Raw genomic sequence first — 55,256 nt, forward strand, 5'->3', positions numbered from 1 at the left:
TTCAACGCCCGCCGCGCGAAGGCCGGCGGCGAGGCGCTGACCGTCTACAACCTCGACGACGACGTGCCGGACGACGTTCGGGAGAAACTCCTCGCCGACGACCGCATCATCGACGTGGACCTCATCACGCTCTGAAGCGGGCGGCCCGCGCCTCTTTCTGAGAAACGACTACGACCGAAACGACGCTACCGCCGGCCGAGCGCCGACGCGACTCTCTCGACCACGCGCCCGACGGCGGCTTGCACCGCGGCGGCCGCGTCCGACTCGTCGCCCGAGCGACGAGACAGGTCGTTCGACCGGCCCGAGCGGTCGGGCGTCCGCTGACGGCCGCGGCCGCGGCCGCGACTCTCGGCCAGCAACTGTTCGTAGTGGTCGATTATCTCCTGTTGGTCCGCATCGGCGTTCTCAAGACGCTCGCTGAGTCGAGCGTTCGCGCGGCGAAGCGCCTCGTTCTCGCGCTGGAGCGACTCTCGGCTCCGTGCGTCGGTGGCCGACGACGGGCGGCGGCCGCGCGACTGCTGACGACCGCGCGACTGCGAGGCCGTGGACGCCTGTGCTGACGCGGTGGTTGCGCGTGAGGGGGAGGATGCTGACGCGGTGGTTGCGCGTGAGGACGAGGGCGCTGACGAGGCCGTGGATGCGCGGGTGGACGCGGCCGAAGACGCGGGGGCTGAGGCGGCCGAAGACGCGGGGGCTGAGGCGGCCGAAGACGCGGTTTCGGACGGCCCGTTCTCGATTCCGTCCGGCGGGTACGTTCTCGAACCGGCCCCGTCCCGACTGACGGTCCCGGTCGGCATGCTGCTGAGCGACATCGTGTGGCACAACGTACCACAGAATGAAAAGGATGCGTCAGACGCGCACCCGACGCGCGTCATCGTGCCCGGGGTGACCGCTCCGTCGGTCGCCGAGGGCGGACGGCGCGCCTACTCGGCGAGGTGTTCGAGCACCGCTTCGGTGTCGTTCGGGACGGGTTCGGGGTCGTCGCCCGCCTCGAACGCCGCGTCGGGGTCCTTCAGCAGGTGGCCCGTCGTGAGACAGACGACCTGTTCGTCCGCGTCGACGACGCCCTCGGCGCGGAGCTTTCGGAGGCCGGCGACGGAGGCGGCGGAGGCGGGTTCGACGCCGACGCCCTCGGCCGCGAGGTCGCGCTGTGCCTCGGTGATTTCCTCGTCGGAGACGGCGACGGCCGTGCCGTCCGTCTCGCGGATGCCGGGGAGCGCCTTCGGCGCGTTGACCGGGTTGCCGATGCGGATGGCGGTCGCGCGCGTCTCGACGTCCTCCCAGCGGCGGGTCTCGTCCCAGCCGTTCTCGACGGCCTCGACCATCGGGGCCGCGCCCTCGGCCTGTACGCCGGTCAGCTTCGGCACGTCCTCGACGTCGAGCGCGCCCGACTGAACGAGTTCGCGGAACGCCTTGTAGAGCGCCGAGGTGTTGCCCGCGTTACCGACGGGGAGGACGATGCGGTCCGGATAGCCGCCGTAGTCCTCGTGGAACTCTTCGAGGATTTCGAGGCCGATGGTCTTCTGGCCCTCAAGCCGGAAGGGGTTCAGCGAGTTGAGGAGGTACGCCTCGCCGCGGGCGGCGAGGTCCTGGACGATGTCGAGACAGGAGTCGAAGTTGCCGTCGACTTCGAGGATTCGGGCGTCGTGAAGCGACGCCTGCGCGATTTTCCCGGCGGCGACCTTGCCGGCGGGGAGGAGCACGAGCGTCTCCATCCCGCCGCGCGCGCCGTAGGCGGCGAGCGCGGCCGAGGTGTTCCCGGTCGAGGCACAGGCGAGGCGGCCGACGCCGAGTTCCTTCGCCACGCGGACGCCGACGGTCATGCCGCGGTCCTTGAACGAGCCGGTGGGGTTCATCCCCTCGTGTTTGACGCGGAGCGTCTCGACGCCCACGTCGGCTTCGAGGCGCGGGACCTCGTGGAGGGGCGTCGCGCCCTCGGGGAGCGAAACGCCCTCCTCGAAGGGGAGCGCGGCGTTGTAGCGCCAGACGCCGCGGCCCTCGAAGTCGTCCCACGTCGGCGGGGAGGCGTAGCGGACTTCGAGGAGGCCGTCGCAGTCGTCGCAGGTGTACCGAACGTCCTCGAACGGCGCGAACTGCGCGCCGCACGCGATACATTCGAGCCAGGTGCCGTCGTCGGCGACGGATGGCTCCTCGGGGGCGGGTGCCGTGAGTTCGAGGCTCATTGCTCGGGCGGTGGCACCAGAGGGACAAAAGCGGGCGGGTTTGGGCGGCACCTGCCGGGCGACGGACTCGCCGGGAGCGCGGTCGACCGGGGAGAGCTACGACTCGCCGAAGGCGTCGATGCGGGCGTGTACGTCCTCTGCCCACTCGTCGAGCGCGGCGTGCATCATCTCTTTGGCCTCGGGGAGCGGCGTCGCCGTGTACTGGTAGACGTAACCGCCGGGGTCGAGCAGGCGGCGCTTGCGCTCGGTGAGGCCCTTGTCGAGGAGCGTCGTCAGCGAGCGGTTGACGTTGCTCCGGTCGCGGTCGAGCACCTCCGCGAGTTCGGCGACGGTGCTCCCGGGGTTGTCGAGTAGTGCGAGATACGTCCGGCTCTCGTGGCTCTGGATGCCGAAGACGCACGCGAGGACCTGTCCGAAGTTCGGGTCCTCGGTCTCCATCAGTTCGCCCATGTCCGGTGCGTCGGCCATGCACACCTGTTCGCCGTGCGCCGGATTAAACCCTCACCTACAGGCGAGCGAGCGGTCGGGGCCGGACGGGACGCCGCGGCTACTCCGCCTTCGCGTAGCCCATCTTCAGCACGCACGCCCGCATCCCGTCTTCGTCTTCGTGTTTGTGGAGCGTCGTCGGCGTGTCGCAGTAAAAGACCGTGCCGTCGTGGCGGAGCGTCACCTCGTGGACGCCGCCGAGCAGCTCCGCTCGGACGACGACCCGGCGGCCCTCGCGGAGCGCGTCGAGGATTTCGTCTGCGGTCAGTTCGCCGGACTCGACTCGGAGCGGCTCGGGCATACCGGAGGGTCGCGGGCGAGCGCTATCAGTATTGTCGATGGCGGCGAGTGCCGACAGGAACGCGTGCCGACAGCGGGCGGCGAGTCGAGCCGAAACCGGACCCGACTCAGTTCGTCGTCCAGTTGGACCGGTGTTCCTCGTCCGTCGTCGGCACCTCCACGCCCTCGACGGCCTCCGCGACTTCGGTCTCCTTCGGCGTGTCGATGTGCCAGCGGTCGATTTCGTCCTCGAAGCCCCGCAGCGTCTCCGACACCTTCGACTTCAGCTCGTCGTCGTTGACGTTCACCTCGAAGACGAACCGCTCGTCGCCGGAGCCGCGGCCGACCCGCTGGATGTTCGCGCTCACGAGTTCGTTGTCGAAGTAGTACGGGGCCAACTGGGTCATCACGTTGCGGTAGACCGTGTCCTCGACCTTCCGCAGCGCCTTCCGCCCGGCGGAGTCGGCCGCGCGAGCGACGTAGTTGATGGAGTCCTGCCACGACTCGACGGCCCCCTCGTTGTCGCCCTCTTCGACCCGCTCGTAGGACCGAGAGAGCTTCTCTCCCGCCGTTTTGAGGTCGTCGTTGGGCGTCTTGCCCGCCTTCTCGCCCTCGCCCTCGCCGACGCTGGCCTGCTGGGCAGTCTTCTCGTTTACGTCCTCGCCGAGTCGCTCGTGGGACTTGGGTCGCCACTCGTCCCAGTCGTCGAAGGCGTCGCCGTCGACGTCGGCGTCGCGGAGCGCGCGGGTGATTCGCTCCCCGTGTTCGACGACCTCGTCCCAGGTGCCACGGCGTTTGAACCCGGAGATGCTCTCTTCCATTGTCGTTGACGGGACTACGTGCCAGACGGTATAAACTCTACGAGGAGACAGGTTCGCACACGGGTGAGAACGTCTAGCGGTCGCCGTAGACGAACCGCTCTGCGGCCGCGTCGAGGCGGGCCGACACCCGACCGAGCCACGCCGTCGGCGACGCGGCCCGGAGCGCCGACTCGTCGAGTTCGATTCGGTCGTCGCCGAACGGGTCGCGGTCCCCGCTCGCGGCGGCGTCCACGACGGTGGTCATCGAACACCGGCCGCACGCCTCTCGGGTCGAGTCTCCCATGCGCCGGGGTTCGGAACCTTCACGAATAAACCTTGGTTTCCGGGCGGGTCGCGACGGGCTTATACGGTCGAACGTGTTGCTCCGTCTCATGGGATATCGCGTCGTGGACGCAACCGCCGTCGAGCCCGCCGACGACCGCCCGTGCGAACTCCGCCGCATCGGCGGCGAGGGCGGCTTAGAGACCGTCGCGCTCAACCGCTTCCGGGCCGCCCCCGGCGAGCAGGTGCCGCTTTCGTACCACTACCACACCGAACAGGAGGAGGCCTTCTACGTCCTCTCGGGCACGCTGTTCGTCGAGACGCCGGACGAGACGTTCGAAGTCGGCGCCGACGGCCTGTTCGTCGCCGACCCGGAGAGCCCGCACCGGGCGTACAACCCCGAGGACGCCGACGAGCCGGTCGAACTGCTCGCGCTCGGCTCGCCGGCCGTGTCGGGCGACGCCGTTCCCTACGACCCCGACGAGGAATGAGGAGCGTCGAACCCGAGGACGCCGAGGGAGCCGGAACGCAGGACGAGCCGAGCGGGGCGGACGCGTCGGTTTCGGGGCCGGCCCTCGACCGCCCCGAGTGGGACGACGAGTACCTCGACCGAGTCGCCGAGCGACTCATGTACAACTACGACTTGGAGCGGGAGTACGCCGTCCGCGGCGAGCGGTTCGACCTGTTCGGCTCGATGCGGATGGAGAGCCAAAAGCAGTTCCTCCACCGGTCTATCAACTACGCCAACCACCACGCGATGGAGTACATGTTCGCGCGGCGGGTCGAGTCGGCGACGGTCGCCGAACTCGAACGGCTCGTCGAACTGGGTCACGCGCTCGCCGACGAGTGGATAGAACCCGACGAGGAGCACTACGGGACGGACTTCACGTTCGTGCTCGTCGCCGACGCGGTGCCGGAGGAAGTCCGGACGTTCGTGTCCGAGTTCGCCGACCGGACGCTCCTGAAGTTCGGCTACTACGGCCACTACGAGGTGAACGTCGCCGTCGTCGCGCCGGCAGACGAGGACGCCGTCGCCAGCCGCAACGCCGACTCGGTCGCCGCGTTCACGCTCTGGACCGACGGCTCGCCGGCGGTCTCAGACGGGCTGTTAGGCCGGGTCCTCGGGAAGTTGCGTCGGTAAGAAAAAACGGAGTCGAAGGGTCGGCGGTCAGAGGCCGAGCGGCGAACGACCGCGCGTCAGTCGTCGCCCGGTTGCGGGCGACCGCCGCTACCGCCACCGCCGCCCGAACTCCGGGCGTCTTTGATGTTGTCGTAGCCGATTTTCGCCAGCGACAGCGCCAGATAGACGAGCACCAGCGCGAGGACGATTTGGACGACCGCCGACACCATCGCGAAGGTGCCCGCCGAGGCCATCCACTCGGGGTTCAGGAACTTCGCGTAGAGGTTGTCGTGGAACGCGAGCCACAGCAGGCCGAGCGACGTGATGGTCGTCATGAGCGCCATCGGCAGGCCCGTGCTGAGAAGCTGTTTGGAGTCGTCCCAGTTGGCCAGCCAGACGGTCGCGGTCAGGAGCGCCAGCGCGGCGAGAAGCTGGTTCGCGCCGCCGAACAACTGCCAGAGCGTCAGCCACGAGCCGCTGGTGATGAGGATGTACGCCGGCAGCGACTGCACGAACGCGTTGCCGTAGCGGTTGGTCGCGAACTCCTCGACCGGCGTCTCGGGCGTCCCGACGATTTCCTCCATCATGTAGCGACCGAGGCGAACCGCCGTGTCGGTCGACGTGAGGAGGAAACTGACCAGCACGAGGGCCATGAACGGCCCGCCGAAGGAGGTCGGGATGCCGAAGCTCGACAGGATGACGCCGCCGCCCGCGGCGAACGTCGGGAGCGCGAGGCCGATACCGCCGCCCACGTCGGGCGCGATGATGGCGACCGTCGCCAGCGCGACGGTTGCGAGGAGGCCCTCGCCGAGCATGCCGCCGTAGCCGATGACGCGCGCGTCGGACTCCTTGTTCAGTTGCTTCGAGGTCGTGCCCGACGAGACGAGCGAGTGGAACCCGCTGATGGTCCCGCAGGCGATGGTGATGAACAGAAGCGGGAACAGCGGCGCGCCGGAGCGGCCGATGAACCCGTAGTACGGTTCGAGGTTCGTCACGAGCGGCTGGGTCGGAGTCGTGAAGAACGTGCCCGCGACGATGGCGACGAGCGCGCCGCCGACGCCCGCGTACAGCAGGAACGACGAGAGGTAGTCGCGCGGTTGCAAAAGCACCCAGACCGGGAGGGCGCTCGCAATCGCCCCGTAGACGAGGATGAGCGGCACCCACGCCGCGGTGTTCCCGTTGAACGAACTCGCGCCGGGGAGCCACGACCCGGAGCCGGAGAACAGGACGAACGTCTCGGCGGGCGCGCGGGCCGCGGGTTCGAACAGCGCAACCGGGTACTGAATCCCCGCGTAGACGCCGACGAACATCGCCACGACGAACACGAACGTCCCGAGCAGGAACGGGAGGTTCAGCTGGTAGAGGTAGATGCCGAACAGCACCGCGAGGACGATGTACACCAGACTCGCCGTGGCCGCCTCCGGATAGGCGTTGAACACGATGGCCACCACGAGGGCGAACACCGCGACGACGAGGACGATGGTGAGAAACGCGAACCACAACAGCATGTTCTTGCCGCGCTCGCCGACGTACTCGCCGATGATGTAGCCGATGGACTTCCCGTCGTGTCGCAGGCTGCTCGACAGCGACACGAAGTCGTGGACGCTCCCGAGAAGCGGGTTGCCGATGGCGATCCACGCGAGCGCGGGAACCCAGCCCCACACAACGCCCGCCGTAATCGGTCCGACAATCGGCGCGCCGCCCGCGATGCTCGAATAGTGATGCCCCAGTAACACCGGCTTTTTCGCCGGAACGTATTCTTGACCGTCTTCGTACTTGTGCGCTGGCGTCTCACGACTGTCGTCGAGTTCGACGAACTGCGCGAGATATCGGGAGTAACCGAGATACCCGACGGTAAACAACGCGAGTACCGTGACGACCAACCAAATGACTTGTACCATGGTACGCTGCCCCACTCGGTGACACGAAAATGCCCACCTTAACATTAACGATAGATAGGAATGTATCGTGTTCGAACGACAGGTTCAATCGGCGAGGGACGCCGAAAATTATCACCGCGGGGTCGGTTTACCCACCTACTGAACGTCGGGCGAGGTGTCGATGTCGAGTTCGGCCGCCACCTCGCCCAAGAAGTCACCCTTGACCTCGGCGACCCGCGTCTCGACGGCGGCGACGAGCGGCGGTGAAAAATTCTCGCGGAGGTCGGCGAGTCGTTCGCGCTCTGTCTTGACTCGCCCGCGCAAGAACGTCGCGCCCCGGCCCGACTCGTCGGGGTCGGGTTCGGGCGTGAGGCGGTTGACCGCGAGACCGCGCACGTCGAGGCCGTAGGAGTCGAGTTGGTCGATGGCGCGCTCGGTCTCGCGCAGCGACAGTTCGTCGGGGTTCACGACGAGGAAGAACGCGGCGTCGTCCTGTAGCGTCGCCTTGGCGAACGAGAAGTCGTCGCGGCGCTGTTCGAGGCGGGCGATGATGGGGTCGCCGTCCATCATGCGCCGGGGTTCGTTGTTGCCGATAGCGGCGCGTTCGAACAGTTTGACCGACTCCTTGCGCTTGTGGAGGAGCCGCTGAACCCAGCCGTCGAGGTACTCCGGCAGGGAGAGCAGTCGGAGCGTCCCGCCGGTCGGCGAGGTGTCGAAGACGACCCGGTCGTAGTCGTCCGCCGAGCGCATCACGTCGATGAAGCGGTCGAACAGCGCCGACTCGTACGCGCCGGGCGTCTGGTGAGCCATCTCTATCTGCCGGTCTATCTCGTTGACCATCGCCGGGCTGACCTGGTCGCCCATCGCCCGCTTTGTCTCCATGAGATGTTCGCGCACCTCGGTCTCGGGGTCGATTTCCATCGCGTCGAGGTTCGGCTCGCCGGCGACGGCCGCGGGCTCGTCGGTAAAGGACTGGTCGAACACGTCGCTCGTGCTGTGAGCCGGGTCGGTCGAGACGAGGAGCGTCCGGACGCCGTCGCGGGCGCACTTGACCGCGTAAGCGCTGGACATCGTGGTCTTGCCGACGCCGCCTTTGCCGCCGAAGAAAACGAATTTGCGCATGTTAGAAGTGATACTGGTGGCCCTTGCGTTCGAGGAGCGACCCGCGGTCCCACATCCGCCGCTCCCACGCCTCGAACTCGTCTTCGAGGTACGGGAGCAGTTCGGCGGTGTAGTACGAGATGGGCGAGGGGATGCCGAACGCGTCGGGGAAGCACGCGAGCATGAACGCGTCCTCGTCGTCCTCGGCCTGCTTTTCTATCTTCTCGTAGGCGGGGTGCGAAATCATCCCGTGGTAGAGACCGCGGAGCCACTCTTCGACGAGTTCGCGGAAGGATTCGATGCGCGCGGCGAGCGTCATCAGTTTACACACTCACCCGTTTTCGGACAAAAGGGTATCGTTCACGAACGTCCGCGCTGGTTACCTGCGATTTCATATGTGCGGCCCCGGTAGGCCCGCTCATGAACGCGGGGGAGACGATTCCGGTGACGGTGCTCGGCGGGAGTCTCGGGGCGGGCAAGACGACGCTTCTCAACCACCTGTTGACGAACGCCGGCGACCGCGACATCGCCGTCCTCGTCAACGACATGGGCTCCGTGAACGTCGACGCCGAACTGGTCGCCGAGGAGTCCGACCTCGCGGTCGGCGACGGCGTGACCGAACTCTCGAACGGCTGTATCTGCTGTGAGCTTCAGGACGACCTCGAAACCGCGGTCGTCCGCCTCGCGCGCGAGCGGTCGTTCGACCACCTCGTCGTGGAGGCCTCGGGCGTCTCGGAGCCCGGCCCGGTCGCCCGGCTGTTCGTCACCTCCCGGGCGGCCGCCCGCTACGACGTGGCCGGCCTCGCCACCGTCGTCGACTCGCGGCTGTTCGCCGACACCTTCGGCGACGGCGACCCCGACCGCACCGTCGCCGAGGAGGGAGACGGCTCGGTGCGCCCGCTTTCGGACCTCCTCGTCGAGCAGGTCGAGAGCGCGGACCTCGTCGTCCTCAACAAGCGCGACCTCGTCTCCGACGCGGAACTCGCGGCGGTCCGCGACGCGGTCGAGGCGCTCCGCCCCGGCGCGACCGTCGTGGAGACGACCCACGGCGACGTGGACGTGGATTTGCTCCTCTCGGACCTCCACGACCCCGACGCGCCCGTCGGCTGGCGGGCGGCGCTGGAGGGTGACGCGGAAGGGAACGAGGGCGACCGAGACGGCCACGGCCACGGCGACCACGGCGATGCAGACCACGGCGACCACGACCACGACCACAGCCGCGACGACACCCCCCACGCCGAGGCGACCTACGGCGTCACCTCGTTCGTCTACCGTCGCCGGGCACCGCTCGACCCCGACGGCGCGGCCGAGGTTCTCGGGGACCTCCCGGATTCGGTCGTCCGCGCCAAGGGCTCGCTGTGGGTCGCCGGGGCCGAGGACGTACACTTCACCTACAGTCAGGCCGGCCCGTCGGCGTACGTCGCCGCCGCCGGCCCGTGGGTCGCCTCGCGCCCCGAGTTCGAACAGGACACCTACCGCCGCAACCACCCCGAACTCGACTGGCACGACGACCACGGCGACAGGCGGACCGAACTGGTGTTCATCGGCCGCGGGATGGACGAAGACGCGCTCTCGGCCGCGCTCGACGCCCACCTGCTCGACCCCGGCGCGTCCGCCGACGCCGGCGACTACCCGACCGACCCCGGCGAGGAGGTCGCGCTCGCGGAACCGACTCGGGAGCGCGAGTCGACCCCGACCGCCGACGCGGCCCCGGAGGGCGGCCGATGAGCGGCGAGTCGGAGCGAGCCGGCGACGACGAGGAGCGCGGAGAGGAGATAGAGTGGGGCGAGGGCGACCCGCGGGTGCTGTTCGTCATGAACCTCGTCCTCTCGACGGCGTTCGCGGCGGTCGTCGTCTACGGCCTGTCGTACATCGACCTCGCGGCCTTCTCGGCCGTTAACGTCGCGTCGGCGGCGCTCGTGCTCACGGCGGTCACGTACCTCGTGACGAACTGAAACCGCCGGATGCGTCGCCGACCCATTCTACGCGTGAACTACCCGCAGGGCACCGCTGGCGGCCGATAGCCGCATTTATGTCCTTCGGGGAACCGCCTTCTCAGTAAGATGCCCATCGAAGACCGAGACGACGCGTACCTCATCACGCACGCGCTGGCGAAGGACACGCTCTCGCGCCTCCGGGACGTGGAGACGACGCAGGTCGCCTTCCGGAAAGGCCTCGTCAAACTCGGCCGCATCTGTGGCTACGAGATAATCGACGGCGCGATGGAGACCGAGTACGTCACCATCCAGACCCCGCTGGCCGAGACGACCGGCGAGCGCGTGAAGGGACTCGACAACGTCGTCATCATCAACGTGCTCCGCGCCGCGACGCCGTTCGTGGAGGGACTGCTCAAGGCGTTCCCGCGGGCGAAACAGGGCGTCATCTCCGCCGGCCGCGACGAGGAGGCGGGGATGGACGACGACGGCGGCTTCCCCATCACCATCGACTACGTGAAGCTCCCCGAAATCACGGAGAAAGACACCGTCATCGTGGCCGACCCGATGCTCGCCACCGGCTCGACGATGTGCTCGGTCCTCGACCACATCCTCGACAACGCCGGCGTCGACCCCGAGAAGCTGTTCGTCCTCTCGGCGGTCTCCGCGCCCGACGGCCTGCTCCGCGTCGACAACGAGTTCCCCGAGGTCGACCTGCTGACGGTCGCCATCGACGACTACCTCGACGACGACGGCTACATCGTCCCCGGACTGGGCGACGCCGGCGACCGCGCGTTCCGCACGACGTAACTCGGTCACGTCCCGTCGCGCCTCGCTTCGACGCGCGGGAGTCGCGGACGGCCGCCTCGGCCGCCGACCCGGATTCGGGTAACGACTAAGTTACCGCCCGCGCACCTCCGACGCATGGACGAACCTCGCGCCACCGGAGGGAGCAGACGATGAGCGACCCGTGCGATGGCTGTGGGCGGGCGGTCGAAGACGCCCTCGCCCGCGCGGTCCAGTTGCAGGTCGACGGCTCGACCGTCGACGACCAGCGACTCTGCCCGACCTGCTTCGCCGACTGGATAACCCGATACGAAGAACAGATGTCGCCCAAGCAGTCGTCGGACGACTCCGCGGACTCCGAGATAATCGTCGACTGACGGCATCGGGCCGGTGGCCGCGTTCCCGACGCCCGCCGTCCGAACCCCTTCTCTTCGGGTCGAAAACGAGCCTCCGGCGGTCGGTCTTCGTTCGAGTCGAACGTCCCGAACCGGACCCCCGTAGACTACTGTGAGATGCGTTCTCATGGGGTTCCCCGGGGACGGGACCCGACTCGCCGAACCCCTTCGTTTCGAGTCGAAGTCCCGCGAACGCACGGGACGAATTCGAAGGCGAACGCGGAGAGGCCGGCGCGTCGAGACTCGACGAATCGAACCGACAGCCCGAGACTGAAGTCCTCTTCCGACCGGCCAGTCCAGGGATGCGACTCGTTATCGAATTACTATTCAAAATTCGGTAATTATGTGGCAGTATCGGCGGGAAAATCGCGATTAGCTGGTCATTGACATGAACAACCATAAATACGCATCGCGTCGAATAGGACTGTATGACTCGGAAGCTTGACCGCCGACAGTTTATCGCAGCGACAGGTGCCGCTGGCCTCGCCGGACTCGCCGGCTGTTCCGGCGGCGGCGGCGAAGAGACGACCACGACGACGACCGAATCCGGCGGCGAAGAGACCACTACCGCCGACGAGGAGACGACGACCGAATCCGGCGGTAACGGTGGTACGGAGAGCCGACTCTCGTGGCACGCCGGCGGGACGGGCGGCACGTACTACCCCCTCTCGAACGAGTTCAAGTCGGTCGTCGAGTCGCAGACCGACTTCACGCTTCAGGTGCAGTCCACCGGCGCGTCCGTCGAGAACGTCGGTAGTCTCGCCCGCGGCGACGCGGACTTCGCGCTGATTCAGAACGACGTCGCCTACTTCGCCCGCAACGGCGAGGGCATCGAGGCGTTCCAGGGCAGCCCCGTCGAGAACCTCCGCGGCGTCGCCACGCTCTACCCCGAGACGATTCACATCGTCACGCTCGCGGACACGGGCATCGAGACGCCCTCTGACCTCTCCGGTGCGACCATCAACACCGGCGACCTCGGTTCGGGCACGCAGGTCAACGCGACCCAGATTCTCGAAGCCCTCGGCATCTCCGACTACAGCGAGCAGAACACCGGCTTCTCGCAGGCCTCCGACCAGCTGAAGAACGGCGACATCGACGCCGCGTTCGTCGTCGGCGGCTGGCCGGTCGGTGCCATCGAGGAGCTCGCCGCGACCGAGGACGTCCGCATCGTCCCCATCGAGGGCGACAACCGCACGGCCGTCAAGGACGCCGCGCCGTTCTACGCCGACGACGAGGTCCCGTCGGGCACCTACGGGCTGGAGAACCCCGCCCCGACCGTCTCGGTTCAGGCCATGATCGCGACCAACGCCGAACAGCCCGAGGCGACCGTCGAAGCGGTCACCGACGCCATCTTCGACAACGTCGACCAGCTCACCATCAAGACGGAGTTCATCTCCAAGGAGAGCGCACAGGACGGTATGTCCATCGAGCTCCACCCCGGCGCGCAGGCCTACTTCGGCTAACGCGGGACGCTTCGATTCACTTTCGAACAGCGGTTTCCTACCCACCTTTCGATGCTTGATTCGACTCCCACACGTCTCCTCGTCGTAGTCGCGGTGCTGGCGCTCGCTGTCGGCGGAAGCGCCGCCGTCCCGGCCGGACAGGTGCTCGTCGTCGAAGACGCCGAGACCGGCGAGCGACTACAGACGATGCCGGTCGAAGAGAACACGACCGTCGCGCTCGAATACACCCACAGCGTCGAGAAGACGCGCGTCCTCGACGCCTACGCGGTTCGGAACGGCGAGCTCGTCATGACCAAAATGGAGTTCAAATCCTACGGCGCGGGACTCCCCGCTCGGGCGAACGTGACGACCGAGAACGGTTCGTTCGTCTTCGACCCCGAGGGGAGCTACGAGGATCTGTACGTCAAACCCGGTCGCATCGCCGGCCACAAACTACACGTCGGTGACCGGACCTACGACCTCGTAGCGCTCTCCGACGCGCGCTCGGTCCGCCTGTACGTCACGCACCGCTCCGTCCTCGACGCCGCCCTCCACTGACCAACGATGAACCGAACACACGACGAGGGCCGAACCGACGGCCCCGACGACCAACGCGACTCCCGGCCCGACCCGGAGACCGACGCGGCACCGGCCGACCCGCCGGTTCGAACCGACGGCGGCGAGTCGCCCGCGGACGACGACCGCGAGGCCGGGAGTACCGACGAAGAACTATCCGAAGAAGAGGCACAGGAGATGCTGGAGGGCATCGACCGGAAGCGGACGCTCTCGGGGTGGGCGGCGATTCTCACGTCGCTCGTCGCAATCTCGTTTTCCGTCTTCCAGTCGTGGCTGGCCGCCCGCGGCTTCGAGTTCGCCGCGACGCTGCCGCTCGTCGGCGAGGTGTCGCTGGGGGCGCTCCAACTCCTGCAGGTGAACTCGATTCACGTCGCCTTCGCGCTCGTGTTGGCGTTCGTCCTCTTCCCGCCGACGACCGGCCACGGCAGGTTCGCCACGGCGCTCGGCCGCGTGGTCCCGAGCCTCGCGTCGAGCCTCGGCGAGGACCACCCGCTCACCCGCGGTGCGGCGGGCCTCCGCCGGTTCGTCCGGTGGCTCGCGGTCGACCCCGAACGCGAGCGCGTGACGCCGCTCGACGTGTTCTGCATCGTACTCGCCGTCGCCACGGCGGCCTACATGGTGTTCGAGTGGTCCGAGATACAGCAACTTCGCGTGTTCGGACTCGAAGCCGGTCGGACGGTCGCCGAGTACCTCGGCGCACCGTTCGTCTCGCTGTCCGAGACGCTCGGCCCGCTGGGCTTCCTCGCCGACGCGGTCGTCGCGGTCATCGGCGTGCTCCCCTTCGCGGACGTGTCCTACCCGTTCTTCCTCGGCGCGGTCGGCGTCCTCCTCGTCCTGGAGGCGACCCGCCGCTCGCTCGGGTTCTACCTGATGGTCATCGTCGCCTCGTTCATCGTCTACGCGAAGTTCGGCTACCTCATCTCGCCGTCGATGCCGCTGGTCGGCGTGCTGTCCATCCCCGAGGGGTCGTGGGCGAACATCGTCCAGAACCTCTGGTACAACACCGAAAACGGCGTCTTCGGCATCCCGGTCACCGTCTCCGTGCAGTTCATCTACATCTTCATCCTGTTCGGGGCGTTCCTGGAGATGTCGGGGGCCGGCCAGTGGTTCATCGACCTCGCGTACGCCGCGACCGGGACCCGAAAGGGCGGCCCGGCGAAGGCGTCTATCCTCGCGTCCGGCTTCATGGGAACCATCTCCGGCTCCTCCATCGCTAACACGGTGACGACCGGCGCGTTCACCATCCCGCTGATGAAGCGCTCCGGCTACCGCTCGGAGTTCGCCGGGGCCGTCGAGGCCTCCGCCTCCTCCGGCGGGCAGATTCTCCCGCCGGTGATGGGCGCGGCGGCGTTCCTCATGATTGAGTTCATCGGCGTCCCCTTCTCCGACATCATCATCGCGGCGGCCATCCCCGCCGTGGTGTTCTTCTTCGGCGTGTGGGTGATGGTCCACCTCGAAGCGACCCGGGCGGGCATCGGCGGCCTCGACCGCTCCGAGGTCGTCGACCTCGGCAAGCACCTCTCCCGCGGGTGGTTCTACCTCATCCCGCTCGTGTTGCTCATGTACTACCTGCTCGTCGAGCGCCTGACGGTCGCGCGCTCGGCGTGGTTCACGCTCATCGCCATCATGGCGCTTCTGTCCGTCGTCGCGGCGTACAGCAAGCGGACCCGCGTCCCCCTCTTGGGCGCTATCGCGGCGGCGTTCGTCGCGCAACTCGGCTCGTACGTCGCCACCGGCGTCGGCATCGTCGACGCGGTCACCGGCGGGAGCGGCGAACCGCTGGGCGCGACTGCCGCGCTGTTCGCCGCGGCCGGCGACCTCGGCATCATCGCCATCTTCATCAGCCTCGTCGTGATGCTCGTCCGGCCGGCGCTCGACTCGCCGCTGTTGGAGTTCGACGACGCGGTCGACGAAGCGGCCGACAACGTCGCCAACGCCGTCTCGCGGCCGTCGCTGTCCGACCTGAACGTCTTCCGCTACGTGACGTTCATCGGGAAGTCGATGGACTCCGGCGCGCGCACCTCGACCGAGGTCGTCGTCGCCGTCGCCGCCGCGGGCATCATCCCCGGCGTCGTCAGCGCGACCGGCCTCGGCCCGAACCTGACCGCGCTCATCAAGGCGGTCGCCGGCGGCTCTATCGTCCTCCTGCTGCTTTTCACCGCCATCGCCTCCATCATCCTCGGGATGGGGATGCCGACGACGGTGACGTACATCATCCTCGTCTCGCTGCTCGGGCCGGCTATCGCGCAGTCGTCCGACATTCCACTGCTCGCGGCCCACCTGTTCATCCTCTACTTCGGGGTGATAGCGGACATCACACCGCCGGTGGCGGTCGCGGCGTACGCCGCCTCCGGCATCGCCCGGTCCAACCCGTTCCGGACCGGGACGAAGGCGTTCTCGCTGTCGCTCAACAAGGCCATCGTGCCCTTCGCGTTCGCCCTCACGCCGGGCATCCTGCTCCTCCGCGGACGGGGCGAGGCCGCGGCGGTCATCACGTTCGCCGACGTGGCCGACGTGGGCTACTTCGTCCCCGAGGTGGTCATCCCGGTGGCGGGCGTCTTCGTCGGCGTCGTCGGGCTGGGCGCGACCGTCATCGGCTACCTCTACAGCCGCGTGTCGCAGACCGAACGCGCCCTGTTCGCCCTCTCGGCGTTCCTCCTCATGGCACCGATGCTGCTTCTGAACGCCGTGTACGACCTCGGCGGCTTCCTCGGCCTCGTCGGCGAGGTCCCCAACACGGTCCCCGTCGACCTCGCTATGCGCGCGGCCGGCGGGGCGCTGTTCGGCGCGCTGGCCGTGAAGAACCGCCGCGAGGCGGGCGACAAGGCCGCGCCGACCCCCGCGGAACAGGTAGAGCCGACTGACTGAGCGGGGACGACCGAGTCGGCTCGGGGCGACTCGGTCCCCGCCGAACGAGACGCGATCGACTCAGAACCGCGTGACACCGAAGCGGTCGAGCGCCGGGTCGGCCGCCTCGTCGCGGACGGCGTCCGCGACCAGTTTTCCGCTGTACGGTCCCAACTGGAGACCCGTCGGGCCGTGACCCGTACAGAGCGAGACGCCGGCCACGCCGGGGACCGGCCCGAGGACCGGACGCCCGTCGGGAGTCAGGGGCCGGAGGCCGACCCGCGCGGTCCGAAGCGAGGCGTCCGCGAGGCCGGGCGCGACGCGGAGGACCTCCTCGAACACCTCGTTCAACCCGGCGACGGTCGTCCGCGGGACGTAGCCCGAGCCGGTCTCTCTCGTCGCGCCGGCGGCGACCCGGCCGTCGTCCCACGGCACCATGTAGTGGCCGCGGAAGGGGCTCACGATGGGCCAGCCGTCCGTGTCGGCCTCGACGTCGAGGTGGACGATTTGGCCGCGCTGTGGTTCGACCGGGACGTCGACGCCGAGTTGCGACCCGAACGCCGCGGACCACGCGCCGCCCGCGACGACGACGTGGTCGGCGTCGATTCGCCCGCCGGATTCGAGTTCGACGCTCTCGACGCGGTCGCCGGCGACGACGAGGCGCTCGACGCTAGCCGCCTCCTCGACGAGGCCGTGCGTCCGCGCGGCCCGGCGAAGCGCGCCCTCGAACTCCCGGCCGTCCACGCGGGCGGCGTCCTCGGAGAAGAACGCGCGTTCCACGTCGGCGAGCGGCGGGAACCGCGCGTTCGCCGCCGCGGGGTCGAGTTCGCGGACCGTCCCCGGCTCCGGCACTCCGAATCGCTCCTGTCGGTCGCGGACGCGTTCGAGCGTCTCCTCGAAGGCCGCCACCTCCGCGTCGTCGACGGCGACACCGAGGACGCCGCGCTCGGCGTACCCGTGCGGCCCGTCTTGGTCGCGTTCGAGCGCGGCGACGAGTTCGTCGTAGTAGGCGACGGCTTCGACGGCGTACTCGACCCACATCTCGTCGTCTCGGCTGGTCGTCCCCGGCGAGAGGATGCCCGCGCCCGCGTCTGTCGCGCGGCCCTCGTCGGCCCGGTCGACGAGGAGCGTCTCGACGCCCTCGCGGGCGAGGTGGTAGGCGACGGACGAGCCGACGATGCCGCCGCCGACCACGACCGCCTCGTATCGGTCTGTCATAGCGGTGCCACGGTGAGACCGGGCCTTAGTCTACCGCTCCCGGAAGTCGAGGCCGGCAGGCCGACTGGCCGGCGACGAGAGAGAAGAGCGAAACGAGAGAGACCAGAAGGCGGGGGGACGGTTCGACGAGCGAACCGGCGGGCGAGCGAAAACGCGGCCGCGTTACTCGATGTCCGCGCGGCCGCTGGTCGCGCTTCGGATGCGGTCGCGGAGGTCCGGGCCGTCCTCGACGGGGACGCGGACCGCGAAGGAGACGTCGGCCTCGTAGGCGGCCTCGAACTCGACGCCCGCGCTCTCTAAGAGCCCGCGGACGCTCCCCGAGTCGTCGTACTCGACGGTCGCGGTGAACCGCTCGTGAGGGATCTCCTCGACGACGCCCGCGGCGTCGAGCGCCTCCTTCACGGCCCGGGAGTACGCGCGAGCGAGGCCGCCGACGCCGAGGTTGGTGCCGCCGTAGTAGCGCGTCACGACGGCGGCGACGTTGCGCACGTCTTGCTGAACGAGAACGTTGAGCGCCGGTTTGCCCGACGAGCCGCTCGGCTCGCCGTCGTCGCTCTGGTACTCGCGGAGCATGACGCTCCCCCCGCCGGGCACCGACGACGAGGCCGACCCCGCGGGCACCCGGTAGGCGGGGACGTTGTGGGTGGCGTCGGGGTGGCGCTCCTCGATTTCGGCGACGAACGCCTCCGCCTCCTCGACCGTCTCCGCGGGGGAGACGTAGCCGATGAACTCCGAGCCGTTGACCTCGAAGCGGGCGTCGGCCCGGCCGGCGACGGTTCGATAGGCGTCGGTCATGCCACCGAGTTGGCGGCGCGGCGTGGAAAAGCGTTCGCACCGTGTCGTCGGCGAACCGACGCGGGCGTCGGGGAGGGAGGGCGACGGGGGCGCGGACCGAACGCGACGCGCTACTGACCGCAGGCGTCCGCGTACGACGTACACCCGTTTTGGATGCAGACGCCGCAGAGGTGGCGCGTCTCGGAAATCGGCTCACCACAGCACATGCAACTGCGCATGGAACCCATGCGAAAACCTACCGCGGGAGGTCACAAGAATCTTATTGCAGCGTTGACAGAATATTCGCGGAGCCGACGGACCGGCTCAGGCGATGGTGATTCGGCGGACGAACTCAAGGTTCGACAGGTCGTTGAGCAGGTCGCCGGGAATCGGCTCGTCGGTGATGATGTAGAGCTTCGGGTCGTCGGTGAACTCGGGGTCCTCGCTTATCGTCTGTCGAATCGAGATACCCGCGTCGGCGAGTTTGGAGGTGACGGTGGCGACGATGCCGGGTTCGTCGGCGTCGGCGACCTCGACCGTGAGCACGGAGAGGTCGAGCACCGGCGCGAGGTCCATCAGGCTCGGAATCGACGAGATGTTCTGGAAGATTCGCCGAAGCTCCTCGTCGTCGAGGATGGCGTCTGTCGTCGAGTCGACGACCCGCCGGTCGACGTCGGCCTCGCGGGCGATGCCGGTGTTCGGTATCTCGATGCCGCCCGAGACGACCCGTCCCTGGTCGTTGACGGAGAAGCCCCGTTCCAAGAGGAGCCGAATGACAGCCTGCTGGCTCGGGCTGCCCTCGAACTTCTCCATAATCTCGTCGAACATTCGTTGGTCGGGGGATTTGCGGGCGGGTACATTAAGTGGTCCGTCACCGGCGGCCGCGGGGCGACGGTGCCGCGGGGCCGACACCGCGGACGGGCGACCGACACCACCGGCGGGCGACCGACGCCGCGGGCAGGCCACCGGGGTCGCGGCCGGGGAGTGGGTTTAACCGTCGGCGCGGAGACCCGTCGTGCATGCGCGAACTACGCACCTGCGACTTCTGTGGGACCGACGCCGTCGGCGTGTTCGAGGTACTGCCGCCGGCGTTGACGCCGGCCGACGACCAGCGCCGCGTCGTCCTCTGCGAGCACTGCGAGGAGACGCTCGGCGAGGTCATCGCGCCGCTTCTCTCCCGACTCGGCGTCGACGCCGACGTGGACGTGGCCGACGACGCGCGGGCCGAGACGGGCGCGTCCGCGGCACCGGAACGGACCGCGAGCGAGTCGGTCGGCGAGGCCGCCTCGGTCGACGTGAACGCGGTCGACCCCGCGCCGACGCCGCCGGAACCGGCGAACCACGACTCGCCGGACGAGACCGGCGACTCCGACGAAGCGGAACAGACCGACGAAGCGGAACAGACCGACGAAGCGGAACAGACCGACGAAGCAGAACAGACCGACGAAGCAGAACAGACCGGCGACGAACCCGAGTCGGCCGCCGCCGAGGAGCCACAGACGAGCGCCGAGTCGTCCGGCCGGGACGGGGAGCCGCCGAAGTTCCGGAAGGTCATCCGCATCCTCCAGAACCGGGAGTTCCCCGTCGAGCGGGCGGAGGTCGAGGCGCTGGCGTCCGGCGCGTACGACCTCGACGACGACGAGGTCGCCGACATCTTCGACTACGCTATCGAACGCGGCCTGCTCGTCGACGACGCGGGGACGCTCCGGCGGCCCTGAGCGGTCGAACGCGCGGGCTCAGGGGAGAAAAAGCGGTGACTAGAGCTTCCCTTTCGTGCTCGGCGTGTCGGAGCGCCGCGGGTCCACGCGAGTCGCGTCGTCGAGCGACCGCGCCAGCGCCTTGAACAGCGCCTCGACCTCGTGGTGGGCGTTGTCGCCCTCGACGCCCGCGTGGAGCGTGAGGCCGGCGTTCATCGCGAGCGACATGGCGAAGTGCTCGGCCATGTGGCTGGTGAACTCGCCGATAGAGGGCTGGGAGAACTCGCCCGAGAACTCGAAGAAGGGGCGCCCCGACACGTCCACGACGACGGAGGCGACGGCCTCGTCGAGCGGGACCTTGCGGTCGGCGTAGCGGACGATGCCGCGCTTGTCGCCGAGCGCCTCGGTGAACGCCTCGCCGAGGACGATAGCCACGTCCTCGACGGTGTGGTGGTCGTCGATGTGGAGGTCGCCGTCACATTGGACGGTCAGGTCGAACAGGCCGTGTTTGGCGAAGGCCTCCAGCATGTGGTCGAAGAATCCGATACCGGTGTCGACGACCGCGTCGCCGTCGCCGTCGATGGCCAGCGTCACGTCGATGGTCGTCTCGGCCGTCTCGCGGGAGACGGCCGCGCGTCGGTCGGCGTCGCTCATGTCGCGTTCGAGGCGGGCCGCGCATATAGGGATTCTCGTCGCCGAGCGGGTGATTCACGCCACCGACGCGTCAGACGCGCGTCTGACGGACGTTCATGGTTTCGGACGCGTACGGTGGGGTATGCAGCGAAAGGGAGCGCTGGTGGTGGGGTACACCATCTGCGTCGGGGGACTTCTGCTCACCGCGCGGTCCGGGGTCGCCGTCGCGTTCGGCGTCGCGCTGGTGACGCTCGCGGTCGGCGCGGCGGTGCTCGGCGGGGGCGTCTGAAATGGCAGGGGGCGGCCCGACACGGCGGGAATCGAGTCGTTCGGAGGCGACCGGTTGATGCGGCGCGGAGCGACCGGCAGCCCGAAACGGGACGTCGTGACGGTCAGCATGCTCGTCCTCGCCGGGCCGTTCCTCGCGACCTCGCGCCCCGAGACCGTGATAATCGGCGCGCTGTTCGTCGCCGTCGGCGTGTACGGAACCGTCGAGAGCCTCGTCGCGGCGGTCGGCGCGTATCTCGACGCGTAGCGCCGCGCGGCGCTTCGGCGCTGGGCGCGTGGGACGTGAGCGACGCGGCTACGCCTCCATCGCCTCTTCGAGCGTGAACCGGCCCTCGTAGAGCGCGGTGCCGAGGCGACGCCGCCGGAGGCGACGACCGGGATGTCGACCGCGTCGACGACCGCCGAGGTCGTTTCGAGGTGGACGCCTTCGAGTCGCCCCTCCACGTCAACGTCGGTAAAGAGGATGGCCGCCGCGCCGAGGTCCTCGTACCGGGCGGCCGCCTCGGCGGGGTCGAGACCGGTGCCTTCGGTCCACCCGGAGACGACGACCTCCCCGTCTTTCGCGTCGAGGCTGACCATCACGCCGTCGGGGTAGTCGTCGGCGAGTTCGGCGACGATGTCGGGGTTCTCGACGGCCGCGGTGCCGAGGATGACGCGGTCGACGCCGCGGTCCAGGAGGTCGCGGGCGTCGTCGGCGGTGCGGATGCCCCCGCCGAGTTGGAGCGGCACGTCGACCGCGTCGAGGACGGCGTCGACCGCCGGGGCGTTCTTCCGCTCGCCCTCGAACGCGCCGTCGAGGTCGACGAGGTGGAGCGTCTCCGCGCCGGCGTCGACCCAGCGGCGGGCGGCCTCGACCGGGTCGCCGTAGGTCTTCTCGGTGCCGCGTTCGCCCTGCACGAGCTGGACGACCTCGCCGTCTTGCATGTCGACCGCGGGGACGACTTCGAACTCCGGGAACATACGCCACCGTGCGCGAGCGACGTGCGTAAACGCACCGGATACGGCGACTCGGGGTTGGTGCGGATACGGCGACTCGGAGTCGATGCGAATACGGCGACCGGGAGTCGGTGACCGAGACGCGGCGGGGAACGTCTCAGCGGAGCCACCAGTTCGGAACGGCTTTGTCGCGCCGGGGTTCACACACACTCAATGAAACTCTTCGGTTCCAGCGGCACCCGCGGCGTGGTAGGTGAGAGCCTCACCCCGGAGTTCGTCCTCCGCGTCGCCAAGGCCGCCGGCACGGTCTGGAACGCGGACCGGGTCGCCATCGCACGGGACACCCGGACGACGGGTGAGATGTTCGTCAACGCCGCCGAGTCCGGGCTGGCGAGCGTCGGCGTCGACGTGGACGACCTCGGCGTCGTCCCCACTCCCGCCGCGGTCCGCTACTGCGAGACCGAGGCCGTTCCGGGCGTCGTCATCACGGCCTCGCACAACCCGCCGGAGTTCAACGGCGTCAAACTCGTCGGCGACGACGGCGTCGAACTCGCCGTCGAGGAGTTAGAGCGCATCGAAGACCACATCCTCGCCGAGGAGTTCGACGTGGCCGAGTGGGACGGCGTCGGACGCGTCCGGTCGGTCGGGACCGCGAACGACGGCTACCGCGAAGACCTCCTCGCCAACGTCGACCGCGAGAAAATCGCCGCCGCGAACCTCACCGTCGCGCTCGACCCCGGCCACGGGGCCGGGTCGCTCGTCACGCCCGACTTCCTCCGCGAACTCGGCTGCGAGGTCCGCACCGTCAACGCCCAACCCGACGGCCATTTCCCCGGCCGCCAGTCCGAACCGGTCCCCGAGAACCTCCGCGACCTCGAACGCCTCGTCCGCGCGACCGACGCCGACGTGGGAATCGCCCACGACGGCGACGCCGACCGGGCCGTCTTCGTGAACGAGCGCGGCGAGTGCATCTCCGGCGAGGCGTCGCTTGCCGCCCTCGCGGCCGCCGCCCTCGAACCGGGCGACGCGACCGTCTCCGCCGTGAACGTCTCCCAGCGGCTCGTCGACGTCTGCGAGGAGGTCGGTGCCGACCTCGAACTCACGCCCATCGGCGCGACGAACCTCATCACCCGCGTCCGCGAACTCTGGCGCGAGGGCCGGAACGTCCCCGTCGCGGGCGAGGGCAACGGAGGGGTGTTCTACCCCAACTACCGCCTCGTCCGCGACGGCGCGTACATCGCGGCGAAGTTCCTCGAACTCGTCGCCGAGCGCCCGCCGAGCGAACTCGTCGCCCCGTATCAGGACTACTACAACGTCCGCATCAACCTCGAATACGACGAGGAGTCCGAGTTGACCGCGATGCTCAACGCCGCCGCCGACTACGCCGAATCCGCCGACGCGACCCCGAACACGACCGACGGCTACCGCCTCGACTACGGCGACGCGTGGGTGCTCGTCCGACCCTCGGGGACCGAGCCGAAGGTCCGCGTCTACGCCGAAGGTCGCTCCGAGGAGCGCGCGAGCGAACTCGCCGAGGACGCCGCCGACGCGCTCCGACACGCGGTTGCGACGCTATAACTCGACCGCAAAACCGACCGAAAAGAACCTCTTTTCACCCGCCGCTCACAGGCTAATCGCCGCGAACAGGAGCGCCAGCGCGCCGAACACCAGAAGCATGAAGCCGCGTTCGAGGTCGTCGCCGTCGAGTTCGTCGTCCGGCGGGTCCTCGCGGGTCGGGTCGAGGACGAACTCCGGGTCGTCGGAGCGGGCGACCCGGCGGGCGGCCGCGGCGCTCTTGAGCAGTCGGCCGCCGAGGGCGAAACAGCTCAGCCCCACGACGATGGCGACCACCGAAATCGGACTGACGTTCACCATCGCCTCGGGACCGCGGTCATCGGTCGGTCGCCACGGGGGTCGCCGTGGTCACGCCGGTCGCGCCCGTCATCGGTCGGCTCGCATCGGTCACTCGTCGTCGTAGACCGCGTCGGGGTCGAAGACGCGCTCGCCGACGTGCTCGCCCTCGACGGTGCGGTAGAAACACGACCGGTGACCGGTGTGGCACGCGCCGCCGGTCTGGTCGACGAGGTACAGCAGGGTGTCGGCGTCGCAGTCGACGCGGACCTCCCGAATCTCCTGTGTGTGGCCGCTCGAAGCACCCTTCTCCCAGAGTTCGTCTCGGCTCCGCGAGTAGTAGTGCGCCCGGCCCGTCTCGACGGTTCGGTCGAGCGCCTCGGGCGAGACGTACGCCAGCATGAGCACCTCTCCGGAGTCGGCGTCCTGCGCCACGGCGGGGACGAGGCCGTCCTCGCCGAAGTCGACATCGACGGTCATGGTTCGGGCCACGCGGTGGCGGGGGTTATCTCTTGTGCGTCGCCGCGCGGGAGGCGCGCCCGACCCGGCTCTCCGCGAGTTCTCAGACGATGCCGAGCGCGCCGAGGACGCCGAAGAGGACGTCGCCGTAGACGAACGCGACGACGAGGCCGACGAACATGGGTACGAGAAACGGGATGCCCGGCGAAATCCACACCGACTCGCGGGTCGTCACGAGTTCTAGTCCGCCGCGGAGTTTCTCGGGCGACGTGCCGTAGGCGGTGCCCTCGATGCTGTCGAGGAACCGGGCCGCGCCCCACGGGTCGTCGGACGACGCGTCCGCGTCCCCGACGCCGGGGGCGTCTCCGTCGCCGGCGTCCGCGGCCGCGTCGTCGCCGTCGAAATCGGCCGACGTGCCGCCGTCGGTCGCCGCGCGGTGGACCGCGCCGTCCGTCGGGTCGAACGTCTCGTCGATGCTGTCGGGGTCGCGGAGCGTGTCCGGGTTCGAACGCAGGTCCGAGAGCGTCAGGCCGCGCCAGCGGAGGTACATCCGGAGCGCGTCGAGGTCGAGGCCGTTCCGCGTGACGCCCTCGGGCGACTCGAACAGGCGGCCGTGGGCCGTCGAGAGCGACGCCACGGAGACGCGGCGGCCGACGAACGAGATGGGGAACTCGAACTCGCCGTCGGCGAGGTTCCGGGCGGCGAGGAAAAGCGGGTAGGCGAGGCCGACGATGACCGTGTTCGTGAGAACCGTCATCGAGAAGACGCCGAGGCGGGTGGCGGCGAGCGGGAACTCCGTCCCGGCGAGGGTGTAGCTGGGGAACGTCGGGAGCAGGACGGCGAACACCATGAGCGCCTTCGCGTCCGCGCCGCCGAAGCCGCCGAGCCGCCAGAACAGGTACGAAAGCGGGACGACGAGACAGACGCTCACGCCGACGCGAATCAGATAGAGCCGGTCGAAGACGGTCTCGGGCGGGAGGTGGCCGACCAGTTCCCACGCGAGCAGGACGAGACCCAGCGCGGCCAGCGGATACCAGACGACGTTGGGGACGCGCCGCGTGCGAACGTCGCGTACCGCGGTCCACGCGAGAATGGGGAGCACCGCCAACCGCAGGAGGTCGGGGAGCGTGCCGATACCGAACATACCCGCAGACTGGGGGCAGGGGAGTTAGGTGTTCGGGACGGGTATCAATCCTGAAACCGACCCCGCCGACGGGTCAGAACGCCGCGAGTTCCACGAAGCCGACGAGTCGAACCGAAATCGAGAACAGCGCCAGCGCGGCCGCGGGGACCCACACCGACTCCGCGCGGGCGTAGCCGAAGGCGGCGACGCCGAACGCGAGCGCTCGTAGGAGGTGCTCGACGCCGCCGGGGAACTCGGCGAAGACGGTCCCGAAGGCGACGAGACCGAGCAGTCCGAAGGCGAACAGGGGGGCGAGCGCCGGCCGCGAGACGGGGCGGAGCGACCGCTCGACCGCGCTTCGGTACGTCACGCCGGCGGCGACGCAGCCGCAGACGGTAGCGACGAGGAGAAGGGAGACGGTGGCGACACGCCACGGTTTCGGGAAGACGACCAGCGTGAAGGCGGCGTCGCGGAGCACCGAGCGAAAGAACGTCACGAGCGCGGCCGTCGCGGCGACCGCGCGAGCGGGCGAGAGGCCGACCCGCGACGAGCCGAGGTCGAACACGACCGCGACGAGGAGCCCGAACCCGAGGCCCGCGAGCGCCGCGTCTTCGGCGGCCCGAACCGCCGCCGTTGCGACCGACGCCTCGGGGTGGTACGTCCACCCGACGAGCGCGGCGTACGAGGCGTCGAAGCCGACCGCGAGGAGGGCGCTCGTGGCAACGACGGCGAGTCCCGGCGCGAGGGCCGTCGCCAGCGCGTCGGCGAGTCGGGACCGCTCGGGCGGGCCGAACGGGAGCGAGACGCCGCGATAGCTCGCGTATGCGAGCGTCGGAATCGCGAGTCCGGAGACGTTCGGCGACGAGAGCGCGCCGACTATCGGGACGCCGCGGAGCCTGAGCGCGACCCAGTAGCTGACCGCGCTCGCCACCGCGAGACAGGCGAGAAACAGTCCGAGCCGTCCGACTTCGGTCGCTTCGGACGGAAGCGAGCGGTCAGAACGGAGTTCCCGGGCGACGGTCGTGAGACTCGACACGAGCGAAGCGACTGCGTCGCGGGACAAATCGCTGTCGGCCTCGCAGTTCACGGGGCGGACAAACGGCGCACCCGCGGGTCACGGGTCGGCGCGTCGAAAGAAATGTGCGGGTGAGCGCCTCAGATGACGCGGTTCTGCAGGTAGTCGAGGTGCTTCGCGTTGTAGACGATCTTGACCTCGTCCTCGATGGGCGAACCGATGCAGGTGAGACGGACGTTCTTGTCGTTGACCTCCTCGTCGGAGAGGATCTGCTGCATGTCCATCTCGATTTCGCCCTCTTTCAGGATGGCCGCACAGTTCGCGCAGGCACCTGCGCGGCAGCTGAAGGGCCAGTCGTAGCCCTGGGCCTCGGCGGCTTCAAGGATGTACTCGCCCTGGTTGACTTCCATCTCACCGTAGTCTTCGGCGTCGAGACCGGCGTCGGCCGCCTCTTCGAAGAGGTTGTCGTCGTCGAGGTCCCAGCCGTTGTCGTCGAGAACTTCGTAGTTGAGGTAGGTTACCGTGGGCATCGACAGAGGATTCGAAGGCCACCCCATTAGACTTTGCTGTTCCGTGCGCCGAATTCGATCCGCACCGGGGCGATGGCCGCCCGTTTGTTTCATTGTTGACCGTGATGGTTTCGGAACGGCCGGCGGGTCGGGCGAGCGCTTCAGATAATGTCAGCCGAGAACAACGCGTACGACGCGATGGCCGAAAGCGAGGGCGTGAGCATCCAGAAGAAGATGACGCGCCCGGTCGTGCCGGGGTCGAACAGGTCCTGCGCGGAGAGTTCGTCCGGCGCTTCCTCGCCCATCTTCGGTACCTCGTCCTCTCGCTCAGCGGCGAGCGCGTTGACCGACACCTTCGGGGCCTCGCCGCCGCTCAGGGCCTCGCCGATGGTGACGGTGCGGGTCGCCCGACCCCAGCCGAGACCGACGATGCACATCGTCGCGCTCACGGCGAGGCTGGCGGGGATGCCGATGGCCGACAGGAAGGAGATGAGCGACGCGCTCACCGTCTCGACGATGAGCGCCGCGAGGATGGGCAGTTGCGTGAGGTCGTTGCCGACCGTGTCGAGCGTCCGGCGGGCGATGGTGAACGCGCCGAGGCCGATAGCGCCGCCGGCGACGAGGATGCCGGTGTTCATTTCGAGCGCGCCGTTGCCGACGAGCGGAGCGACCGCGTTGGCGACGTTCGACGCGCCCGCGGAGAACGCCATGTAACAGGCGACGACGACGACGAGGACGGTGCTCCCGAACTCGCGGTAGGTCGTGTTCGGCCCGAGTCGCGGGCGCGGGACGCCGCCGTCGCGGTCGAGTTCGACCAGCGCGCCGGGGCTCCGGTCGAGTTTGAGCCACGCGTCGAGGTAGGGGTAGACGTACCGCCCGATGACCGCGCAGACCCAGAAGGCGATGACGGGCGCGACGATCCACCACGAGATGATTTCGAGCATCACGCCGGCGTCGAGCGACCCGTGGGCGAGGCCGAGGCCAGCGATGGCCCCGACGGCCGTCATCGACGTGGAGGCGGGGACGCCGAAGGTGTTGGAGACCAACAGCGCGAAGCCGACGAAAAAGAGGACGGCGACGCTCGCCGCGAGGGTGAACTCGCTTTGCGGGACGATTTCGCCGCCCATCTTGGCGACGACTTCCCGGCCGAGGGTCCACCCGCCGAGGAGCGCGAACCCGGTCATCAGGGCCGCGGCGGCGAGCTTTCCGAGCACGTCGCTCCCGACCGCGGGGCCGAAGGCGACCCCCGTGGACGAGCCGCCGATGTTGAACCCGACGAACACTGCCACCAGGAGACCGACGAAGAGGAGTGCTTCTACCACGCAGTCACCTACTGGCGCAGGCACAAAAGGGACGGCGGTCGGTCGCCGACTCGTCCGCCGAGGCCGACCCGACGCGGCGACCGAGAGCGGTTCGTCCGAGGCGAGCCGACTCGGTTCAGTTCGACGCGGCGCGAATCGCCTGGTCGAGGTCGTCGATGATGTCGTCGACGTCCTCGATACCGACCGACAGGCGGACCATGTCGGGCGTGACGCCCGCGGCGGCCTGCTCGTCTTCGGTGAGTTGCTGGTGGGTCGTCGACGACGGGTGGATGACGAGCGTCTTCGCGTCGCCGACGTTGGCGAGGAGCGACGCGAGTTCGACGTTGTTGACGGTGCCCTTGGCGGCCTCGTAGCCGTCGGTGAGGCCGAAGGTAATCATGCCGCCGTAGCCGCCGTCGAGGTACTTCGAGGCCTCCTCGTGGGTCTCGTGGGATTCGAGGCCCGGGTAGTTCACCCACGACACCTTCTCGTGGTCGTCTAAGAACTCCGCGACGGCCTGGGCGTTCTCGCAGTGCGCGCGCATCCGAAGCGGGAGCGATTCGAGCTTTTCGAGCGTCTGCCACGCGTCGAACGGCGACTGGGCGTTGCCGAGGTCGCGCAGGCCGCGGGCGATGGCGGCGTAGGTGAAGCCGGCGGGACCGAACGTCTCGTCGAAGTTGACGCCGTGGTACGCCGGGTTCGGCTTGGCGATTTCGGGGTAGTCGTCGGCGTACTCGTCCCACGGGAAGGTGCCGCCGTCGACGAGGATGCCGCCGATGGTCGTGCCGGCCCCGTGAATCCACTTCGTCGTGGACTGCCAGACGAGGTCCGCGCCGTGTTCGATGGGGTTGCAGAGGTAGGGCGTCGCGAACGTGTTGTCCACGAAAAGCGGGGTTCCGTGGTCGTGGGCGACCTCGGCGATGGCCTCGATGTCGGGCGTCACGAGCGCCGGGTTGCCGATGGTTTCGAGGTGGACGAACGCGGTGTCGTCGTCGATGGCCTCCTCGTAGGCGTCCACGTCGAGGGTGTCGACGAACCGGGTCGTGACGCCGCGGCGCTCGACGGTGTGGGTGAGGTAGGTGTAGGTCCCGCCGTACAGCGACGACGCGGAGACGATGTTGTCGCCGGCCGAGGCGAGCAGGAAGGTGGCGAGGTCGAACGCGGCCATCCCGGACGACGTGGCGACCGCGCCCACGCCGCCTTCGAGCGAGGCGAGGCGCTCCTGCAACATCCCGACGGTCGGGTTCATCAGCCGCGAGTAGATGTGGCCCGGCTTTTCGAGGGCGAACTGCGCGGCCGCGTCGGCGGCGTCCTCGAAGACGTACGAGGTGGTCTGGTACAGCGGCGGGGCGCGCGCGCCCGTCGCGTCGTCGGGGCTCTGTCCGGCGTGGAGGCTCCGAGTGTGGAAGCCCGGGCTGTCGTCGTCGCTCATACCTCGACCGTCGAATCGGACGGGCGTAAATCGCGGTGGCGGTCGCAATTCCCGCCGGCTTCTGCGACGCGGGACCGACGCGCAAGCCGAAGAGCGCCGGGCAGAAGCCGGGACGGCACCCGCGCCTCAGCGCGAAAACAGCGAGGAGTGGACCGGCGCGAAGTCCTTCTCGTCGTCGGGTTCGCCGCCGTCGGTCGCGGTGTCGGTCACCGCGCGGCCCGCGACGCCCTCGTCGACGAAGTCGCCGAGCGGCGGCCCGACTTTCTCGGGTTCGACGAGGAAGGCGTCGTGGCCGTGGTCGGACTCGACGACGTGGTGGGCGACCGGCGCGTCGACGCGGCGGAACGCGCCCGCGAGCGACTCCGACTGCTCGGTCGTGAAGTGCCAGTCGCCGGTAAAGGAGACGAGGAGCGCCTCGCCCTCGAAGGCGGCGAGCGCGGCCGCGTCGGACTCGTAGCCCTCCGAGAGGTCGAAGTCGTCCATGGCGCGCGTGAGGTACAGATACGCGTTGGCGTCGAACCGCTCGGCGAACTTCTCGGCCTGGTAGTCGAGGTAGGACTCGACCTCGCGGTACGGGAAAAACGAGGCCGCGGGGTCCGAGGGGAAGGCGTCGCCGCGGTCGCCGCGGCCCGCCGAGCGCCGGCCGAACTTGCGCTCCATCGAGTCCTTCGAGAGGTACATCAGATGGCCGAGTTGGCGGGCGAGGCCGAGGCCCGCGTCGGGCGAGGGGCGGTCCTCCCCGTAGTAGTCGCCGCCGTTCCAGTTCGGGTCCGAGGTGATGGCGCGGCGGGCGACGGCGTCGATGCCGAGACACTGCGAGTCGAGGCGGGCCGCCGAGGCGACGACCGCGAGGCGTTCCACGTCGTCGGGGAACTGCACGGCCCAGTCGAGGGCGTTCATGCCGCCGACGGAGCCGCCGACGACGGCGTGTAAGCGACCGACTCCGAGGTGGTCGAGCAGGCGGCGCTGGGCGCGGGTCCAGTCGTGGACGGTGACCGGCGGGAAGTCCGTGCCCCACGGCTCGCCGTCGGGGCCCTCGCTCGCCGGGCCGCTCGTGCCGTAACACGACCCCGGGACGTTCACGCAGATGACGTAGTAGTCGTTCGTGTCGAGCGCCTTGCCCGGCCCGACGATGTCGCCCCACCACGCGCGGGCCTGCCCGGAGACGCCCGACTCGGTTCCGTGGCCGGCGACGTGCTGGCTCCCGGTGAGGCCGTGGCAGACCAGAACCGCGTTCTGCCCGTCGAACTCGCCGTAGGCCTCGTAGGCGACTTTCAGGTCGGGCAGTATCTCGCCCGACTCGAACTCGTGTTCGCCGACGTCGACGACGTCCGATTCGACCCGGCGACCGGGCGTGGTTCGCGTGCGGCTCATGTATCCTCCGAGTCCCCGTCGGCCTGCCGACGAAGGGCGCGTTCGATTGCCTGGTCGAGGTCGGCGACGATGTCGTCGGCGTCCTCGATGCCGACCGACAGGCGGAGCATGTCCGGCGCGACGCCCGCGGCGCGCTGTTCATCCATCGAGAGTTGGGCGTGCGTGGTCGACGCGGGATGGATGAGAAGCGTCTTCGCGTCGCCGATGTTGGCGAGGAAGCTCACGAGGTCCACCGACTCGCAGACGGTCTTTGCGGCCCCGTAGGCCGCCTCGTCGTCCTCGCCGTCGAGGCCGAACGTGACCATGCCGGCGTAGCCGCCCTGTAGGTACTCCGAGGCGAGGTCGTGGGTCTCGTGGTCCTCGAAGCCGGGGTAGGTGACCCACGCGACGCCGTCGCGGTCGCGGAGGAACTCGGCGACCCGGCGGGCGTTCTCGCAGTGGGCGCGCATCCGGAGCGCGAGCGTCTCGACGCCCTGCAAGGTCTGCCACGCGTCGAACGGCGACTGGCAACTGCCGGTGCTCCTGACGGCGCGCTGGCGGACGGCCTCGGCGAAGGCGCGCTCGCCGAACCGCTCGACGAAGTCGACGCCGAAGGCGGGGTTCTCGCCCGAAAGCTCGTCGTAGTCGGCCGCGTCCCACGGGAAGGTGCCGCCGTCGACGACGACGCCGCCGACGGTCGTGCCGGAGCCGTGGAGCCACTTGGTCGTGGACTCCCAGACGATGTCCGCGCCGTGTTCGATGGGCCGACAGAGCGCGGGCGTGGCGAACGTGTTGTCCACGACGAGCGGGACGCGGTGCTCGTGGGCGACCTCGGCGATGGCCTCGAAGTCCGGCGTCTTCAGCGAGGGGTTCGCCACCGTCTCGACGTGGACGAAGGCGGTGTCCTCGTCGATGGCCGCCTCGTAGGCGTCGACGTCGAGGGTGTCGACGGTCCGGGATTCGATGCCGCGCCTGACCGCGGTCTTCGAGAAGTACGAGGCCGTGCCGCCGTACATGTCCTCCGAGAGGACGACGTTATCGCCGACGGACGCGAGGACGGTCGTGAGCGCGTCGAGCGCGCCCATGCCCGAGGCGGTGGCGACCGCGTCGACGCCCGCTTCGAGGGCGGCGAGGCGGCGTTCGAGGATGCGGGTCGTCGGGTTGGAGATGCGGGAGTAGACGTCGCCGTCGGCTTCGAGGGCGTACAGGTCCGCGGCGTGGTCCGCGTCGTCGAAGACGTACGACGTGGTCTGATAGAGCGGCGGGGCGCGGGCCCCTGTCGCCGGGTCCGGGTCCTGTCCGGCGTGGAGGCCGAGCGTGCGGAAGCCTCGATTCATGTATCAGGTGCATAATCTTCGACAGAGGAATAACCGTCAGTTACGGCAAGCGTTGCCCGTGGTTAGCGGCGGAGAGCGGCGGGGACCGACGACCGACGGGGACCGACGACCGACGGGGACCGCGTCGGAGAGTAACTTGCATACCTCGGCGGCGCGAGAGGGGAACTAACGCATGAAGTGTCTCCGGGCCCACTTCGACGCCGAGGAAAACCCGTTCGGGAGCCCGTACGACGTGTTCGCGGTCGACGGCCGCCACCCGTGCGGGGAGCTTCGCGACCTGCGGCTCCGGCCCGACGGAACCGTGGTCGAACTCTGCGTCCTCGAAGACGTGCCGCCGGACATCGAGGCGCGACTGGCCGACCACCCCGATATCGTCGACTTCGACGCCGACGAGACGGCCGACGGCGGCGTCGTCTGCCACGTCCATCTCGTCCCCGACGACGCCGTGCGGCGACTGCTCGAACTCGTCGACGAACACGACCTGCTTTTGGACATGCCGATTCGGCTCACCCGCGAGGGCGTCGTCGTCAACGTCCTCGGGAGCCACGCGCAACTCACGGGCGCGGTCACGTCGCTCCCCGACTCGCTCACAGACGCGTTCTGCGTGGACGGCCTCTCGGACTACGAGCCGGTCCGCGGCGGCGTCCGCGCGGACCTCACCGCCCGCCAGCGCGAAGTGCTCGACGCCGCCGTCGAGCGCGGCTACTACGACATCCCGCGCCGGGTGTCGGTCGAAGAACTCGCCGCCGAACTCGACTGCTCGCAGAGCACCGTCTCGGAACACCTCCGAAAGGTTGAGTCGCGCGTGATGAACCGCCTCGGGTGACCCCGCCGTCGTCGCGTCGCCGACTTGGTGGGCCACTATATAAAGGGCCGGCGGGCATCGGCAGCAGCGCCATCCCGCCTCCGCCCGTAGCTTCACCTATGTCAGAAGCGACGCAACGCGGTCGAGAACGACCGCCGAGTCCCCCGTCGAAGCCCGTGGTTCACCACACCCTCCGGTACGCGGACGACCCGCTGGCGTTCGTCACCGAGGTCGCCCGCGAGTACGGTCCGGTCGCGGAGTACGACATCGGCGGCATCTCGTTTTACCAGCTGAGCGACCCCGAACTCGTCGAACACGTCCTCGTGCAGGAGAACCAGCGGTATATCAAAGGCGAGCTGTTTCAGGAATCGCTCGGGACGGTCCTCGGCGACGGCCTGCTCACGAGCGAAGGCGAGTTCTGGCGGCGGCAGCGCCACCTGATGCAGCCGGCGTTCCTCCCGCAGATGCTCCGGCGCTACAGCGAGGTGATGGTCGACTACACGGAGCGCATGCTGTCGTCGTGGGAGGACGGCGAGACGCGCGACATCCACGGGGACATGATGAGCCTCACCGTCGAAATCGCCGCGAAGACGCTGTTCGACGTGGACATCCGCGAGGAGGAGTCCGCCGTCGGCGACGCCCTCGAAACCGTCATGGACTACTCGTCGACCTCGATGAAGCGCCCGGTGGACGTGCCCCGGTGGGTACCCACCCCGCGCAACCGCCGGTACCAGCGGGCGCTGGACGACCTCACCGAGGTCGTCGGCCGCATCGTGACCGAACACCGCGAGGACGGCCCCGACCCCGAGGCCAACGACGTCGTCTCGCTCCTGTTGACGTTCCGCGACGACGACGGCGAACCCCTGCCGGACGAGCAGATACGCGACGAGCTCGTGACCATCCTCCTCGCCGGCCACGAGACGACCGCGCTGGCGCTCACCTACACGCTCCACCTCCTCGGGACGAACCCCGAGCAGGCGGCGACGCTCCGCGAGGAACTCGACGCCGTCCTCGGCGGCGACCGGCCCGGCTTCGGCGACCTCGACGACCTGACCTACACCGAGCAGGTCGTCAAGGAGGGGATGCGCGTCTACCCGCCGGTGTGGGAACTCATCCGCGAGGCCGCCGAACCCGACACCGTCGGCGGCTACCGCGTCGAACCCGGTCAGACCGTCGCGGTCCAGCAGTGGGTGCTCCACCGCGACCCGCGGTTCTACGACGACCCCCTCGACTTCCGGCCGAGTCGGTGGACGAAGGACTTCGAACGCGACCTCCCGAAGTACGCGTACTTCCCGTTCGGCGGCGGCCCGCGGCGGTGTATCGGCGACCGCTTCGCCATGCTGGAAGCGCGCCTCGCGTTGGCGACGATTGCCCAGTCGTGGACGGTCGACCCGACCCACGACCTCTCGTTCGACCCCTCGATTACCCTCCGGCCCGAGGGGTCGGTCGAGATGGTCGTGAACCGCCGGTAAGCGCCGGTGGCAATCGCGGCGGCGCGTAGTCTCAGCCCCGGTTTCGCCCGCCGTCGTCGCCAACACCCTTATTCTCCGAGGCCGTGGACCGGTTCCATGGCCGGAGACTTCCTCCTCGTCGCCGCCGTCTTCCTCGCCGTCGGCCTCCCCGCGGCGGCGTTCCCCTACCGCGTGTCGAAACTCGGCGAGCGGGTCGACGCCATCGGGAGCAAAACACCCAAAGACGAGGTCGAACCCGCCGAGTGGAACGTGACGCTCACGCGGTTCGTCGGCGCCTTCATGTCCGCGCTCGGGGTCGCCTACCTGTTCGCGTGACGCGGGTCGGCACGAGCCGTCGCCGCCGGCCGCACCGGCCGACCCGCCACCACCCCGGAGCGTTTACCCGCCGTCCGGCCGACACCCGAACCAATGAGCGACGCCGATGTCGACGCCGAGTCGAACCCCTATCTCCGCGACCCGCCGACCGAGTTCGAGCCCGCCGAGTCGCTCTCGCGCGAGGCGGCCGAGGAGCAGGCCGCGCTCCTCCGCGAGGCCGTCCGCGAACACGACCACCGCTACTACGTCGCGGCCGACCCGCTCGTCTCCGACGCGGCCTACGACGCGCTGTTCTCCCGGCTGGTCGCGCTCGAAGGCGCGTTCGACCTCGACACGACCAACAGCCCGACGAACCGCGTCGGCGGCGAACCCATCGACGCGCTGGAGACGGTCGAGCACGTCGCGCCCATGCTCTCTATCGACCAGAGCACCGAGGCCGCCGACCTCCGCGAGTTCGACGAGCGGGTCCGCCGCGAGGTCGGCGACGTCGACTACGTCTGCGAACCCAAGTTCGACGGCCTCTCGGTCGAAGTCGTCTACGAGGACGGCGAGTTCGTCCGCGCGGCCACCCGCGGCGACGGCCGGCGCGGCGACGACGTGAGCGCGCAGGTGAAGACGATTCCGACCGTCCCGCTGTCGCTCCGCGGCGACCACCCGGACCGACTCGCCGTCCGCGGCGAGATTTACATGCCGAAGTCCGACTTCAGCGACCTCAACGCCCGGCGCGTCGAGGCCGGCGAGGACGCCTTCGCCAACCCCCGGAACGCGGCCGCCGGGACGCTCCGCAACCTCGACCCCTCGGTCGTCGCCGACCGCCCGCTCGCGGTGTTCTTCTACGACATCCTCGACGCGAGCGCGCGCCCCGACAGCCAGTGGGCGGCGCTCGACCGCCTGCGCGAGTGGGGCCTCCGCGTCGCCGACCGCATCGAGCGCGCCGCGGACGTTGAGGGGGCCATCGACTACCGCGACCGGATGCAGGCCGCCCGCGACGACCTCGACTACGAAATCGACGGGACGGTCATCAAGGTGGACTCGCGGGAGGCCCGCGAGCAGTTGGGCGAAAAGAGCCGCTCGGTCCGCTGGGCGTTCGCCTACAAGTTCCCCGCGCGCCACGAGGTGACGACCGTCCGCGACATCGTCGTGCAGGTCGGGCGGACGGGGCGGCTCACGCCGGTCGCCATCCTCGACCCCGTGGACGTGGGCGGCGTGACGGTCTCGCGGGCGACGCTCCACAACCCCGACGAGATAGCCGCCCTCGGCGTCGCGGTCGGCGACCGCGTCCGCGTCAAGCGCGCCGGCGACGTGATTCCGCAGGTGGTCGAGGTCACCGAAGACGGCGGCGGAAGCTACGAGTTCCCCGACGAGTGTCCCGTCTGCGGGAGCGCGGTGGACCGCGACGGCCCGCTGGCGTTCTGCTCGGGCGGGCTGTCGTGCCCGGCCCAGCGGGAGGCCTCCATCGGCCACTTCGCGGTCAAGGGCGCGATGGACATCGACGGCCTCGGCGAGGAGCGCGTCGCCCAACTCGTCGACGCGGGCCTCGTCGAGACGGTCGCCGACCTCTACGACCTGACGGCCGACGACCTCGCCGAGTTGGAGGGGTGGGGCGAGACGAGCGCCGAGAACCTCGTGGCCGCCGTCGAGAACGCCAAGCATCCGTCGCTCGACTCGTTTCTCGTCGGGCTGAGCATCCCCGAAGTGGGCGAGGCGACCGCCCGCGGCCTCGCCCGCGAGTTCGGCGAAATCGGGGCGTTCCCCATCGAGGCCGACGCCGAGGAAGGCGAGTTCGATGCGTTCGAAGACCGCCTGACGACGGTGCCCGACGTGGGCGGGACGGTGGCGCGTCGCGTCCGCGACTTCTTCGAGAACGCGGACAACCGCGCCGTGATTCGCGCGCTCCTCGACCGCGGCGTCGACCCCGAACCCGTCGAATCCGGCGGCGACGAACTCGACGGCCTGACGTTCGTCGTGACCGGGACGCTCGCCGTCAGCAGAGGTGACGTGAAAGAGCTCGTCGAATCGCACGGCGGCAACGTCACGGGGTCCGTCTCGGGCAACACCGACTACCTCGTCGTCGGCGAGAACCCCGGCCAGTCGAAGCGCGACGACGCCGAGGCGAACGACGTGCCGACGCTCGCGGAAACCGAGTTCGAGGACCTGCTCGCTGAGCGCGGCGTGGCGTACCCGCCGGAGTAAAACAGTCGGCGTCGCCGAGGCGGTGCTGGCGCGACCGCCTCAGAGGTCCGTCTTCTCGAACGCCCGGTAGCCGAGCAGCGGCGGGACGACAATCCACGCGAGGAGGATGGCGAGGATGAACGGCCCGGTGAAGTAGAACGGAAGCGACTCATTGAACGTCGATTGGATCACGAGTTGCTCGCCGAGACCGGCCTTGAACAGGCGGGCGGCGACCGCGGGGCCGTACAGTTCCGCGACCAGCGTCTCGTAGGCCCGAAGCGGGTTCAGATACTTGATGAACAGTCTCATCTGGACGATTTGCGGCGCGGTCAGTGCGGTGAGACCGAGCTGTTCGACGACCCAGTTGACGAGCCGCGGGACGCCCGTGGCGACCGTCGACCAGAGGACGGCGAAGATGAAGTACAGCCCGACGGTGCCGAACAGCGCCTGCCGCTGGGAGGCCGAGGTCGCCGAGAGCCAGACGCCGATGGAGACGAACGCCGTGGCGAGGAGTCCCGAGAGGGCCACCTGTCCCGCGTAGGAGACGAACATGACCTGCCCGCCGGTGAACAGCATCGCAAAGAGGGCGACGACGAAGCCGACGAGCATCGAGATGATGACGACGAGCGTGCGGCCGACGAGCTTTCCGAACACCACGTCGCGCCGGGAGTTCGGAAGCGACAGCAGGAGCTTGATGGTGCCCGACTCGCGCTCGTCGATGAGCGAGCCGTGGGCCGTCACGAGCGCGATGAGCGCGAGGACGAACCCGAGCATACCCGCGTACGAGAAGTTGAACAGCCCGCCCGGCGCGGTGGTGAGGCCGAACAGCGTCTCGGAGTTCGCGCCCGCGCCGGAGAGCAGGACGCCGTAGAACAGCGCCGTCGACCCGCCGATGAGGAGGGCGAAAAACAGCGTCAGGCCGAGGAGCCACCGCGACCGGAGGGCGTCGCGGAAGTCCTTGCGCGCGACGGATTCGAGCGTCACGCCGCCACCTCCGGTTCGTCGGCCGAGTCGTCGCCCTCGGTGTACGCGAGGAAGATGTCTTCGAGCGACGCCGAGTCGGTCTCGAAGTCGGCGACGGTCGCGCCGCCGGCCTCGACGGCCTCGATGACGCGCGTCTTCGCGTCGTCGGTACAGCCGACGACGAGGCGGTCGCCGTCGGTCTCGACCGAGGAGACGCCGTCGAGCGCTCGGACCGCGTCGAGGTCGGCGTCGCCGTCGACGTCGATGCGGAGAGTCGCCTCGGCGTCGACGCGGTCGCGGAGGCCCTCGATGGTGTCCTCGGCGATGAGTTCGCCGTCGCGCATGATGCCGACGCGGTCACAGACCGCTTCGACCTGTCCGAGCACGTGGCTGGAGAAGAACACCGTCGCGCCGCGGTCGGCCTCGGCGCGGACGATGTCGCGCATCTCGCGCGCGCCGGCGGGGTCGAGCCCGGAGGAGGGCTCGTCGAGGACGAGGAGGTCGGGACTGCCGGCGAGCGCCATCGCGAGCGCGAGGCGCTGGGACATCCCCTTGGAGTAGCCGCCGGCGCGGCGGGCGGCCTCGTCGGCGTCTAAGCCGACGCGGGAGAGCAGTTCGTCGGGGTCGTCGTCGGCTTCCTTGGACTCGATGGCGAACTCGACGTGTTCGCGCCCGGTGAGTCGGTCGTACACCTCGTAGCCCTCGGGGAGCACGCCGGTCCGACGCCGGACGGCCACGCTCTCGGCCTGCGCGTCGTGTCCGAGCACGCGGACGGACCCGCTCGTCGGGCGGGCGAAGTCGAGAAGCATGTTGATCGTCGTCGATTTTCCGGCACCGTTGGGACCGAGGAACCCGAAGACCTCCCCCTCAGCGACGGAAAACGAGAGGTCGTCGACGGCGGTGACGGTGTCGGGTTCGGACGACGGGAGGAGGGAATCGAACAGTCCCTCGTCGTCTTCGAACCGTTTCGTCACCCCGTTCAGTTCGATGGCGGCCATGGGCGGGCCTGCGTCGCACTGCCTTAAAGTGTTTTAGGTGCGAAAATCACGGGCGATAACATTCCGGGTCGAAATCGGCGGTCGCCGGACACTCACCTCGCCGCCGTCGGGCGGCTCGGACCCCTCGTCGGCTCAGACCTCGTCGTCGGGCTCGTGGGAGTCGGCCATCTTCGTCGCCTCCGTCGCGTACCGCTCGCGCAGGTCGTCGTCGGCCACGGGTTCGAGGTTCTCCGTCGGCGCGTCGATGGCGGCGGTCACGGTCATCCGGCGCTGGTGCATCACGGCCGCGGCGAGCTCCTTCCGGAGTTCGTACTCGCCGTCCGGCGTCGCGTAGATGAGGATGATGAGGTCCCGGTCGTCGTAGGACCGCTCGACCAGCCAGAGCCGCGTCGTGTCGTCGTCGCTCATGGGCCGTGGTTCGGTCGGGGCACCCTTACGCGTGCCGGCATCGAATCGGCGGGAGCGGCGCGACGCGACGCGGCCACGGCGCCCCCGCCGTTTATTCGCGCCGCGAGCGTACGATTCCGGCATGTTGGAGACGCTGCTGGGCGACGACGTGGAGTCGTCGGGCCGATACCTCCCCGAACTCATCTACGGCGCGAACGACGGCATCGTCACGACGTTCGCCGTCGTCGCCGGCGTCGCGGGCGCGTCGCTGAGTCCGGGCATCGTCATCGTCCTCGGGTTCGCCAACCTCTTCGCCGACGGCTTCTCGATGGGGATGAGCAACTACCTCGCCGAGCGCTCGGAGGAGGACTACCACGACGCCCGCGGCGACGGCCACGCCCGGACCGACGGGAAAACGCCCGTCAGAACCGCCGCCGCGACGTTCGCCGCCTTCATCGTCGCCGGGTGGGCCCCGCTGTTTCCGTACGTGCTCCGGGTCGAACCGCTGTTTCCGTACGTGCTCCGGGTCGAACCGCTGTTTCCCGTCTCCATCGCCGTCACCGCCGCGGCGTTCTTCGCCGTCGGCGCGAGTCGGAGCCTCGTGACGAACCGCTCGTGGCTCGCCAACGGGGTCGAGATGTTCGTCGTCGGAATGGCGGCCGCCACGGTCGCCTACGCGGTCGGGAACCTCCTCGCCGGCGTCGCCTGAAACGAGCGTCGTCAGCCTCGCATCAGGGAGCCGATTGGTTCCCCGTCAGTTCCTCGACCTCGGTGGCGAGCGACGACAGCGCCTGCGTGCTCTCGTCTGTCGCGGTGACGATGCTGTCGACCGCGCCCTCGGTCTCGACGGTCCGGTCGCGCACGTCCTCGATTGTCGCGGTCAGTTCCTCGACCGCCTCGGCCTGCTCGTCGGTCGCGCGGGAGACCTCGGCGACGCCGTCCGCGGCGGTGTCGATGGATGCAGCGATCTCCTCGAACGCCGCCAGCATCTCGGAGATGCGCTCGTCGGCGTGCTCGATGCGGTCGTTCGACTCCGTCGCCGCGTGGACCGCCTCGCCGGTCTGCGACTGGATGTTCTCTATCTGCGCGGTGATGTCTTCCGTGTGCTGGCGCGTCTCGTCGGCGAGCGACTTCACCTCCTCGGCGACGACGGCGAACCCGTCGCCGTCCTCGCCGGCGCGGGCGGCCTCGATGTTCGCGTTGAGCGCGAGCAGGTTCGTCTGTTCGGCCACCTCGGAGATGACCTCCACGACCGCCTCGATGTCGTCCATGCGGCCGCCGAGTTCGGTCACGCGGTCGACGAGTTCGTCGCCCATCGTGACGACGCTCTCGGTCGCCTCTCGCGCCTCGCTGTTGGCCTCGCGGCCCTCGGCGGTCGCCTGCCGCGCCTCGGTCGCCGCGGTGTCGACCTCGTCGGCGGTGGCGGCGACCTCCTCCATCGTCGCGCTGAACTGCTGCATCTGGGTCGCGCCCTCGTCGAGGAGGTCGCGCTGTTCCTCGACGTTCTCGACGATGGCGTCGGCCGCCGACGCGGCCCGCGTGACCGCCGCGGTCGCCGTCTCCGTCTCGTCTTCGACGTTCGACGCCAGCGTCGAGAGGTTCCGCGCCGTCTCGTTGACCGCGTCGACGACGAGATAGAGTTGGTCGTCGACGGTGCCGCGTTCGTCTATCGTCGCCCGCGCGTCGAGGTTGCCCCGGCTCAGTTGGGTCAGCGTCGACTCGACCTCGGAGACGAGTGCGGCGACCTCGCGGTGGCGCTCGACCTCCGTCGTCCGGTTGCGGACGGTCTGGAGGACGCCGACGAGCTCGCCGCCCTCGTAGAGCGGCATCGCCGTGTGTCGGGCGTGGCAGTCGTCGCCGTTCGCGTCCGTGAACGTCTCTTCGGTCGCGTAGAGCAGGCGGTCGGAGTCGTCGAGCTCCACGCCGTCGAGCGACGCGGCGTCGCGGGGGTTGTCGAGGACCTGCCCCGCGAGCACGCGGGCCGCGGCGTCGCCGTAGAAGGTCTCACCGAGGTCGCGGCGACCGAGCGCGGCGTCGGCGGACGTGCCGGTCAAAGACTCGACGCCCGAGTTCCACGCCGCGATGCGACCCTGTTCGTCGAGGACGAACGCCGGAAGCCCGACGCCGTCGAGAAGTACGTCGTCGTCGACGTTCAGGTCGGGCGCGTCGGCGGCGGAGCCGGCGACGATTCCGCCGTCCGGTAACGGCGTCTTCGCACCGAACCACGAGCGGGCGCGAGATAGTATACCAAGTGACATTAGAGGCCACGTTTCAGAGCATCACAGGAGTATCTTTCGAGCAGATTATCAAAGTGAATAATTAGAAGACCGCGAGGCGGCGCTGCGCCCGACGCGTTAGCCTCAAGCCCTTCGCGCGGTAAGCCACCCCAGATGGACCCTGCCGCGGTCAGCGAACGAGCCAGCGCGCTTCCCTCGGACCCCGGCGTCTACCAGTTCGTCGCCGGCGACGCGGTGCTGTACGTCGGGAAGGCGGTCGACATCCGCGCGCGGGTTCGGTCGTACGCGGACCCCCGGTCGGAGCGCATCTCCCGGATGGTCGCCCGCGCGGAGCACATCGACTTCGCCGTTACCGACACTGAGACGCAGGCGCTGCTCCTCGAAGCCAACCTCGTCAAGCGCCACCAGCCGCGTTACAACGTCCGCCTGAAAGACGACAAGTCCTACCCGCTGGTCCAACTGACGGCCCACGCGGTCCCGCGGGTCGAGGTCACGCGCGACCCCGAGGACTCGGCGACCGTCTTCGGGCCGTACACCGACAAGGGTCGCGTCGAGACGGTCGTGAAGGCGATTCGGGAGACCTACGGCCTCCGCGGCTGTTCGGACCACAAGTACGCGAACCGCTCGCGGCCGTGTCTCGACTACGAGATGGGCCTGTGTACGGCCCCCTGTACCGGCGAAATCGCAGAACGGGACTACCGCGAGGACGTGGAGTCGGCAATCCGCTTCTTCGAGGGCGAGACGGGCGTCCTCGCCGACCCGCTCCGCCGGGAGATGGAGGCGGCCGCGCAGGACGCGGAGTTCGAGCGCGCCGCCAACCTCCGCGACCGACTGGAGGCCGTCGAGTCGTTCCACGGCGCGGGCGAGGACGCCGTCTCGTCGCAGTCCGACGAGCGCGCCATCGACGTGCTCGGCGTCTCGCTCCGCGGCGATTCGGCGACCGTCGCCCGACTCCACGCCGAGCGCGGCCAGTTGGTCGACCGGACCCGCCACCACCTCGACGCCCCGGAAGGCGAAGACCGCACGGCCGCCGTCCTCTCGGCGTTCCTCGCGCAGTTCTACGCCGAGCGCGACCTCCCCGACGCGGTCGTCCTCTCGGAGCGCCCCGACGACGAGGACGTGGTCGCGTGGCTCGAATCGGAGGGCGTGGGCGTGCGCGTCCCCGGCGCGGGCCGCGAGGCGAAACTGGTCGAACTCGCGCTGAAGAACGCCCGCCGGCGCGCCGGCCGCGACGACGGCCTCGCCACGCTCGCCCGCGAACTCGACCTCGACGTGCGTCGCGTCGCCCGCATCGAGGGCTTCGACGTGAGCCACGCGCAGGGCAAGGCCGTCGTCGGCAGCGACGTGTGTTTCGTCGAGGGGAGCGCCGAGACCGCGGACTACCGGCGGCGGCGACTCCCCGAGCGCAACGACGACTACGCGAACATGCGCGAACTCGTCCGCTGGCGGGCGACCCGCGCGCTGGAGGGCCGCGACGACCGGCCCGACCCCGACTTACTCCTCATCGACGGCGGCAAGGGACAGTTGAACGCCGCGCTCGACGCCCTCGACGAGACCGGTTGGGACGTGCCCGCCGTCGGCATCGCCAAGGACCGCGAACTGGTCGTCACGCCCGACCGGACGTTCGACTGGCCGGACGACGCGCCGCACCTGCACGTCCTCCAGCGCGTCCGCGACGAGGCCCACCGCTTCGCCGTCCAGTACCACCAGACGCTCCGCGACGAGGTGAAGACCGTCCTCGACGACGTGCCGGGCGTCGGCGAGAAGACCCGCCGAGCGCTCCTCACGCGGTTCGGGAGCGTCGAGGGGGTGCGCGAGGCGTCGGTCGAGGACTTGACCGACGTGCCCGGCGTCGGCGAGAAGACGGCCGCGGAGCTGAAACGGCGGCTCTGAACGGGGCTACGCCTCGAACGCCGGTGAGCGAACCACGAGCACCCCGGCGACGACCACCCACGGAACGACGACGACCGCGCCGACGGCGGTCGGGCCGAGTAACGACGGCGCGCCGGCCGCCGCGAAGATGCTCCCGAGGCCCGCGAAGGCGTTAAACATCCCGTGGCCGAGCGCCGCGGGCCACACCGAGTCGGCGCGGAGCGCGACCCACGCGAGGAAGACCCCGACGGCCGTCGTCATCCAGACCATCGCCAGGAAGCCGGTCCACGGCGCGCCGGGGTAGCCGAAGCCGTAGTTGTAGCCGAGCGCGATGAGCGGCCAGTGCCACGCGCCCCAGACGACGCCCAGAAGGAGGACCGCCCGGCGAGGTCCGAGCGGGAGGAACTTCTGCAGGAGGTACCCCCGCCAGCCGAACTCCTCGCCGAAGGCGAAGACGGTGTTCACCGTCGCGCCGAGGACGAGCCCCTGTGCGACCTGTGCCACCAAGACGAGTTCGAGCGACGCGCCCGGCGGGAGCACCCCGCGGAGCGCCGTCGCGTCGGGGTCGAAGTACGCCGGAAGGAGCGCGAAGAACAGCGCCGCGCCGACGGCGACGACGAGACCGGGGACGAGCCACGCGAGGAGGTAGGTGCCGAGGTTCGACCGAAACGCGGGGCGAATCCGCAGGTTCGCCCATCCCTCCCCGGTGACGAGTCGCGTGACGACGTTCGCGACCGACGGCGAGAACATGTAGCACGTGCTGACGAGCACGAGCCAAAGCGGGAGGCCGAACGCGACCGGCGGCGAGTCCGTCAGGCCGCCGGTGAGAGACACGGCCAGCGCGGTCGCCGCCGCGAGACCGAAGGCGACGAGGAGAAAGACGACGACGCGGCGAGACTCGAACGGCTCGGCGCGCGCGTTCGGTTCCGCCGGACCGTCCCCAACCGTAGACATACGAGAACTATCGGTCGGCGAGGAGATAACGGTTGACGCCGCGGAGACACGCGTGTCGGCGGACGGTGACGCGGATCCGGAAAAAGTCGGTACGCCGCGAATCGGACCGAGTTACGCGATTTTGTCGTACTGGTCGCGGAGCTTCTCGGCCGCGTCGTCCATGAGGTCGGCCTCGTAGTCGTCGAGGTCCCACTCGACGACCTCCTCGATGCCGTTCGAGCCGAGCTTGACGGGGACGCCGAAGGCGGTGTCCTCGTAGCCGAACTCGCCGTCGAGGACGAGCGAGCCGGGAAGCACTTCGCCGGTGTCGTGCAGGACGGCCTCGACCATGTGGGCGACGCCGGTCGCCGGGCCCCACTGGGTCGCGCCCTTGCGCTCGATGACGTCCATGGCGGACTCCTGGAGGTCGCCGAGAATCTCCTCTTTCTCGTCGGCGGAGAAGGCGGGGTCGTTGCCGTCGACGCGGACCTTCGAGAAGACCGGAACCTGCGCGTCGCCGTGCTCGCCGAGGATGGTCGCGTCGACGTTCTTGACGGGCACGTCGAAGCGCTGGCTCAGCACGTAGCGGAAGCGCGCGGAGTCGAGGCGGCCGCCGAAGCCGATGACCTTGTGGCGGTCGCGCTCGCCCGTCTCGTAGAGGTGGCGGTTGAGCAGGTCGACGGGGTTCGACGTGGTGATAGAGACGAAGTCGTCGTTGTACTCGGCGAGCGAGGAGCCGATGTCGTCCATGATGGGGGCGTTGTCGCCCGCGAGGTCGATACGGGTCTGACCCGGCTGGCGCGGGATGCCCGCCGTGATGACGACCACGTCGGAGCCGGCGGTGTCCTCGTAGCCGCCCTGCGTCACGACCGTGTTGGAGTCGTAGGCGATGCCGTGGTTCGTGTCCGCCGCCTGTCCGACCGTCTTGTCTTCCATCTTCGGGATGTCCACGAACACGAGTTCGTCACAGACATCGCGAAGCGCGAGGTTGTACCCAGCCGCGGCGCCGACCGTGCCGGCCGCACCGATCACGCTAACTTTCGTCATGCCACATTAACGACGCTGTGGATTCCGAGTAAACGTTTCGGAACGGTCACCGTAGCGCAGTCTGTCGATTTCGTGTACGTCAGTCGTCGAATTTCGGGTGACAGCGGCGGGGTGTCGTCGGGTGCGAGAGCCGGTGAGACCGCCGGTCCCGAAACCGGTCGAGCGACGCCGTGGGGTTTTTCGACGCACGTCGCGTCCACACGCACATGAGCGACTTCGACAAGGAAGCAGAGCGCCAGCGACTTCGGGAGAAGTACGAGCGAGACGAGACGAAGCGGCAGTCGACCCAACGGATGAGCGAGTTGCTCCTCAAGGGCGCGACGATGACGAACAAGCACTGCGACAACTGCGGCGACCCGCTGTTCCGCTACGAGGGACAGGTGTTCTGTCCGACCTGTCAGGCCGGGGGAGGGGCCGCGGCGAACGCCGACCAAGACGCCGAGCGGGCCGCCGAGGCGGCCGTCGAAGCCGACGCGGGCGAAGGTGGAGTCGACGCCGGGGCCGAGACTGCACCGAGCGGGGTTGCCGAGGCCGCAGAGAGCGCCGACGCGGACGCTTCGGCGGGCGTCACCGCCGAGGCATCGGAAGCCGAGCGACCGCAGGTCGGAGCCCGGCAGTCGGAACCGGCCCGAGGAACCCGCGTCGCGGACGAGGCGCGCCGCGACGCGGCCGGGACGAACGGGCGGACCGCGTCGCCGACGCCGGCGCGAACCGCGAGCGAGCGGGGGTCGACCGAGCGTCGTGCGCCCCGCGGGGTCGGAGGCGACGTCACCGACGCGCGCGCGTCGCTCGTGCGGACGCTGACGTGGGCCGCCGAGCGCGCCGAGTCGACCGACGACCCGCGGCGGGCGACCGAGTACCTGACCGCCGCGCGCGAGGCCGCCGAGGCCATCTCGGCGCTCGACCGCTAACCGACTGGCTGCCGTCGCGTCCTCGCGCCGACTGTCGCTCCGGGCGGTAGAACTTACCGCCCCGCGGGCCCTCTGTTTCGTATGGACGTTCTCATCCCCATCGACGGCACCGACGCCAGCAAGCGCGCGCTCGACTTCGCTATCGAGATGATAGGCGGGATGGGCGGGAGCCTCCACGTCGTCCACTACACGAACAGCCAGACCGACGCGACGACGGCGATTCTCGACGACGCGCGCGGCAGGCTCGAAGCGGGCGAAATCAGCGGCGAGCCGGAGCTCTCGACCATCACGGTCGACGTGTGGACCGCCGACCGCGTCGGCGAGGAGATTCTCGACACCGTCGAGCGCGGCGGCTTCGACCACGTCGTCATGGGCCACCACGAGGACGGCATCGTCGAGCGAACCGTCTTCGGGAGCGCCGCCGAGACGGTGCTTCGGGCCGAGGCCGTTCCGGTGACTATCGTTCCCTGACGCGCTCCGGGCGGTGAACGCGGCTCAGCGGTACTCCGACCCGACGACCTCGCGGATTCGCTCGGCGGTGACTTGGCCGACCCCGCGGACCTCTTTGAGGTCGTCCTCGTTAGCGGTCATCACCGCCTCGACGCTCCCGAACGCTTCGAGCAGCGTCCGCGCCGTGACCGGGCCGATGTCCGCGATGGCGGAGACGACGTACTCCTGTTGCTCGTCGAGCGTCTTCGCGCTCTTGCCGCCGTGGACGCTCACGGTGCGCTCGCGGTCCGTCTGCTCGCGGGTGGCGATGGTCGCCAGCAGCTCCGCGGTGTCGTCTTCGTCCTCGGTGAACAGCACGCTCACGTTGAAGTCGACCGCGACCGACGACAGCGCCCCCCGAATCGCGCCGGGGTGGATGTTGCGCTCCTCGTAGAGGCCGCGCCCCTCGATGACGAGAAGCGGCCGGGCGTAGTGGCGCGTGAGGTCCGCTATCTGCTCGAATATCGACCGGTCGCCGCCCGTGAGCGTGTCGAGGAAGTCCGAGACGCTCTTTCGCTCGACCGCGACGCGGTCCGAGAGGACGTAGTCGCCGACCGCGAGCGTCTCCAACCGGGTCGTCAGGTCCTCGCGCTTCGAGAGGGTGCGGGCGATGTTGGAGTCGAGTTCGCGCTGGTCGACGACGATTTCGACGGTGTCCTCGTCGTCGGTGCCCGCCGCGGCGACGGTGGCCGGTTCGTCCGTGTCGCCGCCGCTGTCGTTTCCATCGTCGCCCTCGTCGCCGTCGTCCGCCCGCGCCAACTCCTCGTCCGAGGGGCCGAAGTCGGCGAGGCCGGACTGTCCCTCGGAGTCGGTCGCCGCGGCGGTCGCGGTCTCTCCGTTCGTGGCGGCCGATTCGGCGGTCGATTCGGCGGCCGACGCCTCGTTCGCACCGGCCTCGGCCGCGTCGTCAACCCCCCCGTTTCCGGTGGAACTCCCCCCGTTCCCGGCGGAACTGCCGTCGTCGCCCGCGAACGCCGAGAGGTCGCGCTGGGAGGGGTCGAGTTCGGCTTCGAGGTCGTCGGCCGCGCCCTTGAGGTCCCGGAGCTCGTTTTGCATCGTCTTCTCGCGGCGGCGCGATATCCAGAAGTACGCCTCGTCGCGGGTGTCCTCGGCGAGGAGGACGACCACGCGACCGTCGGCCTGACGACCGGTCCGGCCCTTCCGCTGGATGGACCGGATGGCCGTCGGCACGGGTTCGAAAAAGAGCACGAGGTCGACCTCGGGCACGTCGAGCCCCTCCTCCGCGACGGAGGTCGAGACGAGCACCTCGAACTCGCCGTTTCGGAACTTGTCGAGGGTCTCCTGCTGTTCGTTCTGCGTCATTCCGTCGGAGCCCTCGCGGTCGCCCTGCCCGACGAACCGCCGGACCGAGAAGCTCTCCGAGAGGAACTCCGTGAGCGCCTCGGCCGTGTCGCGGGACTCGGTGAAGACGATGACGCGCTCGCCGTCCTGGATGCCGAGCGTCTCGGCGAGGAGGATGCGCGTCTTCCTGAACTTCGGGTGGAGGCCGTCGAACGACTCGGCTTTCCGCATCGCCTCGCGGACCTTCGGTTCGGCGACGAGTCGCTGGCTCGCCTTCGACGCGCCCGACGACCGGGCGGCGTTGCGCTGGCGCTCGAAGTACCGCCGGACCGACTCGACCGACTGGGTCTCGACGAGTTCGACCGCCCGGCGGAGCTTCATCACCTCCGCGTGCGTGGACATGCCCTTGTAGCCCTCCGACTTGTCGGCGTTCATCAGCCGCTGGAGCTCCGCGCGCATCCGGTTGAGCTTCTTCTGGGAGATATCGGGCTTCGTCGACTTGGTGACGCCCAACTGCTTGAGCTTCTCCAGCCGGTCGGTGATGACCTCGTTGAGGGCGTCGCGAATCTCCAGAATCTCGTCGGGGAGCTGGATGCGGTTCCACTCCACGTCCGTGTCGTGGGTGTACTCCGACACGTCGGCGTCCTCCTCGGTCATCACCTCCACGTCGACGATACCGAGGTTCTCACAGACTTCGAGGATGGCCTCCTCGTCGCCGCCGGGCGAGGCGCTCATCCCCGTGACGAGCGGGTTCTCGGCGTCGGCGTGGTAGCGCTCGGCGATGTAGACGTAGGCGTAGTCGCCGCTCGCGCGGTGGCACTCGTCGAAGGTGAGGTGCGTCACGTCCCGAAGCGAGATGCGGTTGCCGATGAGGTCGTTTTCGATGACCTGCGGCGTGGCGATGACTATCTGGGCCTCCTGCCAGAGCGCGGCCCGGTCGTCGGGCCGAACGTCGCCGGTGAAAACGACGATTTCGTCGTCCGGGACGTTCAGCGCCTCGCGGTAGAAGTCGGCGTGCTGCTGGACGAGCGGCTTCGTCGGCGCGAGAAACAGCGACTTCCCGCCCACGTCGTGGAGTCGCTGGGCGGTGACGAGCAGGCTGACGGTCGTCTTCCCGAGGCCGGTGGGGAGACAGACCAGCGTGTGGCCGTTGCGCGCGGTACCGGCGAGGCGAATCTGATAGAGCCGTCGCTCGATGAACGACGGCGCGAGTAGCGGGTGGTCCACGTACGCAACGTCCTCGGAGGCCGGCATCGGTGACGATTGCTCGCCCTCGCCGATAAGCGTTCGCAGAGCGAGGTGAAACTAAAGGAGTCCGCCGGGAGACGCCGCGGCGGTCGTTACCCCGCGCTGTCGGCGGTGTCGAGGTCGGGGTCGTCTGGTCGCGCGGACGGGAGCGACGCTCCGAGGAGCGACGCCCACTCGGCGACCTTTTCGTTGTGCGGATCGGACATAGCGCTTCCCCAAGGAGATATACTCTCAACTATCGTATATAACGATTGTGCCGATTCGACGGTTGGACTCGTACGCACGGGGCCGAACGGTCAGCGTTCCACCGAAAACGGCGGGGTGAGAAGTCGGGCGGACGCGAGAACCGCGCTCAGTCCTCGCGGTTGCCGGGACCCCACGAGTCCGGGACCTCGATGACGTACCGACCGTCCTCGCGGAGTGAGATTATGTACTCGTCGCGGTCGTACAGCTCCATGAGGTTGAGTTCGTACTGACCGGGGTTGACGATTTTGATGCTCTCGAACTGGTCGTTGAGCTCCTCGCGGAGCTGGTCCAAGTTGGGTCGGTCGTCGGACGACGGCTCGATGACAGTTCCGTCCGCGTCCGCGGGTGCGGCGTCGGCGGGCTGGCCGGCCGCCGCGTCGGGGTCGGAAGACGCGCCGGGGTCGGACGGCGCTTCGGGCGGCGTCTCGGCCGCCGAACCGCGTCGGTTCGCGTCGGCCGCAGCGAGTTCTTCCGGCGTGACGACGTCGCTCCGGGCGCTCTTCTGGGAGTTGTCCTCGTCCGTCTCGCGCGCGTTGATCGAACCGGATGCGCGATTCGGGGGCGAGGCCGAGTCCGGCGAGCTATCGGGGTGACCCGCCGCGGGCTCTCCTCGGGGTTCGTTCCGCGACTCTTCGGGCTCCTGCGGGTCTGCCCCCGGTGACTCCCCGGGCGCGGACGGCCATTCGCCCCAACCGCGGGGTTTGGTTTCGGGGTCGTCGGTCGCGTCGGCCGCGTCGGTCGGCGACGGCTCGCTTCGGGTCGACCCGGCGGCGTCGCCGGTCTCGGTTCGCTGTGGGGCGTCGGCGTCCGCGTTCGCCCAGTCGCTGACGGTCATCGACTCCTCGTCGGTCGAATCTGGATGGGACTGCCGCTGCGCGCGGTCTCGGACGGCGTCGGCCGCCGAGGAGGTCAGGTCCCGCGCTCCGGCGCCGCCCGTCGACGGCGTGTCATCGCTTGCGCTCGCGGGAGCGCTCCCGCTCGACGCGGGCTTGAACTGAAACTTGTTGCCGCCGCAGCTCGGGCACCCCGAAAGCATCTCCTTCGAGCCATCGGGGAACACCTTACCGCACGTGGTGCATTGATGTGGCATTGGTGGATGGTAGCGCCGGATGGCGCGTGAGGGCGTTCGTTGGACCCCCTATTTTCGCGAGACGAGCGCGCTGATGAGGTTCTCGTCCTTGTGGAGCGTCTGAATCTGGTTCGCGGGTCCGATGACGGTGAGCTTCTGGGTCGACTGTCGGCCCATGAGCCGGTCGAGGAAGCTCTGGTCTGCGGTCTGCGAGCGCGGATACGTTTCGATTTCGATACCATTGAACTCGTCGGGGCTTATCTCGGCCATCGTGACCTCGATGAGCTTCGACTCCTCGTCGGGCGAGAGACCCTCTTCGAGGATGACGATGTTGCCGTCGCGGACGCCGTCGAGGATGAGCCGAATCTTCTCCATGCTCGTGAGGTTTGCCATCCGATTCCCGCTGAAGAGGTCTATCTGGACCCCGTCGGTGCCGTCGTCGGAGGCGGTTGCTTCAGGCATGGTGAATCACGCGAAGTACTCCGCGATTTTGGCGTACACTTCGTCCATGTTCTCACCTTCGAGCGCCGACAACTCGACTGTTTCGTGCTGTGGGTACGCGTTCGCGATGCGCTCGACGTTCGACTCTTCGAGGTCGATCTTGTTCGCGAAGATGAGCACGGGCAGGTCCTGGCTCTCGATGATGCCGATGAGCATCGTGTTGACCTGCGATATCGGGTCTTTCGTGCTGTCGAGCACGTAGATGACGCCGTCGACGTCCTCGCGGAGCCAGTGCATGGCCTCGGCGACCCCCTCGGTCGCCTCGCGGGACCGGCGGACGGCGTCGTCCTTCTCCATGTCGTGTTCGAGGAACTCCTTGTAATCGACTTTCGTCGTGACACCCGGCGTGTCGACGATGTCGATGGTGACTTTCTTGCCGTTCCGCTCGATCTCGACGTTCTCCTTCCGCCTGGCGCGGCGAGTCTCGTGAGGGATGTGGCTCTCGGGACCGATGGCGTCACCGGTCCAGTCACGGGCGATGCGATTTGCGAGAGTCGTCTTCCCGGCGTTGGGCGGGCCATATATACCGATCCGCTTCGGCTCGCTCTCCGAAAAGAGCCGGTCGACGACTCGTGAGATGCTGTCTCTTAAATCTGTGAGCAGTCCCATCCTGGGCCTCCCGCACCTCCCGAACGCGTCGTGGAGGGCGTATGGAGGTATCACCCAACCGGACTCACTTAAGCACTACGTCAGACACCAGTCAAGTTGGCGACAAAACGACAGAAAGGAACGTCGGCGACGACGGTCAGTCCGATTCGACGGACTCAAACGGTGCAATCGGGAGACCGGCGTTCGGTTACGGTGTGTCGAACAGCCGAAACGAGGGCGGGAGAAATCGATACCACGTTCTCTTGGTTGTTACTTTGGGCGTACACGTGCGTAGTTCGAACATACTTCGAGCGCTGAATCTCGAATCCGCAGAGAATCTCTCGAATCGTGCTGACCGGCTCTGAAGACGCCACGTCGACCCCGACACAACCCGCCTCCTCGGTAGCGATTGCCATTCGAGACGGTTGACACGTTCTGTGGCCGCGAGCGACTCGCGTGGGTACACCCCCACCCCTTCGTTTCGGGTGGAACGGCTCGAAGGGGTGGGTGGGGGGGACCGCTAGACGGCGGTCGGATGTTAATTGAACCCTAGACCGGTGTAATAATATCGGGTTTCTATCTACTACGGATTTGGTTAGTATCTATCAATGATAAAACCATCCCTATTCAATGACCGCCGAGACCCCCTCCCCACCGATTCACAGTTCCACCCGAAACGAAGGGGTGTGGGGGAATCGCCACCCAGGCGTTTCCCGTCGAACTGGAAAAGCGCCACTTAATTGCACAGGAAACGAAGGGGTTAGACAGAGTCGAGAAACGTCCTATCGACCGATTTCTGGGAAATCGCATTTTCGACGTTTCCACACGAAACAGAGGGGTTCGAACAACCGATTTTTCTCGTCGGGCACTCTCCCCGTGCTGGGTTCCACTCGAACTGCCTCCGATTGTCGGTTCGCGTGGACCGCGGACTCAACTCGGAACTATCGGTCGAAGCCGAGCGCAACTCGGAGCGCTCGACCCGTTTCGACTCGACGCGTCTTCGTTCGCTCCGCCGTGGTTCGAGACCACTCTCGATCGACTGCTCAACTTCGCCCACGCGTCTTCTTCATCTGGTCGCTCGATTACTCCGAAGAGGGTTCACTTGGTCGCCCCTGCGCGTTTACTTACTCGCTCTCCGCGCATTCGTCTACTCGTTTCCCGTCACCCAACGGACCACCCACTCCACCACAACCGTCACGTCTGATAGTTTCGGAGACGTTCGTGGTATCGTGGTTGTTCGTGTTGAAACGCTCCTGTCCCTCCGAGTTCCGGTCGAACGACGGCGGACGAGTCGGAGAAGTAAGATTTTTGTACCGACTGTTCGTTTGGTTCCTTTGCATCATCTGGAATCGCCTTCTTCGGCGTGATGTGAAAATGCCGACTATCTCCGGCTTCACGCACCCAATGCGCCGATTCGGGGCGACAATTCCACTTGAAACAGAGGGGTATTCACGATGGACGAGGAAGAGAATCCGCGAGACGGCACACGAGAGGGAGCCGGGAACAGCACGTCGGACGACACAGTCGCGGACGCCGACTCCGGTGTACCGAGTACCGACACGTCCGACGGCGATGGGTCTGCCGACGGCTCTCCCGTCGCGGACGACGTATCCTCCGAAGACAGCGTATCCCCCGAGGACGGCGGGGACGACGTGTCCCCCGAAGACATCGACATTCAGGCGAGCATCGGCCCCGACGCCGACGCGCCCGACGAGGACCTCGACCAGCACAAAGACCCCGACGTCGGTCTGGACAAGGTCGTGCTCAACGACGACGAGGGGTCGAAGGGACTGTTCGACGACCTCCTCGCCGGCGAGCCGATTTTCGAGAACAAGGAGGTCCTCCGGCCGTCGTACACCCCGCACGAACTCCCCCACCGGACCGACCAGATAAACCAGATGGCGACGATTCTCGTCTCCGCCCTGCGCGGGGAGACGCCGTCGAACATCCTCATCTACGGGAAGACCGGGACCGGCAAGACCGCGAGCGCGAAGTTCGTCAGTCAGGAACTCGAATCCACCTCCCAGAAGTACGACGTTCCCTGCGAGGTCGAGTACATCAACTGCGAGGTGACCGACACGCAGTACCGCGTGCTCGCGCAGTTGGCGAACAAGTTCATTGAGAAGAACGTCGAGCGCATCGAGGCCGAACAGGAGCGCCTCGACGAGATGCGAACGCGGGCGACGGAAGACCCCAACGCCCTCGCCGACACGCCGTACGACTCCATCGCCGAGTTAGACGAGCGCGCGGCGGAACTCGACGACGACGCCGACGAGATGGAGACGGTGCCGATGACCGGGTGGCCGACCGACCGCGTCTACACGACGTTCTTCGACGCCGTCGACTACAAAGAGCGCGTGGTCGTCATCATGCTCGACGAGATCGACAAACTGGTCGAGAAGTCGGGCGACGACACGCTGTACAACCTCTCGCGGATGAACTCCGAACTCGACAACTCCCGCATCTCAATCATGGGTATCTCGAACGACCTGAAGTTCACCGACTTCCTCGATCCCCGGGTCAAATCGAGCCTCGGCGAGGAGGAAATCGTCTTCCCGCCGTACGACGCCAACCAGCTCCGCGACATCCTCCAGCACCGCGCCGACGTGGCGTTCAAGCCCGGCGCGCTCACCGACGACGTGATTCCGCTGTGCGCCGCGTTCGCCGCGCAGGAGCACGGCGACGCCCGGCGCGCCCTCGACCTGCTCCGCACGGCCGGCGAACTCGCAGAGCGCGGGCAGGCCGACACCGTCGAGGAGGCCCACGTCCGGCAGGCGCAGGACAAAATCGAACTCGACCGAGTGGTCGAAGTCGTCCGTACTCTCCCCACACAGTCGAAAATCGTCCTCTTCGCCATCATCCTCCTGGAGAAAAACGGCGTCCGCAACATCAACACCGGCGAGGTGTTCAACATCTACAAGCGCCTCTGCGAGGAGATCGACGCCGACGTGCTGACCCAGCGTCGCGTCACCGACCTCATCTCGGAACTCGACATGCTCGGCATCGTCAACGCCGTCGTCGTCTCGAAGGGCCGGTACGGCCGAACCAAGGAGATCAGCCTCTCGGTCCCAATCGACGAGACCGAGGCCGTTCTGCTGACGGACTCTCGTCTCGGCGACATCGAGAGCGCACAGCCGTTCGTACAGGCGCGGTTCGACAACTGAAGAACGAAGTCCGCGAAGTCCGACTCTTTTCCTGTCTCCGCGTCACGCCGCGAGCGCGTCGGCGCTCGGCGACGCCTCGACCCGAAGCGGTGCCGTCGTCGCCGGCGCGTCGCCTCCCGCCGCGTTCGTCGTCGACACGTCGGGAGCCGTCGTCTCCATCGTCGTCACGTCGACGTACTCGACGGGGGCGGGCGCGACCGGCGTCGTCGTCGCCATCGAGTTGGCGAGCGTCAGCCGAACCCACCCGAGAAGCGGGATGCGGATTCGCGCGACGCCTTGGACCCACTCGGGGCGGACCGGGTCGGCGATGCCGCTCACCTGGTCGTACCGCGGGTTGTTGTCGCCTTTCGTGATGAAGCCGTCGTACTCGGCGGGGCAGTTAGCGAGTTCCCGGCAGTTGTCGGCGGCCATGTACTCGGAGTTCGCCCTGTCGTACCAGTTTTCGCCCTCCTCGACCCAGAGCATCGCCCGGTGGATAATCGGGGGGCCGCCGGCGCCGG

At 68.6% G+C, this 55,256-nt stretch carries 56 protein-coding genes and 1 pseudogene (2 of these 57 cut by a window edge); 23 read left to right on the forward strand and 34 right to left on the reverse strand.

Annotated features, from left to right (window positions below; translation table 11 throughout):
* Positions 1-135 carry the end of a phosphoglycerate dehydrogenase gene (gene serA, locus BN996_RS02805; RefSeq protein WP_089777072.1) on the forward strand. The gene continues 1,443 nt to the left of window position 1, outside the view, so only the last 135 of its 1,578 coding nucleotides appear in the window; the start codon falls outside the window, past its left edge; it ends in the stop codon at positions 133-135.
* Positions 136-185: 50 nt separating this feature from the next.
* Here the strand turns inward: serA and BN996_RS02810 are convergent, their stop codons facing one another.
* The 6 genes from BN996_RS02810 to BN996_RS02835 all read right to left on the reverse strand — a co-directional run bounded on the left by BN996_RS02810 (position 186) and on the right by BN996_RS02835 (position 4,052).
* Complete coding sequence (locus tag BN996_RS02810) at positions 186-812, reverse strand: hypothetical protein (RefSeq protein WP_089777073.1); 627 nt, start codon at positions 810-812, stop codon at positions 186-188.
* A 111-nt stretch (positions 813-923) separates the two neighbouring features.
* Complete coding sequence (gene thrC / locus BN996_RS02815) at positions 924-2,183, reverse strand: threonine synthase (protein WP_089777074.1); 1,260 nt, start codon at positions 2,181-2,183, stop codon at positions 924-926.
* 96 nt (positions 2,184-2,279) lie between these two features.
* Positions 2,280-2,651, reverse strand: a complete 372-nt coding sequence (locus tag BN996_RS02820) for a helix-turn-helix domain-containing protein (protein ID WP_004044838.1) — start codon at positions 2,649-2,651, stop codon at positions 2,280-2,282.
* 79 nt (positions 2,652-2,730) lie between these two features.
* Complete coding sequence (locus tag BN996_RS02825) at positions 2,731-2,970, reverse strand: DUF8001 family protein (RefSeq protein ID WP_089777075.1); 240 nt, start codon at positions 2,968-2,970, stop codon at positions 2,731-2,733.
* Between the two features lie 106 nt (positions 2,971-3,076).
* On the reverse strand, positions 3,077-3,769 hold the full coding sequence (locus tag BN996_RS02830; RefSeq protein ID WP_089777076.1) for a DUF5828 family protein: 693 nt from the start codon (positions 3,767-3,769) through the stop codon (positions 3,077-3,079).
* Between the two features lie 73 nt (positions 3,770-3,842).
* Complete coding sequence (locus BN996_RS02835; RefSeq protein WP_089777077.1) at positions 3,843-4,052, reverse strand: DUF8007 family protein; 210 nt, start codon at positions 4,050-4,052, stop codon at positions 3,843-3,845.
* Between the two features lie 88 nt (positions 4,053-4,140).
* On the opposite strand from BN996_RS02835, the gene BN996_RS02840 reads away from it, so the two are divergent.
* Complete coding sequence (locus BN996_RS02840; RefSeq protein WP_089777078.1) at positions 4,141-4,521, forward strand: cupin domain-containing protein; 381 nt, start codon at positions 4,141-4,143, stop codon at positions 4,519-4,521.
* Entirely contained in the window at positions 4,518-5,171 is a 654-nt protein-coding gene (locus BN996_RS02845) for a DUF8052 family protein (RefSeq protein ID WP_089777079.1), read from the forward strand. The genes BN996_RS02840 and BN996_RS02845 overlap by 4 nt, the downstream gene beginning before the upstream one ends.
* A 56-nt stretch (positions 5,172-5,227) precedes the next feature.
* On the opposite strand, the gene BN996_RS02850 is transcribed toward BN996_RS02845, so the two are convergent.
* The 3 genes from BN996_RS02850 to BN996_RS02860 form a co-directional block, all read right to left on the reverse strand.
* On the reverse strand, positions 5,228-7,051 hold the full coding sequence (locus tag BN996_RS02850; protein WP_089777080.1) for a carbon starvation CstA family protein: 1,824 nt from the start codon (positions 7,049-7,051) through the stop codon (positions 5,228-5,230).
* Positions 7,052-7,186: 135 nt separating this feature from the next.
* A complete protein-coding gene (locus tag BN996_RS02855; RefSeq protein ID WP_089777081.1) occupies positions 7,187-8,152 on the reverse strand; it encodes an ArsA family ATPase in 966 nt (321 codons plus the stop codon).
* 1 nt (position 8,153) lies between these two features.
* Entirely contained in the window at positions 8,154-8,450 is a 297-nt protein-coding gene (locus BN996_RS02860) for a DUF7990 family protein (RefSeq protein WP_004968702.1), read from the reverse strand.
* A 101-nt stretch (positions 8,451-8,551) separates the two neighbouring features.
* Here BN996_RS02860 and BN996_RS02865 point away from each other — a divergent pair, with 101 nt between their 5' ends.
* From BN996_RS02865 to BN996_RS02895, 7 genes are all read left to right on the forward strand, one after another.
* A complete protein-coding gene (locus tag BN996_RS02865; protein WP_089777082.1) occupies positions 8,552-9,859 on the forward strand; it encodes a CobW family GTP-binding protein in 1,308 nt (435 codons plus the stop codon).
* A complete protein-coding gene (locus tag BN996_RS02870; RefSeq protein WP_089777083.1) occupies positions 9,856-10,086 on the forward strand; it encodes a DUF8107 family protein in 231 nt (76 codons plus the stop codon). Before BN996_RS02865 ends, BN996_RS02870 begins: the two co-directional genes overlap by 4 nt.
* 108 nt (positions 10,087-10,194) lie before the next feature.
* The gene (upp, locus tag BN996_RS02875; RefSeq protein WP_089777084.1) at positions 10,195-10,875 is read left to right on the forward strand and encodes a uracil phosphoribosyltransferase; all 681 of its coding nucleotides are present in this window, start codon (positions 10,195-10,197) and stop codon (positions 10,873-10,875) included.
* A gap of 149 nt (positions 10,876-11,024) precedes the next feature.
* Complete coding sequence (locus tag BN996_RS02880; protein ID WP_089777085.1) at positions 11,025-11,228, forward strand: DUF7569 family protein; 204 nt, start codon at positions 11,025-11,027, stop codon at positions 11,226-11,228.
* Positions 11,229-11,674: 446 nt separating this feature from the next.
* A complete protein-coding gene (locus BN996_RS02885) occupies positions 11,675-12,709 on the forward strand; it encodes a TAXI family TRAP transporter solute-binding subunit (protein WP_089777086.1) in 1,035 nt (344 codons plus the stop codon).
* A 51-nt stretch (positions 12,710-12,760) separates the two neighbouring features.
* Positions 12,761-13,246 (forward strand): DUF1850 domain-containing protein, encoded by a 486-nt coding sequence (locus BN996_RS02890; protein ID WP_089777087.1) that lies wholly within the window; start codon positions 12,761-12,763, stop codon positions 13,244-13,246.
* 6 nt (positions 13,247-13,252) lie between these two features.
* Positions 13,253-16,132 carry a TRAP transporter permease gene (locus BN996_RS02895; protein ID WP_089777088.1) on the forward strand — a complete coding sequence of 960 codons (2,880 nt, stop codon included), beginning with the start codon at positions 13,253-13,255 and terminating at the stop codon, positions 16,130-16,132.
* Positions 16,133-16,192: 60 nt separating this feature from the next.
* Here BN996_RS02895 and BN996_RS02900 read toward each other — a convergent pair whose 3' ends face one another.
* From BN996_RS02900 to BN996_RS02910, 3 genes are all read right to left on the reverse strand, one after another.
* Complete coding sequence (locus tag BN996_RS02900) at positions 16,193-17,329, reverse strand: NAD(P)/FAD-dependent oxidoreductase (RefSeq protein WP_089777089.1); 1,137 nt, start codon at positions 17,327-17,329, stop codon at positions 16,193-16,195.
* A gap of 162 nt (positions 17,330-17,491) precedes the next feature.
* Entirely contained in the window at positions 17,492-18,124 is a 633-nt protein-coding gene (locus tag BN996_RS02905) for an IMPACT family protein (RefSeq protein WP_089777090.1), read from the reverse strand.
* 303 nt (positions 18,125-18,427) lie between these two features.
* The gene (locus tag BN996_RS02910) at positions 18,428-18,931 is read right to left on the reverse strand and encodes a TrpY family transcription regulator (protein ID WP_089777091.1); all 504 of its coding nucleotides are present in this window, start codon (positions 18,929-18,931) and stop codon (positions 18,428-18,430) included.
* Between the two features lie 191 nt (positions 18,932-19,122).
* Here BN996_RS02910 and BN996_RS02915 point away from each other — a divergent pair, with 191 nt between their 5' ends.
* Entirely contained in the window at positions 19,123-19,821 is a 699-nt protein-coding gene (locus tag BN996_RS02915; RefSeq protein WP_089777092.1) for a hypothetical protein, read from the forward strand.
* Positions 19,822-19,860: 39 nt separating this feature from the next.
* Here the strand turns inward: BN996_RS02915 and hisB are convergent, their stop codons facing one another.
* Complete coding sequence (hisB, locus tag BN996_RS02920) at positions 19,861-20,454, reverse strand: imidazoleglycerol-phosphate dehydratase HisB (RefSeq protein ID WP_089777093.1); 594 nt, start codon at positions 20,452-20,454, stop codon at positions 19,861-19,863.
* Positions 20,455-20,575: 121 nt separating this feature from the next.
* Here hisB and BN996_RS19960 point away from each other — a divergent pair, with 121 nt between their 5' ends.
* Both BN996_RS19960 and BN996_RS02930 read left to right on the forward strand, forming a co-directional pair.
* Positions 20,576-20,722: a hypothetical protein gene (locus tag BN996_RS19960; protein WP_167344093.1), complete on the forward strand. Its 147-nt coding sequence runs from the start codon at positions 20,576-20,578 to the stop codon at positions 20,720-20,722.
* Between the two features lie 57 nt (positions 20,723-20,779).
* Positions 20,780-20,968 (forward strand): hypothetical protein, encoded by a 189-nt coding sequence (locus tag BN996_RS02930; RefSeq protein ID WP_089777095.1) that lies wholly within the window; start codon positions 20,780-20,782, stop codon positions 20,966-20,968.
* 48 nt (positions 20,969-21,016) lie between these two features.
* On the opposite strand, the pseudogene hisA reads toward BN996_RS02930, so the two are convergent.
* Positions 21,017-21,681, reverse strand: a pseudogene (gene hisA, locus BN996_RS02935) (1-(5-phosphoribosyl)-5-[(5-phosphoribosylamino)methylideneamino]imidazole-4-carboxamide isomerase).
* A 189-nt stretch (positions 21,682-21,870) separates the two neighbouring features.
* Between hisA and glmM the strand changes: the two are divergent.
* Positions 21,871-23,235 (forward strand): phosphoglucosamine mutase, encoded by a 1,365-nt coding sequence (gene glmM, locus BN996_RS02940; RefSeq protein WP_089777096.1) that lies wholly within the window; start codon positions 21,871-21,873, stop codon positions 23,233-23,235.
* Between the two features lie 45 nt (positions 23,236-23,280).
* Here the strand turns inward: glmM and BN996_RS02945 are convergent, their stop codons facing one another.
* From BN996_RS02945 to BN996_RS02985, 9 genes are all read right to left on the reverse strand, one after another.
* Entirely contained in the window at positions 23,281-23,532 is a 252-nt protein-coding gene (locus tag BN996_RS02945) for a hypothetical protein (RefSeq protein WP_089777097.1), read from the reverse strand.
* Between the two features lie 87 nt (positions 23,533-23,619).
* Positions 23,620-24,000 (reverse strand): phosphoribosyl-AMP cyclohydrolase, encoded by a 381-nt coding sequence (gene hisI / locus BN996_RS02950; RefSeq protein WP_264371783.1) that lies wholly within the window; start codon positions 23,998-24,000, stop codon positions 23,620-23,622.
* 70 nt (positions 24,001-24,070) lie between these two features.
* Positions 24,071-25,111 carry an A24 family peptidase gene (locus BN996_RS02955; protein WP_089777099.1) on the reverse strand — a complete coding sequence of 347 codons (1,041 nt, stop codon included), beginning with the start codon at positions 25,109-25,111 and terminating at the stop codon, positions 24,071-24,073.
* A 73-nt stretch (positions 25,112-25,184) separates the two neighbouring features.
* Positions 25,185-26,126 carry a hypothetical protein gene (locus BN996_RS02960; RefSeq protein WP_089777100.1) on the reverse strand — a complete coding sequence of 314 codons (942 nt, stop codon included), beginning with the start codon at positions 26,124-26,126 and terminating at the stop codon, positions 25,185-25,187.
* 119 nt (positions 26,127-26,245) lie between these two features.
* Positions 26,246-26,635 (reverse strand): ferredoxin Fer, encoded by a 390-nt coding sequence (fer, locus tag BN996_RS02965; RefSeq protein WP_089777101.1) that lies wholly within the window; start codon positions 26,633-26,635, stop codon positions 26,246-26,248.
* Positions 26,636-26,775: 140 nt separating this feature from the next.
* Positions 26,776-27,897 carry an inorganic phosphate transporter gene (locus BN996_RS02970; protein ID WP_193310925.1) on the reverse strand — a complete coding sequence of 374 codons (1,122 nt, stop codon included), beginning with the start codon at positions 27,895-27,897 and terminating at the stop codon, positions 26,776-26,778.
* A 154-nt stretch (positions 27,898-28,051) separates the two neighbouring features.
* A complete protein-coding gene (locus BN996_RS02975) occupies positions 28,052-29,347 on the reverse strand; it encodes an O-acetylhomoserine aminocarboxypropyltransferase/cysteine synthase family protein (protein ID WP_089777103.1) in 1,296 nt (431 codons plus the stop codon).
* A gap of 126 nt (positions 29,348-29,473) precedes the next feature.
* Complete coding sequence (gene metX / locus BN996_RS02980; protein WP_089777104.1) at positions 29,474-30,721, reverse strand: homoserine O-acetyltransferase MetX; 1,248 nt, start codon at positions 30,719-30,721, stop codon at positions 29,474-29,476.
* Positions 30,718-32,037, reverse strand: coding sequence for an O-acetylhomoserine aminocarboxypropyltransferase/cysteine synthase family protein (locus BN996_RS02985; protein WP_089777105.1), 1,320 nt, complete (start codon positions 32,035-32,037; stop codon positions 30,718-30,720). The genes metX and BN996_RS02985 overlap by 4 nt, the downstream gene beginning before the upstream one ends.
* Before the next feature lie 172 nt (positions 32,038-32,209).
* Here BN996_RS02985 and BN996_RS02990 point away from each other — a divergent pair, with 172 nt between their 5' ends.
* The 4 genes from BN996_RS02990 (at position 32,210) to ligA (ending at position 36,822) form a co-directional block, all read left to right on the forward strand.
* A complete protein-coding gene (locus tag BN996_RS02990; protein WP_089777106.1) occupies positions 32,210-32,863 on the forward strand; it encodes a helix-turn-helix domain-containing protein in 654 nt (217 codons plus the stop codon).
* A 98-nt stretch (positions 32,864-32,961) separates the two neighbouring features.
* Complete coding sequence (locus BN996_RS02995) at positions 32,962-34,314, forward strand: cytochrome P450 (protein ID WP_089777107.1); 1,353 nt, start codon at positions 32,962-32,964, stop codon at positions 34,312-34,314.
* Between the two features lie 96 nt (positions 34,315-34,410).
* Positions 34,411-34,629, forward strand: coding sequence for a DUF6199 family natural product biosynthesis protein (locus BN996_RS03000; RefSeq protein ID WP_089777108.1), 219 nt, complete (start codon positions 34,411-34,413; stop codon positions 34,627-34,629).
* Positions 34,630-34,722: 93 nt separating this feature from the next.
* On the forward strand, positions 34,723-36,822 hold the full coding sequence (gene ligA / locus BN996_RS03005; protein ID WP_089777109.1) for an NAD-dependent DNA ligase LigA: 2,100 nt from the start codon (positions 34,723-34,725) through the stop codon (positions 36,820-36,822).
* A 39-nt stretch (positions 36,823-36,861) separates the two neighbouring features.
* On the opposite strand, the gene BN996_RS03010 is transcribed toward ligA, so the two are convergent.
* The 3 genes from BN996_RS03010 to BN996_RS03020 all read right to left on the reverse strand — a co-directional run bounded on the left by BN996_RS03010 (position 36,862) and on the right by BN996_RS03020 (position 39,170).
* Complete coding sequence (locus tag BN996_RS03010; protein ID WP_089777110.1) at positions 36,862-37,785, reverse strand: ABC transporter permease; 924 nt, start codon at positions 37,783-37,785, stop codon at positions 36,862-36,864.
* Positions 37,782-38,762 carry an ABC transporter ATP-binding protein gene (locus BN996_RS03015; RefSeq protein WP_089777111.1) on the reverse strand — a complete coding sequence of 327 codons (981 nt, stop codon included), beginning with the start codon at positions 38,760-38,762 and terminating at the stop codon, positions 37,782-37,784. Before BN996_RS03015 ends, BN996_RS03010 begins: the two co-directional genes overlap by 4 nt.
* Positions 38,763-38,894: 132 nt before the next feature.
* Positions 38,895-39,170 carry a DUF7967 family protein gene (locus BN996_RS03020; protein WP_007274665.1) on the reverse strand — a complete coding sequence of 92 codons (276 nt, stop codon included), beginning with the start codon at positions 39,168-39,170 and terminating at the stop codon, positions 38,895-38,897.
* Positions 39,171-39,291: 121 nt separating this feature from the next.
* On the opposite strand from BN996_RS03020, the gene BN996_RS03025 reads away from it, so the two are divergent.
* Positions 39,292-39,858 carry a VIT1/CCC1 transporter family protein gene (locus tag BN996_RS03025; protein WP_089777112.1) on the forward strand — a complete coding sequence of 189 codons (567 nt, stop codon included), beginning with the start codon at positions 39,292-39,294 and terminating at the stop codon, positions 39,856-39,858.
* Positions 39,859-39,880: 22 nt separating this feature from the next.
* On the opposite strand, the gene BN996_RS03030 is transcribed toward BN996_RS03025, so the two are convergent.
* Entirely contained in the window at positions 39,881-41,407 is a 1,527-nt protein-coding gene (locus BN996_RS03030; RefSeq protein ID WP_089777113.1) for a methyl-accepting chemotaxis protein, read from the reverse strand.
* 132 nt (positions 41,408-41,539) lie between these two features.
* On the opposite strand from BN996_RS03030, the gene BN996_RS03035 reads away from it, so the two are divergent.
* The gene (locus BN996_RS03035) at positions 41,540-43,279 is read left to right on the forward strand and encodes an excinuclease ABC subunit C (protein WP_089777114.1); all 1,740 of its coding nucleotides are present in this window, start codon (positions 41,540-41,542) and stop codon (positions 43,277-43,279) included.
* 6 nt (positions 43,280-43,285) lie between these two features.
* Here BN996_RS03035 and BN996_RS03040 read toward each other — a convergent pair whose 3' ends face one another.
* Together BN996_RS03040 and mdh are read right to left on the reverse strand one after the other, a co-directional pair.
* On the reverse strand, positions 43,286-44,212 hold the full coding sequence (locus tag BN996_RS03040) for a CPBP family intramembrane glutamic endopeptidase (RefSeq protein WP_089777115.1): 927 nt from the start codon (positions 44,210-44,212) through the stop codon (positions 43,286-43,288).
* Positions 44,213-44,323: 111 nt separating this feature from the next.
* Positions 44,324-45,238 (reverse strand): malate dehydrogenase, encoded by a 915-nt coding sequence (gene mdh, locus BN996_RS03045; RefSeq protein WP_089777116.1) that lies wholly within the window; start codon positions 45,236-45,238, stop codon positions 44,324-44,326.
* A 206-nt stretch (positions 45,239-45,444) separates the two neighbouring features.
* On the opposite strand from mdh, the gene BN996_RS03050 reads away from it, so the two are divergent.
* Positions 45,445-46,149, forward strand: coding sequence for an Sjogren's syndrome/scleroderma autoantigen 1 family protein (locus BN996_RS03050; protein ID WP_089777117.1), 705 nt, complete (start codon positions 45,445-45,447; stop codon positions 46,147-46,149).
* Positions 46,150-46,230: 81 nt separating this feature from the next.
* A complete protein-coding gene (locus BN996_RS03055; protein WP_089777118.1) occupies positions 46,231-46,620 on the forward strand; it encodes a universal stress protein in 390 nt (129 codons plus the stop codon).
* 24 nt (positions 46,621-46,644) lie between these two features.
* Here BN996_RS03055 and BN996_RS03060 read toward each other — a convergent pair whose 3' ends face one another.
* The 4 genes from BN996_RS03060 to BN996_RS03075 form a co-directional block, all read right to left on the reverse strand.
* Positions 46,645-49,194 (reverse strand): DEAD/DEAH box helicase, encoded by a 2,550-nt coding sequence (locus BN996_RS03060; RefSeq protein WP_089777119.1) that lies wholly within the window; start codon positions 49,192-49,194, stop codon positions 46,645-46,647.
* A 346-nt stretch (positions 49,195-49,540) separates the two neighbouring features.
* The gene (locus BN996_RS03065) at positions 49,541-50,524 is read right to left on the reverse strand and encodes an OapC/ArvC family zinc-ribbon domain-containing protein (RefSeq protein WP_089777120.1); all 984 of its coding nucleotides are present in this window, start codon (positions 50,522-50,524) and stop codon (positions 49,541-49,543) included.
* Between the two features lie 48 nt (positions 50,525-50,572).
* Positions 50,573-50,965, reverse strand: a complete 393-nt coding sequence (locus BN996_RS03070; RefSeq protein ID WP_042663591.1) for a DUF2073 domain-containing protein — start codon at positions 50,963-50,965, stop codon at positions 50,573-50,575.
* Positions 50,966-50,971: 6 nt separating this feature from the next.
* Positions 50,972-51,613 carry an Era-like GTP-binding protein gene (locus tag BN996_RS03075; RefSeq protein ID WP_042663592.1) on the reverse strand — a complete coding sequence of 214 codons (642 nt, stop codon included), beginning with the start codon at positions 51,611-51,613 and terminating at the stop codon, positions 50,972-50,974.
* A gap of 1,433 nt (positions 51,614-53,046) precedes the next feature.
* Between BN996_RS03075 and BN996_RS03085 the strand changes: the two genes are divergently transcribed.
* Positions 53,047-54,756, forward strand: a complete 1,710-nt coding sequence (locus BN996_RS03085; protein ID WP_089777122.1) for a Cdc6/Cdc18 family protein — start codon at positions 53,047-53,049, stop codon at positions 54,754-54,756.
* Positions 54,757-54,798: 42 nt separating this feature from the next.
* Here the strand turns inward: BN996_RS03085 and BN996_RS03090 are convergent, their stop codons facing one another.
* Positions 54,799-55,256 carry the 3' portion of a S26 family signal peptidase gene (locus tag BN996_RS03090; protein ID WP_193310921.1) on the reverse strand. It continues 382 nt past the right edge of the window, so only the last 458 of its 840 coding nucleotides appear in the window; the start codon falls outside the window, past its right edge; its stop codon occupies positions 54,799-54,801.

The sequence above is a fragment of the Haloferax massiliensis genome, from assembly GCF_001368915.1.
Classification (GTDB): Archaea; Halobacteriota; Halobacteria; order Halobacteriales; family Haloferacaceae; genus Haloferax; species Haloferax massiliensis.

Bases quoted from the DNA above. Each gene is read 5' to 3' on its own strand.
- BN996_RS02810 (WP_089777073.1), bottom strand. From the start codon at position 812: ATGTCGCTCAGCAGCATGCCGACCGGGACCGTCAGTCGGGACGGGGCC.
- thrC (WP_089777074.1), bottom strand. From the start codon at position 2,183: ATGAGCCTCGAACTCACGGCACCCGCCCCCGAGGAGCCATCCGTCGCC.
- BN996_RS02820 (WP_004044838.1), bottom strand. From the start codon at position 2,651: ATGGCCGACGCACCGGACATGGGCGAACTGATGGAGACCGAGGACCCG.
- BN996_RS02825 (WP_089777075.1), bottom strand. From the start codon at position 2,970: ATGCCCGAGCCGCTCCGAGTCGAGTCCGGCGAACTGACCGCAGACGAA.
- BN996_RS02830 (WP_089777076.1), bottom strand. From the start codon at position 3,769: ATGGAAGAGAGCATCTCCGGGTTCAAACGCCGTGGCACCTGGGACGAG.
- BN996_RS02835 (WP_089777077.1), bottom strand. From the start codon at position 4,052: ATGGGAGACTCGACCCGAGAGGCGTGCGGCCGGTGTTCGATGACCACC.
- BN996_RS02840 (WP_089777078.1), top strand. From the start codon at position 4,141: ATGGGATATCGCGTCGTGGACGCAACCGCCGTCGAGCCCGCCGACGAC.
- BN996_RS02845 (WP_089777079.1), top strand. From the start codon at position 4,518: ATGAGGAGCGTCGAACCCGAGGACGCCGAGGGAGCCGGAACGCAGGAC.
- BN996_RS02850 (WP_089777080.1), bottom strand. From the start codon at position 7,051: ATGGTACAAGTCATTTGGTTGGTCGTCACGGTACTCGCGTTGTTTACC.
- BN996_RS02855 (WP_089777081.1), bottom strand. From the start codon at position 8,152: ATGCGCAAATTCGTTTTCTTCGGCGGCAAAGGCGGCGTCGGCAAGACC.
- BN996_RS02860 (WP_004968702.1), bottom strand. From the start codon at position 8,450: ATGACGCTCGCCGCGCGCATCGAATCCTTCCGCGAACTCGTCGAAGAG.
- BN996_RS02865 (WP_089777082.1), top strand. From the start codon at position 8,552: ATGAACGCGGGGGAGACGATTCCGGTGACGGTGCTCGGCGGGAGTCTC.
- BN996_RS02870 (WP_089777083.1), top strand. From the start codon at position 9,856: ATGAGCGGCGAGTCGGAGCGAGCCGGCGACGACGAGGAGCGCGGAGAG.
- upp (WP_089777084.1), top strand. From the start codon at position 10,195: ATGCCCATCGAAGACCGAGACGACGCGTACCTCATCACGCACGCGCTG.
- BN996_RS02880 (WP_089777085.1), top strand. From the start codon at position 11,025: ATGAGCGACCCGTGCGATGGCTGTGGGCGGGCGGTCGAAGACGCCCTC.
- BN996_RS02885 (WP_089777086.1), top strand. From the start codon at position 11,675: ATGACTCGGAAGCTTGACCGCCGACAGTTTATCGCAGCGACAGGTGCC.
- BN996_RS02890 (WP_089777087.1), top strand. From the start codon at position 12,761: ATGCTTGATTCGACTCCCACACGTCTCCTCGTCGTAGTCGCGGTGCTG.
- BN996_RS02895 (WP_089777088.1), top strand. From the start codon at position 13,253: ATGAACCGAACACACGACGAGGGCCGAACCGACGGCCCCGACGACCAA.
- BN996_RS02900 (WP_089777089.1), bottom strand. From the start codon at position 17,329: ATGACAGACCGATACGAGGCGGTCGTGGTCGGCGGCGGCATCGTCGGC.
- BN996_RS02905 (WP_089777090.1), bottom strand. From the start codon at position 18,124: ATGACCGACGCCTATCGAACCGTCGCCGGCCGGGCCGACGCCCGCTTC.
- BN996_RS02910 (WP_089777091.1), bottom strand. From the start codon at position 18,931: ATGTTCGACGAGATTATGGAGAAGTTCGAGGGCAGCCCGAGCCAGCAG.
- BN996_RS02915 (WP_089777092.1), top strand. From the start codon at position 19,123: ATGCGCGAACTACGCACCTGCGACTTCTGTGGGACCGACGCCGTCGGC.
- hisB (WP_089777093.1), bottom strand. From the start codon at position 20,454: ATGAGCGACGCCGACCGACGCGCGGCCGTCTCCCGCGAGACGGCCGAG.
- BN996_RS19960 (WP_167344093.1), top strand. From the start codon at position 20,576: ATGCAGCGAAAGGGAGCGCTGGTGGTGGGGTACACCATCTGCGTCGGG.
- BN996_RS02930 (WP_089777095.1), top strand. From the start codon at position 20,780: ATGCGGCGCGGAGCGACCGGCAGCCCGAAACGGGACGTCGTGACGGTC.
- glmM (WP_089777096.1), top strand. From the start codon at position 21,871: ATGAAACTCTTCGGTTCCAGCGGCACCCGCGGCGTGGTAGGTGAGAGC.
- BN996_RS02945 (WP_089777097.1), bottom strand. From the start codon at position 23,532: ATGGTGAACGTCAGTCCGATTTCGGTGGTCGCCATCGTCGTGGGGCTG.
- BN996_RS02955 (WP_089777099.1), bottom strand. From the start codon at position 25,111: ATGTTCGGTATCGGCACGCTCCCCGACCTCCTGCGGTTGGCGGTGCTC.
- fer (WP_089777101.1), bottom strand. From the start codon at position 26,635: ATGCCCACGGTAACCTACCTCAACTACGAAGTTCTCGACGACAACGGC.
- BN996_RS02975 (WP_089777103.1), bottom strand. From the start codon at position 29,347: ATGAGCGACGACGACAGCCCGGGCTTCCACACTCGGAGCCTCCACGCC.
- metX (WP_089777104.1), bottom strand. From the start codon at position 30,721: ATGAGCCGCACGCGAACCACGCCCGGTCGCCGGGTCGAATCGGACGTC.
- BN996_RS02985 (WP_089777105.1), bottom strand. From the start codon at position 32,037: ATGAATCGAGGCTTCCGCACGCTCGGCCTCCACGCCGGACAGGACCCG.
- BN996_RS02990 (WP_089777106.1), top strand. From the start codon at position 32,210: ATGAAGTGTCTCCGGGCCCACTTCGACGCCGAGGAAAACCCGTTCGGG.
- BN996_RS02995 (WP_089777107.1), top strand. From the start codon at position 32,962: ATGTCAGAAGCGACGCAACGCGGTCGAGAACGACCGCCGAGTCCCCCG.
- BN996_RS03000 (WP_089777108.1), top strand. From the start codon at position 34,411: ATGGCCGGAGACTTCCTCCTCGTCGCCGCCGTCTTCCTCGCCGTCGGC.
- ligA (WP_089777109.1), top strand. From the start codon at position 34,723: ATGAGCGACGCCGATGTCGACGCCGAGTCGAACCCCTATCTCCGCGAC.
- BN996_RS03015 (WP_089777111.1), bottom strand. From the start codon at position 38,762: ATGGCCGCCATCGAACTGAACGGGGTGACGAAACGGTTCGAAGACGAC.
- BN996_RS03020 (WP_007274665.1), bottom strand. From the start codon at position 39,170: ATGAGCGACGACGACACGACGCGGCTCTGGCTGGTCGAGCGGTCCTAC.
- BN996_RS03025 (WP_089777112.1), top strand. From the start codon at position 39,292: ATGTTGGAGACGCTGCTGGGCGACGACGTGGAGTCGTCGGGCCGATAC.
- BN996_RS03030 (WP_089777113.1), bottom strand. From the start codon at position 41,407: ATGTCACTTGGTATACTATCTCGCGCCCGCTCGTGGTTCGGTGCGAAG.
- BN996_RS03035 (WP_089777114.1), top strand. From the start codon at position 41,540: ATGGACCCTGCCGCGGTCAGCGAACGAGCCAGCGCGCTTCCCTCGGAC.
- BN996_RS03040 (WP_089777115.1), bottom strand. From the start codon at position 44,212: ATGTCTACGGTTGGGGACGGTCCGGCGGAACCGAACGCGCGCGCCGAG.
- mdh (WP_089777116.1), bottom strand. From the start codon at position 45,238: ATGACGAAAGTTAGCGTGATCGGTGCGGCCGGCACGGTCGGCGCCGCG.
- BN996_RS03050 (WP_089777117.1), top strand. From the start codon at position 45,445: ATGAGCGACTTCGACAAGGAAGCAGAGCGCCAGCGACTTCGGGAGAAG.
- BN996_RS03055 (WP_089777118.1), top strand. From the start codon at position 46,231: ATGGACGTTCTCATCCCCATCGACGGCACCGACGCCAGCAAGCGCGCG.
- BN996_RS03060 (WP_089777119.1), bottom strand. From the start codon at position 49,194: ATGCCGGCCTCCGAGGACGTTGCGTACGTGGACCACCCGCTACTCGCG.
- BN996_RS03065 (WP_089777120.1), bottom strand. From the start codon at position 50,524: ATGCCACATCAATGCACCACGTGCGGTAAGGTGTTCCCCGATGGCTCG.
- BN996_RS03070 (WP_042663591.1), bottom strand. From the start codon at position 50,965: ATGCCTGAAGCAACCGCCTCCGACGACGGCACCGACGGGGTCCAGATA.
- BN996_RS03075 (WP_042663592.1), bottom strand. From the start codon at position 51,613: ATGGGACTGCTCACAGATTTAAGAGACAGCATCTCACGAGTCGTCGAC.
- BN996_RS03085 (WP_089777122.1), top strand. From the start codon at position 53,047: ATGGACGAGGAAGAGAATCCGCGAGACGGCACACGAGAGGGAGCCGGG.